This window comes from Cyclobacterium sp. (assembly GCF_014762705.1).
Classification (GTDB): Bacteria; Bacteroidota; Bacteroidia; order Cytophagales; family Cyclobacteriaceae; genus Cyclobacterium.
Genome location: NZ_JABURL010000013.1, coordinates 1 through 57,671 on the forward strand (window position 1 = coordinate 1; position 57,671 = coordinate 57,671).

A 57,671-nucleotide genomic window follows, 5' to 3' on the forward strand; every position below is an offset into this window, starting at 1 on the left:
TTCTTCATTGTATTTTTTAATTTTAGTTCAACAAAGGCCTTATTGTAGATTCTGCTAAATCAAGACTTGTTCCAAATTCATTGTAGGGTCAAATTGTCAGTACCTGTTCGACAGGTAGCTTGGAATTCATTGGTAAAGCCTGATTCGAAGAGGTGGGTTAGGTAAATTGCTATGAAATACGCCCGTTTTTTCTACAAGGAATCAGGATATTTTTGTATTATGCCATTTGATCTAATCCTAGCCCACATGCGTCTGGTACTCCTTTCCCTACTCCTAATCATTATTCCGCTTGTTAGCGAAGGTCAAGCACCCACACATAACAGCAATTCTTCCGATAGGATGGAACTCTGGTATACTACACCAGGCAGTGAGTGGCTGGAAGCACTGCCCATTGGTAATGGGCGATTGGGTGCCATGATTTACGGAGGCCTGCAGCAGGAACAAATTCAGCTCAATGAGGAAAGCCTGTGGGCTGGCATGCCTGAAGATCCTTATCCCGAAGAAGTGGGCAAGCACTATGCTGAGTTTCAACGATTGAACCTGGAAGGAAAATACCAGGAAGCCCTGAACTATGGGATGGAGCATTTGGCCGTGTCCCCTACCTCTATACGTTCCTATGAACCGCTAGGTGAGTTACACATTTCCTTTGACCACCAGGGTACGCCGGAAAATTACCGCCGGTCGCTGGATATGGAAACGGGATTGGTAACCGCTACCTACAGTATTGAGGGGAAAAGATTTGTCAGGGAAGCTTTTTCTTCCAACAAACACAATGTTATCTTCTATCGCTTTGAGAGTTTGGATGGGGTGCCGGTAAGCAGCGCCATCCGTTTTGATCGGAAGAAAGACATTGTCCAAAGCATAGGGGAAGAAAAAATACTTTTTGTGGATGGTCAGGTATATGACGATCCGGATGGTTACGAAGACAATCCTGGAGGCTCGGGCGAACCCGGACTGCACATGAAGTTTGCCTCGCAAATAACGGCAGCCCTGGACAATGGAAGCATAAGCGGACAGGAGAACACCCTCAAAATAAAAAACAGCACCGGATATACGATTATTCTCAGTGCGGCAACGGATTATAATTTAGCTGAATTGAACTTTGACAGAAACATTGACGCTAAAGACACTGCGTTGAAATTATTAAAAGGAGCTGCTGAAACAACTTACGAAACAGCTAAACAGGTGCATATTTCTGAGCACAGCGAGATGTTTAACCGGGTTAAACTTTCCTTGGGAGGTACCCTTCAGGATACCATTCCCACAGACAAACGTTTGGAGCAGGTGCGAGAAGGTACGAATGACAACCACATTACGGAATTGTTTTTTCAATACGGAAGGTACCTCCTGATGGGAAGTTCGGTCAACAGGGCCATTCTCCCTGCAAACCTTCAGGGCATCTGGAACAAGGAAATGTGGGCCCCCTGGGAATCGGATTTTCACCTGAACATCAATCTACAGATGAACTACTGGCCTGCTGATCTGACCAATTTATCCGAGGCTTTTGTTCCCCTGTCCAACTTTATGGTAAAATTGGCGGAAAACGGTAGCACTACCGCAGAAAATTTCATCGGTTCCTCCGGTTGGATGGCCCATCATGTGTCTAATCCATTTGGCAGGGCCACCCCATCCGGGTCTACCAAGGAATCTCAGGTTACCAACGGTTATTCCAACCCCCTGGCAGGCGCCTGGATGTCCCTGTCCTTATGGAGGCACTATGAATTTACGCAGGATCAGGATTATTTAAAGGAAACGGCCTACCCGGTCCTGGCAGGAGCAGCACAATTTATTTTGGACTTTCTGAAAGAGAATGAAAAAGGTGAATTGGTCACGTCCCCTTCCTACTCACCGGAGAACGCCTATATTGATCCAACTACCGGCAAGCCAACGAGAAATACCACGGCTGCCAGCATGGACATCCAAATTATAAATGACATCTTTACCGCCTGCCTGGAAGCAGAGGAAATCCTGGGAGAACAACAATTGACTGTGTCCATAAAAAAAGCCGCTGATAAATTACCTCCCATTAAAGTTGGTGAAGACGGCACCTTGCAGGAATGGTACGAAGACTATGAAGAGGCGGAGCCCGGCCACCGGCACATGTCTCACTTGTATGCCTTATACCCTTCCAATCAAATCACTGCAGCAACACCCGAATTATTCAAGGCGGCCGAAAAAACCATCGAAAAGAGACTGGCTTATGGTGGCGGGGGGCAAACCGGCTGGAGCAGGGCATGGATTATTAATTTTTATGCGCGTTTACAGCAGGGAGACGAGGCCCTGGATCACATCCACCAAATGATGGCCACCCAACTGGCTCCCAATATGTTTGATTTGCTCGGAAAGATTTTCCAGATCGAGGGCAATTTTGGAGCTACAGCAGGTATCGCCGAAATGCTTTTACAGTCTCATGAAGTAGAGATCATCCGCTTATTACCAGCGCTACCCGAAGCATGGGCTACGGGCCAGGTAACCGGACTGAAAGCAAGGGGGAATTTTGAGGTAAGTATGGAATGGGAAGATGGCGACCTTAAAAAAGCAACTATTCTTTCGCTGAGCGGAGGAAAAACCAAGGTGCTTTATAAGGGTAAGGAATGGCTTGTAGACTTAAATAAAGGGGAAGCAAAGTCGCTCTTTCCTGGATTTGAGGACTAGGTAAGGGTAAAGCGCAATTTTTGCGACAAATGCCAATAGATTTCCTGTGATTTTGTCAAATTTTTTATCCTTCCCTTTGTTTTCTTTTGAGACTGTCAATAGTCTGATATGTATTCTCCATTCCTCAGGAATCATTTCTAACGATATAAGGCATAATACATCACTCAACCCATTATTTTCTGGTCAATGCCTCAAGCCTCTCCTGAAAGTTCGGGAAGGAGGAATTGCTCATTTCTATTTTGCGATCATCCTTTAGCAAAAACGAAATAAAGGATACCTCCCCGATACCGTTCGCTTTATAAAATTCTTTATTCGGGTCGTGAATTACAGGGTGCGAAAAATTGTTTTCTTTCAATTGCCGGATCAATTTGGAAGGGTCTTTTTCTGAGATATAGAAAAGGAAGGCGACCACCTTATTGTTTGATATGGCCGGTTGCCAGTCAAGGGTTGTTATGGAACGGCCGACTTTATTCATATACACGGCTACTTTGTATTTACTGTCAAACCAACTGGTATCAAATTTAACCGAATCGCATGGCTCAATTACAGTTAAATCGGTTGGGAAAACCATTTGTTTTCCAACCTTACCGGATGAATTACACCCTATAATAATGGTCAGAACGAAGCAAAAAAAGATGAGTTTTACGATCAAATAGTTTGCGCTCATTGGCAATTGGTTTTAGTACTGAATTGTAGGTCGGAATAAATCAAAATCGGATTGTCCTGATTTTCAGTATTTTTTGAAGCTGATGGCACAACCTGTTTGCCGTCAAAATATTCCGTATTCCGAATCAGATTTAGGCATGGGCTGAAATACTCCTATCTGTTTGGCTTTTTTATCAATCATTACTTGATAGGCTTCCTTCATTTCATCCGGAAGAAAGCTTTTTGCCACAAACCCATGCCATTTAGGTATTGCTTTTTTGAATCTTTCGAAAATATTATCGAATGCTTTTTGATCGATTTCAAACCTTCCCATAGCGGCTTCAAAATCCCTGCGTATTAGTTTCCTTTTTTCAGATAAACATCCCTGTATTGGAAACGATAGCCTTCCTCATCTTCTTGCAGGATTTCTGCCCAATCGGCGTACATATACACTTTAGCCTTTCTCATGGATCAGTTTATTGCGGTTTATTGACACCGGACCGAGTTCAAAACCAAACAATACCAGTACCTGGTTAACTTTATCCTTTTGCAGGGAAGGTTTATCACGTTCTAATTCACGTACAAAACGTAAGCCTACTCCGGCTTTTTCTGCCAGTTCCTGCTGGGTAAGCCCTAGTGTCCTTCGCTTCTCTTTTACAAAATGGCTTAACGGTTGCCCAGTATATTGATTTACGGTATTCATTCGTATGGTATTTACCCTTTCGGATACAAATTAAAGCACCCATTCATTTATTATACCCTTTCGGGTGTAATTCTTTATTTTATCTAGAAATTGCACCCGTATAGGTACAATAAAAAAGAGAGCAGGATCTACTTCTTAAACGAAATTTCAGAAAATTGAACGCAGAAGCGCACATTTTGCAAGCAGAAAAAATAATGGAAAATACCAGAACCTATAAAAGCGGTATTTAATGGAAAGGAACTTAAAAGCAAATCGCTTCAACTAGCCTATCACCAGCCATCTCGTCTCCTCTGCCGATCCGGGATCGGTTGCCTGCTCCGTCTCCTGGAGGGTATTTTTACTATCCATGCAATTGAGGTTAAAGCATAAACGAACGAATTAGCTTAACGCCAATGTCATATATCAAGGCGCTTTTCGAACCGACCGCTGCTCGGGGAAAAGTACCGCATCATGGGCCTCCTGGCTTTGGATTGGTTCAATTAGGGGTTAAGGTGGCAATTACCTGTTTAGGGTTATAGTTTCATTGTTAATATGGCTATTTATTTTACCCAACCATAACCTATAGCCAAATGCTTCCGGAATGGTAACCGAAAGCTGACGGCATTGCTTCGGTTTATGGAATCAAGGATATGTTAGCCTACTTTACCCAGACCCACCTGCTTTATGCAAGCTATTTAATAAGTTGTTGAACCCAGCAATAGCCCATCCTTATAATTTTTTATTCTCCTTAGATGGTTCAAAAAAAAAAGCGCTAACCGAAACCGGAAAGCGCTTTTCATTGTAAAAACTATTTTCTTTTATTTTTTGGACTGGTCCATTTTTTCCTTCAGGGCCGTCAAGGCATCCAAATCGCCTAAGGTAGACTTCTCTCCTCCGGCACTGCTATCCGATCCGGAAGCTTTCTTTTTGGTACCTGGAGCTGCGGTTTTCTTGGCAGCAGCTTTAGGCATGGCTTCCTCTTTGAAGGTAGCTGTGTGCGAAAGCACAATGCGCTTGTCCTCTTTGGAAAATTCGATTACCCTGAAATCAAGGCTTTCTCCTGCCTCAGCCTGTGTTCCGTCTTCCTTCTCCAGGTTTTTGGCGGTAACAAATCCCTCCAAACCATAGGGAAGCTCCAATACTGCTCCTTTGTCATTTTTGGAAATGATAGAACATTTGTGCGTAGATCCGATCGGGAATACACTTTCGAAGGTATCCCAGGGGTTTTCCTCCAATTGCTTGTGGCCCAATGCCAGTCTCCTGCTATCCAGATCCAGTTCCAGGACGATAACATCCAGCTCGTCGCCTACTTTCACAAACTCGGAAGGATGCTTGATCTTTTTGGTCCAGGAAAGGTCGGATACGTGTACCAGACCATCGATACCCTCTTCCAGTTCCAGGAACAAGCCAAAGTTGGTCAGGTTTCTGACGATTCCCTTGTGCTTGGTGCCTATGGCATATTTGGTACCCATTTCGGACTTGGTCCATGGATCTTCGGTCAGTTGCTTGATGCCCAAAGACATTTTCCTTTCGTCTTTGTCCAGGGTCAATACCACTGCATCGATTTCGTCGCCCACTTTCACAAAGTCGGCAGGATTTCTCAGGTGCTGAGACCAGGACATCTCCGATACGTGAATCAGTCCCTCTACGCCTGGAGCCAATTCAAGGAATGCGCCATAATCGGCCACATTGACAATTTTTCCTTTGACTTTGGATCCCACTTCAAGGCTGGCAGAAAGTGAATCCCATGGGTGAGCAGTCAGCTGCTTCATGCCCAGAGAAATCCGTTTCTTGTCATCATCGAAATCCAATACCACAATCTGAACCTTATCGTCCAGGTTAAGCACTTCTTCGGGATGGTTGATCCTGCCCCAGGAAATATCGGTAATGTGCAAAAGTCCGTCTACACCACCCAAATCGATAAATACACCGAAATTGGTCATGTTCTTGATCACACCTTCCAATACCTGACCTTTTTCCAGGTTGTTCAGGATTTCGGCTTTTTGTTTTTCCAGGTCTTTCTCGATCAATACTTTGTGAGAAACGACCACGTTATCGTTAGCGTGGTTGATTTTCACCACTTTCACTTCCATTTTCTTACCTACATAGATATCGAAATCCCGGATAGGCTTCACATCAATCTGCGAACCCGGAAGGAATGCCTCTACCCCATAAATATCTACAATCAGACCACCTTTGGTCCTTCTCTTCACCAATCCTTCTATGACATTGTCTTGCTCCAGGGCTTCCTCAATGGTCTGCCAGGCTTTGACCATTTTGGCCTTTTTGCGGGAAAGCACCAATTGACCCAGTGAGTTTTCCTGCTCTTCTATGAAAAGCTCCACCTCGTCACCGATTTTCAGGTCCTCAACATCACGGAACTCGTTCAAGGGAACCAATCCATCGGATTTGAAACCAATGTTAATGATCACGTCCTTGTCGTTGATGCCTACTACCGTACCGGTAATGACCTCCTTTTCGGTGATCTCAGTAAGCGTCTTGTCGTACAGCTTTTCCATTTCGGCCCTTTCAGCCTTGGTATAGCCCTCTCCAAAACCCTTGGTTTCAAATTTTTCCCAGTTAAAATCTTCTTGATTTGACATATTAAATGATATAACCCTGATTTTCAACAGCCTTAGGGTCGTCTGGCTGAGGTTTTTATGAAGAATACCTTCCCTAAGGAAGAACCGTTCACCCGAACGGACTGCAAATTTACGAAATATTTTAGGAATAGAAATGCCTAACCCACAAAAAATCAAGTTCTTTACCGGATTAGCAGACCGCTCACCCCACTGTTTTGGCCGCTAAAAATGGCAGCCATTCTTCGGCATGTCTTTCTGCATATTCGGCTAAAAAGTAAGCAAGCGTCGGCCTGAAGGGCAAAACCTTCAATTTCATGCCTGCTTGCTCCGGGGTTTTGTCCCCCTTCAGGGTATTGCAGCGGTGGCATGCCGTAACCAGGTTTTTCCAGCTTGTCTTTCCTCCCTTGGACCGGGGTACCACATGATCCAGGGTCAAACTCTTATCGGCACCACAATACTGGCAGGCATGTTGATCCCTTTTGTACAGGTTGTTCCTGTTTAACATGACACCCTTATAAGGAATGTTTTTGTACTCATGCAGGCGGATCACTGCCGGGTAAGCAAAATTTCTGTCTACCGTCCTGATCGACAGGTAATCAAAATGGGCCAATGGAGCTGCTTTCTCCAGCAGAGTAAGTACCAATGCCTTCTGCACATTGACGATGCCGACAGGGGAATGATCCAAATTCAGCACAAGCACCTTTTTTTCCATCCACTCCTTCATGATCCCATGAGATTTTTAACATGAAGAACCTGAACCTGTTTGGATTTGTTTTCGGCTGTTATCCATTTTTCGGGATCAAAAGGACTGAATTTCACCTTTCCATGGATTCCCAACATTTGACCCTGGCCTATGTATAAACCGGCCCGGGATGGAATTCTGTGTTCATTGCTGAAAATCACGACATCCCCTGCCTGTATCCCTGATAATCCCACCTCACGTCCAGCGGTCAATAACTGGGAAAGGTAATTGGGAACGATATAACCACAAATTTTAAAAATCAAATGCAGCCAACTCCCTTCGTACAGGCCAAATATACTCCTTCCCCCGGACAGATAGGGGGCATTTAAAAAACCTTTGGCAGTCTCTACCAACTCATCTCTGCCGGCTTTTTTGGAAAATGGCCTGCTGCTGCCTTCGAAAGAAAAAGAAGCTTCCCAGTCAAATATCTCCTGATTCCCGGCGTGAAGCTGGCTTCCGGGAAGTAAATAGACGATGGATTTTTCCCAGATAACCCTACTGAGAGTAGCAGTAGTTATGTGCAAGGGAGACTGCATAAAAAAAGTATAGGAACCTTCAGTCAAGTCATGGTGCTGAGAAGCCAGTATCCAGCCAGAACCGGCCTGAGCCTCGCCTTCAACAAAAAGCCACTGTCCGTCTTTTGTTTTGCGAAGCACCTGGTACAGCTCCCCGAAAAGCAATTGGGAAGTTAATCCTGACCCTACTACAGGTTCCCGGTAGATGCTCAGCAAGGATAGCCTGCAAATACCATACGCCCGATCAGAAAGCCATTCGTTGGAGGTCCCGTTTTGCATCTTTTTCCTTTATTGATCGCCTTTTATCATGTACTTTTTTGCCTTTGGCCAGGGCTACTTCCATTTTAGCCAGTCCCCGGTCATTGATAAATATACGCACAGGAACAATGGAAAGGCCTTTTTCGGAAAACTTATTTTGAAGTTTTTTCAATTCCTGCTTTTGTAGCAGCAGCTTTCGCTCCCGCACGGGGTCATGGTTATAATGGGCAGCAAGGGTATAGGGAGCGATATGCATTTGCTTGATAAACAACTCATCTCCCTTAAAATAACAATAGGCCTCCGTAAGAGAAACCTTCCCTTCGCGTATGGATTTTATTTCCGTACCCCGAAGTACTATCCCGGATTTGAATTTGTCCAGAAACTCAAATTCAAAACTTGCCTTTTTGTTCCTGATATTAATGATCTTGTCGAACTTATTATTTTTTGCCATGATTTCCAATTTTCATTTTTGCCAAAGGGCTGATATCCAATCCACAAAATTGACCTGCCTGGTATTTGTAATGTGCAGCCATGGCCACCATGGCTGCATTGTCCGTGCAATATTCCAACCTGGGCAGGTATATGTTCCAACCCTGATTTTTTGCTGCCTCTTTTAACGCAGTTCTCAAGCCGGAGTTGGCCGAAACCCCTCCGGCAATGGCCACTTCCCTGATCCCGAGTTCCCGGCTAGCCCTGACCAATTTTTGCATCAACATCCTGATCAGGGTATATTGTACCGATGCACAGATGTCTTCCAGGTGATGGGCAATAAAGTCAGGATCATCTTTGATATTATCCTTGAGAAAATACAATACGGCGGTTTTAATTCCGGAAAAGGAAAAAGCCAGCCCCTTCATATCCGAAATCGGGAATGTAAAGGCCTCCGGATTTCCTTTGGCAGCCAATTTGTCCAGATGAGGCCCACCCGGATAAGGAAGCCCAAGGATCTTGGCTATTTTATCGAATGCCTCTCCCACGGCATCATCCGACGTTTCTCCCAACAATTCCATGTCCAGGTGACTTTTCACCAGAACCAATTGTGTATGCCCTCCACTTACCGTAAGGCAGATAAAGGGAAATGCCGGACTTGGCGTATCAATAAAGTGGGCCAGCACATGGGCTTCCATGTGGTTTACCTCTATCAATGGCAGGTCCAAAGCATAGGCAAAGGCTTTGGCAAAGGAGCCACCCACCAAAAGGGCTCCCATCAAACCTGGTCCACGGGTGAAAGCCACCGCAGAAAGGGAGCTTTTGTCCAATCCCGATGATTTCAATGCCTCTGCAACCACCGGGATCAGGTGCTGTTGGTGGGCTCTGGAGGCCAATTCAGGTACCACCCCGCCATATTTCTCATGTACGGATTGCGTGGCGACAATATTATTAAGTATTTTGCCATCAGAAATCACTGCTGCTGACGTTTCATCACAAGAGGATTCTATAGCTAATATATTACAACTCATCTGGTGCCTGTTGGAAAATAAACCGAAAGTTAAGGAAATTTTACTGAATGCCCTGAAAAGGCTGTTTGTGATCCTGCGTTACCTGCTGATGTTTCTGCTGGCCCTAACCCTCTTACTGCAGGTCCCGGGAGTTCAGACTTACCTGGCGGGCTTTATCACCAATAGAATTTCAAGCAATACCGGTTATGTAACGGATATAGGTCGCGTTAACCTCAGGTGGTGGGATGCCATCAGCCTCCGGGATGTGACCGTTTACGATCTTCAGGATAGCCTGATGATAGATCTGGATGAGGTTTATATAGACTTTTCGATACAGGGTTTGCTGGATAAGGATCAACCCGGATTGGATGTGATCAACCTAAGAAGTGGAAACGTAAGGTTGCTGACCCATACAGATGGGCAGGGATTGAATATCTCTATTTTTTTGGAAAGGCTCAGGGCTAGTTTTTTTCCTAAACCCAAAGAAAAATCCCTCCGTCCATCAACCTTTAACATTTCAAATATCTCTTTCGAGCAGACTTCCCTGGACATTATTGATTATAACTTACCTGATATCGACCTGAAATTTGACTATGCAAATTTACAATTCAGGGACATGGTGGCCAATGCTACTGATTTTTACGTCCGAAGGGATACGGTGGCTTTTGACCTGAAATATATGAGAGGAGTGGAGAGCAATTCGGGGATGGTCTTTCAACAACTTCAGACAGATTTTACTTATTCCAGTACCGGGATGGAATTCAAATACCTGTTCCTCAAGTCCAATGAAACAGAGATAAAAGATTACCTGAGGTTTGATTATGAAAATGTGGCCGATCTCAGGGATTTTAACCGGAAGGTGGACTTGCTTGCCCAGCTGGATGAGGCGATTTTGGATGTACGGGACCTGGGCTATTTTTCGGAGAATATCCCTCCCATAGACGACAGATTATACCTCAGCGGACAGATCATTGGAAAGGTGAACTCCATTTTTTCCGAAGAGCTGCTACTCAGGTTTGGGGAAAGAAGTGCTTTGTTTGGGAAATTCAATATTGAAGGCCTGCCTCAGGTGGCAGAAACATATTTCAACCTATCGCTGATGAACTCCACCCTTCAGCCTGAGGACCTTTATCCCTATATTTCCGCAGAAGCGAGGAAGGAATTAGACAAATTCGGGATCATCCGCTTTGACTCGGATTTTGATGGTTATCTGACTGATTTTAGGGCAAAGGGGGAGTTCAGAACGGCCATTGGGTCCCTAAATGGAAACCTGAATTACCTCAAAAAAGATGACATACCTACCTATGAGGGACAAATTGAGGCCAAAAACTTTGACCTGGGAGTTTTGACTGAGGAATCTGAAAACTTCCAAAAAGCAAGTTTTAAGGGAGATATCAAAGGTACGGGGCTTACGGTGGATGAGGCACTTATTGCTCTGGATGCCCATATCAGCAAAATAGGTATCAACCAGTACGAATACACAAATATAGACACCAAAGCCACCTATGGCAAAGATTTGTTTCAGGGGCAGCTTACCATAAAAGACCCCAACCTGGTGATGGAAGTGGATGGTACCCTGGACTTGAGAAACAACAAGGATTCCGCCAACCTTGTCATGAAGCTGGATACGGCTTTTCTGAACAATATCAATCTTACGGAAAAAGACATTTTCCTCAGTGGAAATTTCGAATTGGACACCAAGGGCATACATTGGGACAATATAGAGGGCGTTTCCCGCTTCCGGGACATCCTGATCAGCTATGATGGACGGGACCTTTTTCTGGACTACTTTCTCTTCCAATCATTATTTACGGAGGATTCCAGGGTGATTTCCCTCAATTCCGACTTGCTGGTGGCCGGGATCAGTGGTAATTTTAAGGTTCAGCAACTGGGGCAGGATTTGGAACAGCTTTGGGAGGAGTATTATGCCATTCTTACCAATGACTACAGCGGACCAATAGCCAATTCCCCCGGGGATGGTGAACCTTACGAGATTGACATCAGCCTGGACCTCAGGGATCCCAACCCCATACTGAACCTTATTGACCCCCGGTTATTTATTTCAAGCAATACCTCCGTAGAAGGCGCCTTTTACCAAACGGATCAAAATACCGTATTTAACTTCTTTACAGGTATTGATACTATTTTTTACAATGGCAATTATTTCATCGACAATAACATTGACCTCAATACCGCCAAATACAAAAACAGCGCTGAAGTACTGGCCTCTTTTTATGTGCTGTCCAGGGAGATTCAACTGGCCTCCGGGTTAAATTTCGACAATTTATCCATGGAAACCATTTGGGATCAGTCCCGCCTGAACGTCTCTTTCTATCTGGATCAATTGCTTACAGAAAGCTACCTGGATATCGGCGCGGGCATCAATCTCTCCCGAGCCAATACCACCATTGAATTTTCCCCTTCGGAAATCAAATTGCTGGAGGATTACTGGCAATTTGAGGCAGGTAACAGCATCAGTCTAGCTGCCGGTGAAACGGTGTTTGACAATTTGAAAATTTTTCATGAAAACCAGTATATTTCTGCAGATGGGAAAATCAATCTGGATCCCGGGGATCAGATGGAAATCAATATCCATGAATTGAACCTGGATTTTTTGAACTCTTTTGGCAACAGGGAATTTGAAGGAATAGCCAATGGAAGGATTGGGCTGACTGAAGGCTGGAACAAAGAGGGCATGGATGGCAAGCTGAATGTGGATGGCATCCGCATCAACAATTTTCTGGTCGGAGATATTACCGCCAGTGCTTTTTTTGCAGACCAGGCCATCAATCTCTCCCTGGAAAATTTCCGGGAAGGGAAAAAAGTAATCGAAATCAGTGGAAATCTGGCCTCCGAAAATAAAGACATGGCCCTCAATGCCAACTTTGAAAATGCCAACCTGTCTGTGTTGGAACCCTTTATTTCCAACTACCTTAGCAATATTGATGGTAACCTAAACGGCAATCTGGGCATTAGGGGAAGCATCACCCGTCCCATTGTGGAGGGTTTGGGAAAACTGGAAAATGCCACCTTCCGCTTTAACTACCTGAACACCACCTATAAGGTAGATGGAAATGTAATCTTCGAGCCCGATAACATCAGTTTCCGGGGGCTTGAACTCAAGGACATCAATAACAATACCGCAAGGTTGAGGGGGGGAATCACCCATGACAATTTCGACAACCTGGTTTTAGACCTTTCGGCCAATATCAATAATTTTCAGGTGATGAACACCAGCGCAGCCGATAACGATTTGTTTTTCGGCACAGCCTATGCCACCGGGGATATCAATGTTTTTGGTGCAGCCAACAACCTGGACCTTACAGCAAATGCCACTTCCCAGCCCAATACCAGGGTTTACATCCCCATAGGAGATAGCAACGGTCAGGCCCAGGAAGATTTTATCAACATTATCAATGTCAGAGACACGGTCCAAACCATAGATTTTGAAGAAGAAGTGGAGAAGCTGTCTATCAATAACCTGAGGATGAACCTGAACCTGGACATAACACCTGATGCCTATGTGGAGATACAAATTGATCCAAAAACTGGAGAAAACATTCAGGGTAGGGGAAGGGGGGTGTTGAACCTTAATATTGACACGCAGGGCAATTTCAACATGGTTGGCAATTTTGAAATAGTGGATGCCCTGTACAATTTTTCGCTGTACAATGTAATTAATAAAAAATTCCTGATTGAACCCGGAGGAACCATCAATTGGTATGGCGACCCCTATGAAGGGGTAATGGACATTTCGGCCGTATACCAGGAAAATGTTTCCCTGGCCTCCCTGCAAGCCAATTCTACCAATGGACAGTTTGAAAACAACCAATTGAAGCGCCGCTTTCCAGTAGAAGTAATCATGGACCTGGATGGGCCTCTGTTGTCTCCCGATATTTCTTTTGATTTTGATTTTTCAGAATTTCCCGAAGACAGTGAAATTCAAACCACCATTTCAGCTTTCAGCAACAGGATAGCCAACGATGAACAGGAAAAAAACAGGCAGGTATTTTCCCTGATCATGCTGCGGAGGTTTTCGCCCGAAGGGCAGTTTAGCGGGGCCGGTATTGGCTTTTCCAATCTCAGCCAGTTGATTTCCTCCCAACTCAACAACCTGATCGCACAGGTAGATGAAAACCTGGAAATAGATTTCGATTTGCTGGGACTGGACGAAACTGCCCTGGAAACCTTTCAGCTCAGCATTGCTTACACTTTTTTTGATGGCAGACTTAGGGTAACCAGAGATGGAGGTTTTACGGACTTGCAGGGAAATGCAGACTTCAATACCATTGCCGGAGACTGGCAAGCCGAATACCTGCTTACCGAGGACGGCAGGTACCGGGTCCGGGTGTATAACCGCAACAATTTCAATACCCTGACTGCCTTGAATATCAACAACCGGGCACCCAATACCTATGGCGTTTCAGTATCCCAAAACCTGCTTTTCAGCTCTTTGAAAGAACTTTTTCAAAATTTCAGCCGGAAACGATCACTGCCAATGAATGATTCGGACGAATATCTACGCAGAGATTTTAACATCAACCTGGACGAAGTAGCCCCGGAGCTATTTAAGCCTGACCCTATCGAAGAACCATCTGGAATCCGGATACTGGAGCAGGAAAAACCAGTCCAAAAATAAACAATAACCAGCCCAAGCCACTTAATACCCTATGGAAAAAATAACCCTTTTTTGGTTTAGAAGAGACCTCAGACTGGAGGACAACATGGGCCTGTACTATGCCTATGAAAACGAGGAAAATGTTTTGCCCCTTTTTATTTTTGACAGTGAAATCCTGGATAAACTCGAAGAAAAGGCTGATGCCCGGGTGCAGTTTATTCACGATCAGGTCCAAAAACTGCATGAAGCACTCAAAAGCTACAGCAGTTCGCTGCTGGTCAGGAAGGGCAGTCCCCTGGAGGTTTTCCAATCCCTTGTCGGGGAATACGAGATCAAAAACGTGTATACCAACAGGGACTATGAGCCTTACGCCCGGAAAAGGGACCGGGAGGTGGAATCATTTCTGAAGGGGAAAAACATCCCTTTTTACGATTTCAAAGATCAGGTCATCTATGAAAAGGAGGAAATTACCACAGAAAAGGGAGACTTTTATAAGGTGTTCACGCCTTACAGCAGGGTTTGGCTGAAAAAATTCAAGGCCGCAAAAATAGAAACCGTAAACCTGGATGGGCGGAAGAACAGCTTTTACCAGACAAAACCGCTGCCTCTTCCTGCTCTCGAAGATATTGGTTTTGAAAAAAGCGATATTAAAATTCCGCCCCTGGACATCAACAAACCCCTGATTAAAAAATACGATAAAACCAGAAATTTCCCCTCTCTGGATGGAACCAGCCGCCTGGGTATCCATTTGCGCTTTGGCACCATCAGTATCCGAAAGCTGGTTCTGGAAGCCGCAAGCCTAAATGAAGTATATTTGAATGAACTGATCTGGCGGGAATTCTACATGATGATCCTGTACCATAATCCGCAGGTGGTGGACAAGGCATTCAAATCCCAATATGACCAGATACCCTGGCGGAATAATGAAAAGGAATTTGACCTATGGTGCCGGGGCATAACCGGTTATCCCATGGTGGATGCAGGGATGAGGGAACTCAACCATTCAGGCTATATGCACAACAGGGTAAGGATGGTTACCGCCAGTTTTTTGACCAAGCATCTTTTGATAGACTGGCGCTGGGGAGAAGCTTACTTTGCCAAAAAGCTACTGGATTTTGAATTGTCTTCCAACAATGGCGGCTGGCAATGGGCGGCCGGTACCGGTACGGATGCTCAGCCCTATTTCCGTATTTTCAATCCCGAATCCCAGTTGGAAAAATTTGACAAAGAACTAAATTATGTCAAAAAATGGGTGCCTGAATATGGCACTGATGATTATCCAAAACCCATGGTAGACCATAAAATGGCCAGAGAAAGGGCCTTATCGGTGTATAAGGAGGCCTTGGGAAAATAGCTTTATCCAATCAGGTGCTGGTCAAAGCCCAAGGCAACCAACTGCTCAAAAGCAGCCCATACCTCATCCGGAATATCCTGATGGATCTGAAAGCCTTTTTTGGGGTATTCTTTTATCCTTTGCAAATCACCCACCATGGACTGGATCACAATGGGCATGGATATCTCCTCGTTGGGGTAGGCTTCAAATGAAATCCGGGGGCTGGTGACCCAAAGGGTTTTTTCCGGCCAATGCTTTTTGAAAGTCGCATAGGATCGCCTTTCCATATAGGGTTTTTGCACGACAATAAACTGCCGGAAATCCAATCCTTTTTTTTCAAGGAGATGCTGGGTAAACCGGATGTTCTCACCCGTGTTGGTGGATTGGTTTTCTACCAATACCGCCTTTTCGGACACGCCCATCTCCAGGGCTATTCTGGCAAACTTATCGGCTTCAGGTTCATCCCAAATGCCTTGGGTAAAGTTGCCCAAACCTCCGGATAAAATAAGGTACTTTGCCATGCCTTCCAACCACAATGCTGCCCCCCTTTCGGCCACTCTGGTATCATGACTGCCCAAAACAAAAATGGCATCCGAGGGCTGAAGGGTATGGTTGAGTTGGTGGTAATCCCATAAAATTTTGGCCAAATCAAGGATATTTGAGTTGATTTTCGGCTGATTTTCCTGAAGCATTTTTAAAAGTTTACATTTCAGCGACAAATATAATTGTTACAGGCCGGAAACCATAAAATCCTGTTTTGAGCTTTGACACAACTTTTCAAAGCATCGGTCCATCAAGTTTGATAGGGTTCCTGATTTTTATTTTCACCGATTCCTATTACATTAAGGAAGCAGATCCGGTTTATTAGAGAATCATTTATTACTTTCCCCCAAGGATCGATATGACTCAAAACAAGCACGAAATTCTATTCCGGCTGTTTGATACCTTCATTCCTGTGATCAGCATTGGAGAAAAATTAATGGTTTTTTCCAGGAATGATTATCAGGATGAAATGAAAAAAAGGAATTTTCAAACTGCGGCCATTGGTACACCTTTTGGATTGCTCAAATATGACAAAGGATCCGATGAACCTTCGCCTATGGATGAGGCTGATATCATGCCTGCAGAAACCCCATTACTAAAAGCTTTTGACAAATTGGCTTTTCAAAGAAGGTTTTTTCTGAGAGAGGGCAAGCAGATCAGCCATATTGTTACCCAAAGTGACCTGGATAAAATCCCAATGCGGTTGGCCATGATTGGTTTTATCAGTGTTTGGGAGACCTACCTCAGGGATTTGGTAAAGCTGGAAGTGCCAGATTGGGAACAAAGCCTGTCTCATAAGCGGATTCAGGCTGCGAGAGAACTTTTTGAACTTAAAACTTCCCGTAATGAAGAAATAGACCTGATCCAATGCCTTCAATTGGCAGATCTGGGCAGCATCTTCTCCAAGAAGCAGCGCTACAAAAGGTTTCTTCCAGCGGCAAACAGGCAACAATATGACGACACCATTAGGAATATCGGGAAGCTAAGGGATGCGCTTGCCCATTCTCAGGCCATACTTCCCTTTTCCTGGAGGGATATCCACCATCAGCTGTCCTTTATCAGGGAGTCAATCAAGCAGAACCACTGAAAAAGCGGTAAGGCGTTAAAAGCCCTTTCAATCCTGCTTTTTTGCTGTCCCGGCCTGGCTGGCTTTTCTTCCGAAATGGGCCATCATCAAGATGGCACCGGCTGTACCGTCCATGGTGGGTTCATTGGTACTGTAATCCCCTACATCGTCCTGGTACACGACATGATTGTTTTGCAAATGGGCAAATTCATCCGGATCATTTAAAGTGAGGCCAAGCAGGCTGTCGTGGATGCTCCGGTAAATGGGGCCATCTACCAGCCCTCCCTGTATTTCGAGCCCCAGCATCACATAAACGCTGGTATGTACATCATCGGGAGCCTCTCCCTTATCAGGCATTCCGGTAAACATGGAAGTGCCCCATGGGTTTCTGCCAAACAACCAGTCCCGCTGGGTAGTCAAAAAATGATGGTATTGGCTGTCACTACTCATTTTTTCATAAAGGATTACCTGCGTGATCAGACTGGTGAGCAGGTTATTGGAGCACCAGATAAAGGGCACTCCGATATGGAAGGGGTTTTGGGTGGCCCTTTTCAGCGTATTATCGATTCCTGCCTGGTAGTATCCTTCAAGGATTTGTTTAAAATCTGCCTCTACATGGCGGTGAAGGGCAAAATGACCCATATTGATAAACGGATAAAGTTGATAATGGGCTGCCGTATCTCTCACGGTCCATGCATCTTCGTTGCTGCTCATTAAAGCATAAGCTTTGGCCTGTTCCAGGTAGGCGTTTTCACCGGTTAAGGCGAAAAGCTCCGCTGCCCCCCATTCCATATCGTCTGCCCAGGTCTCTTCATTGTACCGGTAGGGAGCTCCATAGGAATTTCCTTGCTGGTATCCTTCGTGCTCCCTACCCAGCCTGTAAAGTGAAATGGCTGCTTTCCTGCATTTTGCAGCATATAAGGGATCATTCAGGTGCTTCTCCCATATCCTGGCGGCAAGGGCCATGGCCGCAGCACTCCTTCCTGCCAGGTTGGCCAGACCTGTTGCCTGACTCTTGTATTTGCCCAGTCCCTGTGGTTTTCCTGTGGCCAGGTAAGCTGTCCGGTAGCTGTTTTCTCCCCAGCCATAATCTGAATTATCCTGGTTGGGTATTTTAAATCCCCTGTGGTCCCGGTCGTCTGCTACCTGGTGAAAAAGCAGATCAGGACCAGCATGCATTTTATGGATCCAATCCAGGCCCCACTTTGCTTCATCCAATACATCCGGGATACCATTGCTGCCGGCCTGCCCCAATGCATTGTAGGCATCGGCAAACTTTTCCGGGTACAAGTCAAAAGCCATTAACATATGGGCAGTGGCATAACTCCCGGTGATCAGGTATTTGAGCTGATCTCCGGCATCATGCCAGCCACCACTGAGGTCCACATAGGTACTGTCAGGCATGGGACCATAAAAACTGCGCCCATCTTTTTCATGACAGACCATGTCCAGAATGGGATTGTATCCGCAGCGTTGCTGCCGCATAAAAGTCAGTAAGGTTTCCTGATGATGAGCATAAGCCTCCGGACCAATTTTAAATGAAGCAGATTGTCGGAGGGATTTTTTGGTTTGCAGGTAATATTCCCCCGGCCTGGTGAAAGATGTAAAATTGAGGGTATAATAAAAATCAAAATTACCCCAGTTAGCTGTTTTTCTTCTTTCTGGTTTAAATGCCATGATGACCTCATCATCAGCTGATCGAATGAGCTGCACTGGCTCCCGAACAGGTGAATGGCTGAAAATCAGGGCTTCTTTTTCATCATTGGCCAAATAGCCCAACTGATTGACCCTAAGGTAAACATCCGCCTGCCCATATCCTTCGACCACCTGGCTCATCCCCCAAATGACAATCAAAAAACTCCTTAATACTGTCTTCATAGTAGTGATATAAAATTTCAAAACCGAAATTAAAAAATTTGATCCGTTATTTGTTTAAAAGGATTAAAATCGACTAAATATCCCTTTCGGGCATGCGTTTTTTGTGATTAAAATCTTATGTATTCCATTCTTTTTTGAATGGTTCAATGAATTCTGCCATTCTATTTTTATTATTGTAGGATTTTCTATGGTAAAACCACCCAACATAGCACGGAGCAAAATTTATATCCTGCTGACCATCATGTCATGGTTTGCTTTGTTATTTGTGGACCTGGTAAGGATTTTTGGTGAAATTAACCAGATGGAGGGAGTGATCAAAAGGGAAATCACCTGGATTCTGGAGATTATTTTTTTTATTTTACTTTATCTCTTCTTCAATAATTCCATCAATAAAAAGGAAAACAGCAATTTTCTCAACCTGATATGGAGGGCAGCCTCTACCGGTTTGATTGCTACAGGTACCTCATTTCTCATCATTTACTTTTACTACATTCTTCAGGATACACGGCTTTCGGACGACCCCCTTTTAAGGAATTTTTTCTATCATGTAAATTTTGCCTTGACAGCGATCTTTCTTATTTCCACGGCACTACTTTGGAAACACCTGATTCTTTACCAAAAAAACAAAGCGGTCGTACAGCAATGGCAGGCCTATGAAGTGATTTTATTGATCAGTATGTTTTTCGTACTGATCAATCAGGAAAGCTTCAACTATGGCTTTATGTTTGGTTTGATTTTTCTCATTATTTATGGTGTCATTTTATCGGTAAACCTTAAATGGATACCTTACCTGACCTTCAGGGAGAAATGGAAGTCTATTTTGTTTCTTGCCATTATTGTATTCTCTACGGTTTACCTGTTGGTTCAGTTGGTTTCCTATACCCAGAAGAACGTCCATTTTGTCAACCTGAGCGAAAACCTATTTTTACTTGGACTTTTTGCTTTTGTGCTGATATATGCGGTATTCAGCTTTTTGGTCACATTATTTAACCTACCCACCTCCTCGGTTTTCGAACAAAAGTTGACCGAGGCCATTAGTTTCCAAAAATTGAGTCAGTCCATACAGCCTGGTGAAAATGAGGATCAGGTTTTGGACATATTAATGGACAGCTGCATGAGTGCTGCCTATGTGGATGCGGCCTGGCTGGATTTACATGCCGATGAGGAAGACCGCAGGACTGGGACGGTACTTTATCAGAAATTTATCAGCAATGGAGAAAGACAGGAAATCATGGACCTGCTGAAAAAAACAGAGCCCTTTTCCGCATATCTAAAAAGTCAGACAGATGCCAGAATCGAGTATTTATATGGAAAAATATCTCATGAAATTTTTCAATCCGTTCTGATCATGCCTGTCAGGGCCAATAAAAAGATTTTGGGTGATATGTTTTTGCTCAAAGAGGTAAAGGATGGGTTCAATAAGGAAATGATCAATATCATTTCCACATTTGTTGGCCAGACCTCCATATCCATAGAGAATTATCGTCTGCTCAATGAGGCCATCAAAAACGAAAGGTATCGGGAGGAGCTTGAAATCGCCCAGCGCGTACAAAGAAGTTTGTTGCCTTCTGCCTTGCACCACAATAGATGCTTTGAAATTGACGGTTTCTCTGCGGCGGCGGATGAAGTAGGTGGGGACTATTACGAAACTTTCAGGTTTGACCAGGATAATTTTGCCTTGATCATTGGGGATGTTTCAGGCAAAGGCACCTCAGCGGCATTCAACATGTCGCAGATGAAGGGGGTATTCCATAGCCTGGTGCAGTTGAACTTCAGTCCCAAGGTTTTTTTATCCAAAGCCAACAGTGCCCTGAGCCGTTGTCTGGAAAAAAACAATTTTATCACTACCACGTATTACACGGTCAATACCAAAGAAAAAACAATCCACTTTGCCCGGGCCGGACATTGTCCCACCCTTTATTTTGACAAAGGGAATAATACCTGTAGGTTTTTGGATATCAAGGGAATGGGATTGGGTATCGTCAGGAACGATACCTTTGATCAATACCTGGAAGAGGGGACTATGGTCTACCATCCCGGAGATGTAATGGTCATGTACACAGATGGGATTGTGGAAGCAAAAAATAAAAATGGGGAAGAGTTTGGTTATGAAAATCTACGGTTACTCCTGAGCTCTATTTATGAATTGCCTGCACATGAGATCCGTATAAAAATTATCGAAGAGGTTTACTCCTTTGTGGGTAAGGAAACCCTTCCAGACGATGACTATTCATTGTTGGTGATCAAATTTAAAGCATGAACTTAAAAAAAAATAAAGCGTATAACTGGGTATGTTGTCAATCAATAAAGCGTCTGAACGAGATCATCTGGTAATTGCATTGAATGGAGAGGTGGATGCCAGTAATTCTGTGGAATTGGACGAGGTGATTCAAGAGGCAATTGCAGAAAATGCACACAAAATCCTGTTGGATGGCAGTGAGCTGGAGTATATTTCTTCCGCCGGCCTGGGGGTTTTCATGTCCTATCTGGAAGATTTCAATGAAAAACAGGTTACGTTTGTAATTTTCGGACTGAATGAAAAAATATTGAATGTGTTCCATATTCTTGGACTTGATCAACTGATTAGTATCAAAAATACCAGAGAGGAAGCCGAACAAGCGCTTTATGAAGCATGAATTGAAGCTATACTGCGAGAAAAGCCGGTTGGCGGAACTGAGGGTCTTTTTATCCGGAATATTATCAGCCAGTGGTTTGAATGAAATCACCCAGAATCAATTGATACTGGCAGTGGAAGAAGTCTGTGCTAACCTGATCATTCATTCTCATGATTGTAATCCCCTCAATCATATAGAACTGGAAGTAAATATCAATCAGGATACGATCATTTTTGAAATCAGGGATTCGGGAAAAGCCTTCAACATTATTGAGTACAAGTCACCTGAAATCAATGCGGTGATCAAGGAAAAACGGAAAGGTGGCCTGGGCTTGCTCCTGGTCAGAAAAATCATGGATAAAATTGAATTTGAAACAGATCCTTCCTTCAATACCTGCCGCCTGATCAAAAGGCTGAAATCCAAATAAATGTTAAATCCCTTTACTTATCCACAGCTTCTTCCTGTATTGTGGGGTAAAATTCGTAACATTGCAGCCTAATTTCTATCCATTGTCCTATGAATTTGAAGCACATATATTTCCTTTTTTTGGGAATTTTATCTGCAAGCGCGGTTCAGGTTGCTGATCAAGGCATGGAAAATCCATCCCAGAGCGACTACCTCCTTAAAATAGGTGATGCAAGCTCGGATGAGGAAGAGTTTTTATACATATTGAATAAAAACCGCCAAAGGTCCGAAGCAGCACTGTCCAGAGCGGATTTTGATGAAAATTTTGAGCTGTTTGTCAATTATAAGCTCAAAGTCAAATATGCCATGGATATGGGTCTGGACAAATCACCGGAATTCCGTGATGAATTTGCCTCTTTCAAGGCCGATATCATCAAGCCCTACCTCCAGGAAAACAGGCTGGAGGAGGGTGAAATGCGAAAGGTATATGAGCGCATGCAGGAGGTGGTGAAAGCCAGCCATATCTTGCTGCAATTCCCGCCCAATGCCAGTAAGGAGGATTCCCTTGCTGTTTTCAGGATGGCTCAAAAACTAAAAGCCGATGCGGAGAATGGCGCAGATTTCAGCCAATTGGCCATGGAATATTCAGAGGACCCTTCAGCACAGAGCAACAAAGGCAATTTGGGTTATTTTACTGCGCTGCAGATGGTTTTGCCATTTGAGGAAGCAGCCTTTAACCTTTCAGTCGGTGAAATTTCAGATCCTGTTTTGTCCGATTTCGGCTATCATGTGATCCGGCTGGAAGAGCGGAATAGAAATCCAGGGCAAATCAGGGTTTCCCACATATTGATCCGTACGGAAGCAGATCAAGCGGAAAGTGAAAACCTGGCAGAGAAAAAAATTACCGAATTGTACCACACCTTACTGGCTGATCCGGACCAATGGCCCGATCTGGTGGCAACCTATTCGGAAGATCAGGGCAGTAAGTCTGAACAAGGGCTGATCCCCTGGTTTGGCGTGGGTGCGATTGTTCCTGAGTTTGAAAAAGCTGCCTTTTCTCTGGAAAAAGAAGGTGATTTCAGCCCTCCCGTTAAAACAGAATACGGGTACCACCTCATCCGCCTGGAAGGCAACCGACCCATTCCTCCGTTTGAGGAAGTAAAGCCGATGATCCGGTCAAAGATTCTACGGGAAAATAAATCAGAGATGATCCGGACCAGGGTCCTTGACCTGCAAAAAGACCTGTTGCATGTTGCGGAAAATGAAACCCTTCTGGCTGGGCTTGAGCAGGTGTTTGCTGCCTTTCAGGAAATACCTGTAAATGATCTTTTCAACAAACTATCCGAGCCGGAATGGAGCAGCGATTTTCTGATCCGATCTGACTGGAAAACGGCCGGGCTCCAGCATTTTATCTCTTATCTGCAATCAAACTTCTCAGATACCACTATACCTTTGAAATCGACCTTTGAGGAAAGTTACACCAATTATTTACAGGATTTGTTGGCAGGCTGGGAAGAGGAGTACCTTTATGCCCACAATCCCGAATACCGGCAATTGATCAACGAGTACAAAAATGGCATGTTGCTTTTTGAATTGATGAACCGGGAGGTTTGGCAAAAAGCAGTGGAAGACACCACTGGTCAACAGGAATATTTCCGGGAAAACAAGCATAACTACCTGTGGGAAGAGCGCATTCCCGCCCTGATACTCAAAGCTAAGGCGGACAAAAACCTTTCGGAGGTCAGCCATTGGCTTTCGGCCAGGAGCTATGATCCCGAATTGGAAACAACATTGAAAGAAAAATTCCTTCAGGATGACCCATTGTTGTTTACCTTTGAGCAAAAGGAATTTGAAATCCAAAAAAACGAACTGTTGGCTTCACTGGATGTGGAACAATCTTTTCACCAAATCAAGCGGAACGGAGAAAGTGTCCTGATTTTATTGGGGGAGACCATTCCTTCGGCTCCCAAGAAATTTGAAGAAACCAGGGGGAAATTGATTCAGGATTACCAGCAATACCTGGAAAACGAGCTACTTACACGCTTAAAAGAAAAATATACCATCCAAATCAATGAGGATGAAAAAGATAAAATATACCGGTCCCTTGAAAAATAAAGCCTTAATAGCCCTTTGCAGTTTGCTTTTTATGGCTTCCTGTGATTTGTTCAGCATCAAAACTGAGGAAGAAGATCCGGACAACCCCATTGTCGCATCCGTGGGAACAGCCAATCTATACCTTGCTGATATAGACCATATCAGCAAAGAAATGACTACTACGCTTGATTCTGCTGAATTGGTGGGCAGGTACATCCAAAGTTGGGTCAAAAAGCAGTTGATGATCAAGGAGGCATCTCAAAATCTGACGCTGAATGAAGCAGAAATCAACCGGAAACTATTGGATTACCGATATGCGCTGATTGCCTATGAATACGAGAAAAATTTTGTGGAAAAAACGCTGGATAGGGAAGTAACCCAGCCCGAAATACAAGCTTATTACGAAGCCAACAAAGAAAATTTCGCCTTGAAGGAAATCATTGTGCGAACCAATTTCATCAAACTGGAAAAATCACTCCCACAGAAAAGACAATTGGAGCGCTTGCTGAACAGCAATCAGGATGGGCAAAAGGAAGAACTAAAAGACTTTGCCATTCGTTATGCCAACAACTACTTTATCGAGGATTCGACTTGGATAAAATTTGATGACATTATCATCAATACTCCACTTACCCAAAACAATAACCAGGTTCAACTGCTCAGGAATGAAAAATTGATCAGCGTGGATGATGAAACGTATTCCTACTATTTCAAAATATTGGAATACCGTTTACGGGATCAGGTACCACCTCTGGAGTTTGTCAGAGACGAAATCTCCAAGATAATCGTTAACAAAAGGAGAGTGGAAATTGCAGAAAAATTAAAAAGAGATATTTACAACAATGCACTTGAAAACAATGAGTTTACCATATATGATTGAATGGGGAAGAAAGATTAGCCTCTTTTTGATTTTTGGCCTTATGTGTCAGCATTTGGCCATTGCCCAGGATTCGGACAGTCCGGCAACCACTGCGGAACCGGAAACACCTGAAGAGAAACCCAGCGGGCAGGTACTGGATAAAATCATCGCCAAAGTGGACAATTACATCATTTTGGAATCAGACCTGCAAAAGGCTTATTTGGAGGCTGTTTCCCAGACCCAGCAGGGGATGGAAACACCCGACCGCTGCCAGATTTTCGAATCCCTGTTGATCAATAAATTGATGATGGCCAAATCTGAAATAGATTCGGTAGTTGTGTCGGAAGCAGAGGTGATCATACAAACAGACCAGCGGTTCAATATGGTGTTGCAGCAATTCGGAGGGGATGAAGAGACCCTGATCGAGGCCTATGGCAAAACAGGGGATCAGTTAAAAAGTGAAATTCAGGAAGCTGTCAAAGAACAAATGGTCGTGCAAAAAATGCAGGGAGTGATTACCGAAGGACTTGAAGTTTCTCCCAATGATGTGAGAAAATTTTTCGGCTCCATACCCAATGATTCGCTGCCTTTTTTCTCTGCGGAAGTATCTGTTGGCCAGATTGTCAAAAAACCGGAAGTGAGTCAGGAGCAAAAAGACAAAGTGATAGAACAACTGCTGTCTATAAAGGAAAGGATCCTGTCCGGTGAATCGGATTTTGCTACCATGGCACGGCAATATTCCATGGATCCCGGCTCTAAAGTTCAGGGTGGTGACCTGGGTTTTTTCAGGAGGGGAGAACTGGCTCCGGAATATGAAGCTACCGCCTATAGCTTGAAACAAGGGGAGATCAGTGATCCGGTGGAAACCATGTTTGGATTTCACATGATCCAGCTATTGGAAACCCGTGGCAATACCTTCAATACCAGGCATATACTGATTATACCTAGCCCGTCTGAAGATGATATCAAAAAAGCAGAAAGGTATCTGGACAGCCTACGCCAACAAATCGTTGATGAAAAAATAAGCTTTGCCAAAGCGGCGAAGGAAAACTCCGATGACAGGGAAACCTCTGATAATGGCGGGTTTTTTACCGATCCGGGAACGGGATCCAATAGGTTGACATTAAGAACATTGGAAGATCCGGTACTCTATTTTACCCTAGACAGCATGGAGATTGGGGAGATCACCCAGCCCATTAGGTATGAAAATCAGGATCCAAGAACCGGCAGATCAGAACCCGGAGTACGCATATTATACTATAAAGAGCGTTTTCCGGCCCATCGCGCCAATCTCTCTGATGATTATGAGAAATTAAAGGCAGCAGCCCGCCGGAAAAAGGAAGAAGAGATTTTATCCAATTGGTTTGTATTGGCCAAGGAAGAGGTGTTTATAGATATAGACCCGCAGTACGATCGCTGTGAAGTGTTGCAGGATTAATTGAGCCAGGATATTTAGAATCTATCTAAGGTTAATTAGCGGCCAACACCAATTCCTGCTTTAAAAAATGACTGAAGTCTCGGATCCTTTCGGTATCATGGTACTTCAGGGCAGTGATGGAAAACTGATAGGCGGCCAGGGGATTGCCTTCATTGAAGTAGCGGATGGCCTGGTTAAAATATTGAAGGCCCAGCAGGTTTTGCAGGTCTATGGTCCGGAAAATATCCGGTGCCGTAAAGGAAGCCGTTTGTTTCTCCCCTGTCTGCATATTATCCGGGTTCAGGGTAAAATCTCTGAGGTAGCGTTCCTTTTGATCTGGATCGGCAATAAAGCCTTCCCTTGGATCTGTTACTTCCAATAGCACCAGCCTATCTCCCACCGCTACCTGCAAAAACACGTGGTAAGAAGTTTCCTTTACTTCAAAGGTGAATCCAAAATGATCCAAAAGGGCGGCTAAAATTAGTGAACCGCTGACACAATCGTAAAGTCCCTGGTCCAAAGCATCCCGCTCCAGGGTAAATTGCTGGTACCGGTGAAACAATTTTTGGTGTGCCCGGTAAAAAATATTTTTAACCATTTTTTCACTGTTCCCGAATTTTCTGAAATCTTTCTCCAAAAGCTCATACAGATCCGAAAACCGCTCACTTTCCGCTTTCCACGATTCAAGCCATACTTTCCCGGCATTTGGGCTGCCTGAAGGAATTTCTGCCTGGGCCGGGAAATACAGCACAGGAATAGAAAACAGGAGCAACAGCATACCAAAACCACGCATGGAGTCTATATTAATTCATCGTTAATTAAATTTAACAATTTATTAACATAGAAACAAAAAAAATATCCCTTCTACCAGAAGGGATATAGAATCAAATGCTTAAAATTTACTTAAAAGGCATAGGAGAAATTTAAATTGATCAATGTACCGGGTTTAAGACTGGAAAAAATCTGGTCTTCCGCATTGTAGGACCTGAAGACTTCTTGCCGGGACTGGTTGAGCAGGTTTTGAACGTTAATACCGGCCTGCACCCTTTCATCCACACCAAAGGTCTTATTTACACTGATGTTCAGGGCATGGAATGGAACCGTATACGTATCTGTCCGGTTTCCAAAGCCGATATAATTGAGGGTAGCTCCCTGAACATTGTAAAATACACCTGCCTCCAGGCCTGTTACAAAATTATTGTAGGCCAAACCTGAATTGATGATATAAGGAGCCTGACCTGCCATGTCCCTCCTGGAAGAAATAACCTCGCCTTCCCTGGCAGTCAATCTACGGGACCGCAATTCAGAAGCAGACATTTGTATGCTGGATGAGGTAACCGTGCCATTAAAGGTGAAAAAGAAGTCTTCCAGTTTGGGGTCCAAAAAGGAGAGGGACTTTCTCGTTTCCAGTTCCAGTCCTGCAACGGTTCCATTGCCAACGTTTCTGGGCTGAAATGCACCAGGGTCTGACAAAAACTGCACCATCTCTATGGGCTTGTCAAAGGTCTTGTAAAAGGCACTTAGCGATAACAGTTGACCTGCAGGAAGGAACTGTTCCCATCTTAAATCAAAATTATTGATCCGGGTAGCTTCCAACTGCCCGTCCCAAAGTACCTCGGAACCTCCATTGGTCGTTTCCTGAAACAGACCGCCAATAAATGTCCTCCCCGTAATGGGGTCCAGAATTTCCGCAAAAGACATTTCCTTAAAGGATGGCCTGGCTATGGTCCTGGAAAAGGAGAACCTTATATTTTGGTTTTCTTTCAGGCTACTGATCAGGTTGATGGTCGGGAACAAGTCCAGGTCATCCAAAACTTTCTCATTGTCAAAAACAACGGTTTGGGTCTGATTGGAACCGGTATAGTATTGCTCATATTTCTCAGCCCTAAGGCCAACGATGGCTTTCAGGTTGTCGAGGGGCGAAAATTCGCTATGGGCATATACCCCTATGTTATTTAGATTTGCGCCAAAACTATTCGGGTTGTTTGGGATAAACAGCGGATTGTACCGAACACCGTTTATGTTGTTTTCGGAGAAAAGATTTTCCTGGTTCATCACTTCATTGGGATCGCCGGTAAAAGTGGTATTCCCTGTGGAGAACTGAAAATTCTGAATAAGGAAATCCCTTTGTTTGTAAGTATAGGAAGATCCAAACTTTAATTTGGCAGTCTTTCCAAACAGGGTGTGGTTCCTTGTCAGATCCAGTTTCCCTACCAGATTTTGTTCTTCCAGCGATCTCCAGATGCGCTGGGGCAAACCTACTTCTGAGGAAATGGTATTGTTTGGACGACGAAATCTCAGCACCCGGACATCCGGATCATCAATGGTAGACAAAGTAGGCGATACCTTCCAATTCACTTCCCAATCCCCTCCACGAAGAAAATGTGCTCCACTGAGCATCAGGTTGGTCAATGACCGCTGGCTGTATTCAATATTGTACTGGTCTGCTTCAAAAACAGCCCCCAAATTGGTGTTGATAAAATCAAAAACGCCCACTTTGGATTCACCATTTTGAAGGCGGATCAAATTCAATTTGTACTTTGAAAAATCCGTTTTGTAAGCCAGTCCCGCAAGACCACCTACCAACACATTGCTTACTCCAAAATTTCCCAGAGATTGTTCCAGAGGCTCAAGGGCAGTCTCCCCGGCTTCCCTGGGCTTGGCAAAGAGGTTGTATGCCGCGTCTTTATAATATTCAGAGGTATTTTTGTAGGTAAGTGCCAGGTTATACCCCAGCTTGTTTTTACCCACTGACACCTGGTTTCCCAGGGAAAATCCCAAGCTAATATTTGCCAGGTTTTGGTTTTTTACCCCTCCAAATTCGGGATTAAAATCTCTCAGAATGCTTTGGTACAGTTGGCCCTTTTCTCCGGAAGGATTGCCAATTACTTCAGCAAATTGGGGGATATCAGTTATTCCTTTGGTTGGAATTTCCCGAAAGCCATTGTCAAAACCCAGAAAGTCCGTACTGCTGCCGGGGCTTGTCAGGAAATTACTATTAAAATGCATGGAAGGATTGTATCCTCCACCTAGCGAAAACCTCATGGTTTTCTCCTCTGGAAAATCCTTGGTTTCAATATCTACCACCCCTCCGGTGAAGTCTGCCGAAAGGTTGCTGGTAAAGGATTTGGACACAATGATATTGTCAATGATATTGGTAGGAAAGATATCCATCTGTATGGTGTTTCGATCCGGGTCCAGGCCGGGAATATCCACGCCATTCAGGACAGTCTTGGTGTACCGGTCTCCCAATCCGCGAATGTAGACGTATTTGCCCCCCTCAATGGACACACCGGTAACCCGCTTGATGGCAGAGGCTGCATTTCCATCCCCCATCTGCCGGAAAGAGGAAGCCGATATGCCATCCATCAGTTGTGCCGCATTCCGCTTTACGGTCATTAAAGCTGCCTCTGTAGTCCTGATGGCTTCTGCTGATATGGTCACCGTTTCCAGGTCGGAGGTAAATTCCTCCATTTTCAAATTGTCCAAAACGGTAACCTCACCGGCTTTGACCAATACATCCTTCAGGTTAAGTGCATTGAAGGAAATAAAAGAGGCTTGTAATTCGTAAGTTCCGGGCGCAATGGGGATTTCAAAATCCCCGTCAAAGTCGGTAACCGCCCCGGTCTGGCTGCCAACGACGGAGACAGCTACACCAAATAATGGTTCTCCTGTCCCTCCGTCAAATATGGTGCCCCTGATGGTGCCATTCTGGGCCGATACATTTGCAGACAGGCAAATCAGCCCCAAGCAAAGCCAGCCAAAGATTGAATTTTTCATGTTTTTGTTTTTAATAAATACAGCGATGTAATAGAAAAAGTAATGAAAGGGATACACTGGGCATCCCTTTCAAAAAATGATGTTACTAGTGGTAATTACAAGTCATCCAGATTGCCAGCGACAGCCGTCCAGGACCAATTGGCAAAAGCAGATTTATCTGCTCCCACGGTATTTTCTCCTTCAGCAACTGCTGTTGCATGTACATGCGTTCCATGACGGAATACATCTGCTAAGGCAACACCTTCGGGAAGGGTAACCTGGAGATTATTAAAGTTAAGGACTCCACTTTCGAAATTAGAAGCTGAATCGTCTCCATCCAGGGAAAAGTCACCCCTGCCTTCAGTAGCGGCGGGATCACCAAATCCATAGAAGTAAATATTTTGCAGGCTTGCCCTGGCCCCGTCTCTGAAATCTCCGAGTTCAGCAGCTTCATGACCGATTACCGTTCCGTTTTTAATGGTATGCGCGGCATTAAAGGAACCTTCGGGTCCATCTATTTCAAAAGCATGATCCGTTTCGCTTCCGGCTACGATGATAAAATTGTCCAACTCTCCTGCCCAGGATTGATCCGTATCTATGGCATCATCAGCAGAACTCCACACTATAGCATTCTTTACATTTACAGTACCACCAAACCATTCGATGCCATCATCTTCATTGGCCACAACTTCAATATTTTCGATTACGGTTGTTGAACCCACGCCACCCAGAGTCAGGCCGTTGATTTCATTTCCTTCGCCGATATTGGCACCTCCATGACGGATGGAGATGAATTTTAACATACCTGAATCATCATCAGGATCGTCTCCGCCATACAGGCCGTTGGTGTCGGATGGCGGAATGCCTTCTATTTGCACCTCGCTTACATCACCTGCCAGTGAACCTGGCGCATTGCCCAGGATCAGTAAACCTCCCCAAAGTCCTGTAATGTTAGGATCCAGGTTTGGACTGGCGATCATGCCGGGTTCGATTTCATCTGCTACAGAAGTAAAAATAATGGGTTGATCTGCGTTTCCTACCGCATTGATTTTAGACCCCCTGGCAATGACCAGTGCTGTAGCATTGGGACCTGAACCGGCTTCTCCTTTTACGATCACTCCAGGTTGTATGGTCAGGGTAGCTCCTCCAGTTACGGTAATCCGCTCTGTAAGGACATAAACTTTTCCGGTTTCCCAGGTAACATCTTCCTCAATGTTTTCTGTTATTCTTAAGGTTGTAGCTTCTTCACCTACGGTAAGTACGTGGGTGACAGTTTGAGAATCCCCATTGCTATCTGTAACAACAAATTCAAATACCACATTGCTGTTGGCATCCTCTTCTGTTGAAGCATAGGAAAATTCATGGCTGGCAGCAGTTTCTCCATTAAAATTAATGGTTTCTATTGTATCACCATTTTTTATGATCACCAAAGTTGCCAAACCATCGTTTGCAGTAATGTTGGCGGTTACGGGACCTACTCTTTGGCCTGCTTCAACCACAGCAGTTGGTGGAATTCCTGAGATGGTTACAAAGTTGTTGGGTTGCTCCTCTTCTCCACATGACGTAAGCAAGCCTACGGCCAGTGCAAAAGCGGTCAACCCTTTGAGAAATTTTTTCATGATAAGTAGTAGATTAATAAGTCAGACTAAACGATGTCGCAAAATTGACTTAAAAATCCCTGCCTACAGAAAGAAACGAATTATCAAATTTTAAAATTATCTTTGGAAAATTAATACTATGTTAACATTAATTTTAAAAAACCGGATTCAGGCCTCTACATCCACTTTTCCTGTTAACTCGGCTTTCAAAAACCTGGCGGTATAACTGCTGCCATGGCCTACCATGTTTTCCGGTTTTCCGCTAAACAATATCTCTCCACCTTTTGCCCCACCTTCAGGCCCCAGATCCACAATATGGTCAGCCACTTTGATCACATCCATGTTGTGTTCAATGATCAAAACGGTATTGCCCTTATCTACCAATTTATTTAACACCTCCAGCAAATGACCGATATCCTGAAAATGAAGCCCTGTGGTAGGCTCATCCAGAATATAGAAAGTCTTACCGGTATCTTTTTTGGATAATTCGGTGGCCAGCTTAACCCGCTGGGCTTCGCCACCGGAAAGGGTAGTGGCATGCTGGCCCAGCGTGATGTAATCCAGGCCTACTTCATGTAGGGTTTTAATTTTTCTCAATATCTTGGGCTGATTTTCAAAAAATTCCACGGCCTGTTCCACGGTCATGTCCAGGACATCAGCGATGGATTTACCCTTGAACCGTACTTCCAGGGTTTCCCTATTGTAACGCTTGCCTTTGCAGGTCTCACAGGGTATGTGTACATCGGGAAGAAAATCCATTTCTATAAGTTTCATTCCTCCGCCTTCGCAATCTTCACAACGGCCCCCTTTTACGTTAAAAGAAAATCTGCCTGGTTTATAACCCCTGATCTTGGCTTCCGGCAATTCCGTGAAAAGGGCCCTGATATCCGTAAACACTCCCGTATAGGTTGCCGGATTGGACCGGGGAGTCCTGCCTATGGGCGACTGATCCACTTCAATCACCTTGTCCAAATTTTCCAAGCCCTTAATCTCTTTGTAGGGCAGAGGTTCCTTTCGGGAATTGTAAAACTGCCGGTTGAGCAAGGGGTAAAGGGTTTCATGAATCAACGAGCTCTTCCCTGATCCGGATACGCCTGTCACACAAACCATGGTCCCCAGGGGAATTTCCAGGTCAACTTTCTTGAGGTTGTGCCCGCTGGCTCCCTTAAGCTGCAATTTTTTTCCTGTTCCTTTCCTTCTCTTGAGGGGCACAGGTATGCTCAATTCCCCATTGAGGTATTTGGCAGTCAGGCTGCCGGAGTGCAGCAGTTGATCCGGTGTACCACTGGCTACAATATGCCCACCATGTCTACCGGCTCCCGGGCCAATATCCACCACATGGTCGGCTTCCAGCATCATGTCCCGGTCATGTTCCACCACGATCACCGAATTGCCCAGATCCCTGAGGTCTTTCAGTGCATGTGTCAATTTCACATTGTCCCTTTGGTGCAAGCCAATACTGGGTTCGTCCAGAATATAGAGTACTCCCACCAGCTGAGTGCCGATCTGAGTGGCCAGGCGGATGCGCTGGGCCTCCCCTCCGGAAAGGGTTCGTAATGGCCTGTCCAGGGAGAGATAATCCAGTCCTATATCCAATAAAAAACCAATGCGTTTGCGGATTTCCTTAAGTACTTCTGCACCTATAATTTTTTGCCTCTCCGTCATCCGTTCCTCCAGATCAGCAAACCAATCTCCCAGGGTACTGATGTCCATCTGGGCCAGTTCCCCAATGTGTTTCCCCGCAATTTTAAAATGTAGGGCTTCTTTCTTTAGCCGGTATCCTTCACAATCAGGACAGGTGCGGGTACTGGTGAAGTCTGCGATCCATTTCTGGATTTTATCCGAGCCCCCCTCTTGCTGTTTTTGCAGAAAGTTCAATATGCCTTCAAAAGTGGTGGTCCACTTGGTGCCGGGATATTTCACAGAATCTACTGCAACCTCGGTTTTGTCTCCGTACAATAAAGTGTGGATGACTTTATCGTCCAGTTTTTCTATGGGAGTGCCCAGGCTGCCTTTATGGCGTTTGAGTATGGCTTCTATTTTTTTGAATATCCATATATCCCGGTATTCGCCAAGAGGAGCAATTCCTCCCCTGCTGATACTCAATGAGGGGTCAGGAATCACATTTTCCCTGGTAATCTCTTCTATTATACCCAAGCCATTGCAAGTGGGACAAGCACCATAGGGGCTGTTAAAAGAAAAAGCGTTTGGTGCAGGCTCGTCGTAACTAAGCCCGGTCTTGGGATCCATCAGGAACTTGGAGAAATAATCTATTTTGCCATTTTCATCCAACAACATCATGATCCCTTTTCCATGTTGCAAGGCGGTTTTCAGCGATTGGGTAATTCTGTACCGGTCTTCCTCCTCGGCTATCACCCGATCGATTACAATCTCAATATCATGGATTTTATACCGGTCGACCTGCATTTTGGGCTGCACTTCCTGAAGTTCTCCATCAATACGCACTTTGGAATAGCCCATTTTCCTTACCTGCTCAAAGAGCTCACGGTAATGTCCCTTTCTTCCTTTCACCACGGGGGCCAGAATGGATAATTTCTTGCCGGAGAATCCCTGAAAAATCTGCTCTATGATCTGATCCTCTGTTTGTCTGACCATTTTATCCCCCGAGAGGTATGAAAATGCTTCTGCTGACCGGGCATAAAGCAACCGCATGAAATCATAAATTTCCGTTACTGTGCCGACGGTAGATCTGGGGTTTTTGGAGGTGGTCTTTTGTTCTATGGAAATGACCGGCGAAAGGCCGTTGATTTTATCTACATCAGGTCGCTCCATTCCCCCCAAAAAAGAACGGGCGTAGGCCGAAAAACTTTCCATATATCTCCGCTGGCCTTCTGCGTAGATGGTGTCGAAAGCCAGAGAACTTTTTCCACTCCCGCTTAATCCGGTAATGACTACCAGTTTATTTCTTGGAATGCTCAGATCCAGATTTTTGAGGTTGTGTTCCCGGGCACCAAATATTTCTATATGGTCCTGTGAGGAATGGTTTTCTGCAGACATAGGTAAAGGTTTGCGCTATGGTTGAATTGTGAACAAAATTAAGCATTAGGCAGGGAAAGGCACTAATCCAAACCAAATAAACTCAAAACAAGACATAAGGTTCACTTTTGAGAGGGGCTTTATTTTTCTCTCATCTCCTCTTCTGTTTGTCCTGTAATGGTGGATTTTAATCCGCTCAGTACCAAATTCCACCAATAATGAAAAATAAATTTATGCTGGGCTCTTTCAAAATATACTTCCCCTTTGTTGAGTTTTCCAGATTTGTTGGGATTTTGGGAAGGGATTACTACCTTATTGGCCAAAAATGCCCCCAGTTTACGGAATATATTTTGGTCTCTTTCATAGTTTTTATCCAGAATTTCGATTTCCAGGTCTTTATATTTGACAATCACTTCTCCTGTTCCCTCCAGGTCATTGGCCTCAATGTTAAAAAACAATTGATCAAGGCGCCCACTTTTCAGGGCCACCCGGGTGGCAGGCATGATTAAATCATTGAGCGGGGCCAATACCATACCGCCAATGCTACCCTTCATAAAAAACTTACCGCTTTCATCGTTGATCAGGTAATCTGCCTGCATGTCGATCAGGCCCTTTCCCATTAACCTACCTGTTGCCAGAATATTTAGGGTGTCATTTCGCGCCAGTTCTTCTTCAATATTGGTAAAACCTGCAATTTTACCATTTACCTGGTCGAAAAATATTTTGCCTGCCGAGGGGGCCTGGGTATCGGGTCGTTCTTCGTATGCGATGTAGGCATCTTCTATGAAAATGGTTTTCAGGTGAAGTTGTTTTGGCAATTCATTCAGGATTTCATGAATCATTTTGGGGCGTTTCGAAGTGTCCTCCTGTTTTCTTTTATCCCTGAAAACCTCCAGTTGGATTTGTCCCAAATGAAGGCTGTCAGCTATGATCCTGCCTTGTCTGAAATACTCCTGAAAATCCATCCCATCCACCTGAAGTCGCCCATTGGAAAGCTCCATCCAATTGGTTTCTTTTTCAAACTGGTTGACATAAGCGTATTTTTCCAATTTGTTGTTAAAGGCCACCTGTTCGATAACCATTTTTCGCTCTGTCGTATTAAAAGAAAAATCTTTGGCCCGGATGGTGTTCCTGTACTCATTGATATGCACCTGAGCTTCATCCATATAACCTTCTATATTGTCTACCGAAAATAGTGCGTCAGGACTATCCCTGTCTTCCTTGCTTAGGTTTAGTCCATCTGCAAAAACAAATAAATCCTTGATGGACAACCTCACTGAATCGGTAGCAGCATCTTTGTTGTCAAATGAAACCTGATTTACCCGCAGGTGATTCAATCCGATATTCTGGTAATCCTTGCCTTCTTTGGCCTCACTCGACTCATCTTTGCCCAGCTCCTCCAAATCGGGGGTTACCGTTTCCAAAACCACATTCTCCAAATATGCCGAGTCCAGTTTGATACTGTTGAAAAACAAAAAATCCACCCATTGAAATCCGGTAAGGCTGGCTTCATCAAAACTTAGGTGAAATTTTATTTTTTCGGCATCCTCCAGGCTTTCCCCTGGCATGATTTCCACGGATTCCATTTTTAAAAATGTGCCCCTGTAATCATAATTCAGTTGTATATCTCCAAAACGTACCTCGTGGCCCGCAAAATCGTTTGTCCGGGTAATCATGTTGCTGACGATCCTTTCGGCATTGTTGTTCAGGTAGGTGTTTACCAACAAGGGAAGCAACTGAAAGAGGGCAAAGAGTACTCCAGCAATGATGAGTATGGTAATAATGGACTTTTTCATATAGGTAGGGATTGCCCGTTAAGATACTCATTATAATTAATTCCAGAGATAATTATTTTCTTAAACAGGTAGTTTAATGATATACTTTCTGCCTTTTCTAACGTTGAGTTGCCTGTTGATCAGCCATGAATTATAAATTTTCACTTCTTTGTAATTGCTGTTATGATCTTGTGCCCATTCTGCCAAGTTACCAATGCTTTCAGAAATTTCGATTTCCCTCAGGGAGGGCAGGGCATACAGATCATCCTGCTGCAATTCAAAGCCATATTTACCGGGGTTTTCAAAAATCTCTTTCAGAGCAAGTGCCCTGAACAAATACCTGCTGGTCTCTTCATTCAGGTACAAATCATAATAATCCGGACTCAACTGCTGGTTTTTCCTGCGGGTAATGCCTGCTATGCCCATGTTGTAACTGGCCGCCACACTGGTCCAATTGCCAAACTTGCCATATGAGGCCCTGAGGTATTTACAAGCGGCAAGCGTTGATTTTTCAAAGTGGTACCTTTCGTCCACATCCCGGCTTACTTCCAGACCAAAATCTCCTGCGGTGCCTTTCATAAACTGCCAAAAGCCTTTTGCCCCTGCGGGGGAAGTCACGTTCATCAATCCTGATTCTATCAGCGCTACATATTTAAAATCTCCGGGGATACCATTTTCTTCCAGGGTCTGCTCAATAAAGGGGAAAAATTTTCCCGCCCTTTTCATCATCAACAGCGTATTGGATTCCCAATAAGCATTGACATAAACCTCTCTTTCATAACGCTCATAGACTTCCGGGTCGTCCATGGGCACTTTTTCTCCGGCAAATTCCGGCGCATCAGGAAGATCAAAAATCCTTACCCTTGGAACATGTGCCGGTTGACTTTCCCTAATTTCAGCTGCCTGACTGTGTGCAGTATTCAGGTCCATTTTTCCGCCGCTGGGTTTTAGCCATAAATATCCTATCAGGACAAATTGTACGACTATCAGGATATATAAATAGGTGATGTGTTTGCTGTCCAAGTGATTAATAATTTGGAGATAAAAGATATTTGCTGTAGAAATTGTCAATAACGGCCACTGCTTCATCAGCGGTATCTACCAGGGCAAAAAGGTTCAGGTCTTCTTTATTGATATTGGCGTGTTCGGTAAGCACCACCTCTTTGATCCAATCCAACATGCCGGCCCAATAATTCTTACCCACCAAAACGATAGGAAACCTGCCAATTTTTTTTGTTTGAATCAGTGTGAGGGCCTCGAACAATTCATCCAAAGTTCCGAACCCTCCCGGCAACACGATAAATCCCTGGGAGTATTTGGTGAACATTACCTTTCGTACAAAGAAATAATCAAAAGTAATTAATTTGTCGGGGTCGATGTAGACATTATTGAATTGCTCGAAAGGCAGTAGAATATTAAGCCCCACCGACTTGCCTTTTTCAGTATGTGCCCCTTTATTTCCGGCCTCCATGATACCCGGGCCTCCACCTGTAATTACCCCATAGCCATGCCTTACCAGTTTGCCTGCAATGGATTCCGCTACCTGATAAAAATGATTGTCAGGATTGGTTCTGGCCGACCCGAAAAGAGTAACACAGGGGCCAATTTTCGCCAACTTTTCAAATCCTTCTACGAATTCGCTGATCACCTTAAAAACTACCCAGGAATCTGCGCTTTTTATTTCTGCCCAATCTCTTTCCTTAAAAGCTTTTTTAATTTTATCTTCTTCCTTCAACTGCTCCATTTTTACCTTTTTTCAAAAAATACCCATTAGTATATCCAACTAATAATAATTTATAAACACAATATATCCGATAAAAACAAAGGAAACAAGCAAAGGATTCATTTCAATTGATTATAATTTGCTATCAAAAGGCCATAACTTGTTCTGCACCGATGACGACGGGTACCCTCTCTGCGAGGGTGCGATTTTAGATAGTTCAACCTACTGAGAACATCCCAGGCACTTACGGCCGTCTGAACGGAGACGTAAACGCATATCCGATCTTACTGTTCCTTTTTCGGTTTCATTATGTTCCCGCTCTGGTTCAGATTGCTACGCGGGGCTCGCAATGACGGGGTCCTTCGTCACTGTGAGGGTGCAAACGGGAATAAAAAGGAATCGATAATAGCCCGGCACCCTTAGGTAATACGTAAATGGATTTGCGATCTTACCGTCCTCTCTTGGATTTCCTTAAACTCTTGCTCCGGTTCAGATTGCTCCCTTTTCAGGCTGAGCCTGCCGAAGCCCGGCAAGCTCAGGGACCAGGAGCGTTGGCGCGCATAATGGCGGGGTCCGTACAGCGACTGAAAAGCCTGATTTTCTCAATGTTAACCTCCCCAATGATTCTCTACCCTGGCATGCCCATTACCTCATGCTCGATTTCATACTCCTGCTTCAAAATCAGGAAAATCCGGGTTCCCCACCAAAAAATGCTTAATATCTAAGATTTTTTTCTTTAATTAAACCATGTATTCAATTTTCCAAACCGATTATTGGCCATTTGTTATCCTTTTAAGCAGTATTGGATTGGTAACCTTGTTGATTTCCAAATGGAGGTTTCACCCATTTATTGCATTGGTATTGGCCGCAGTGTTTGTGGGCTTGCTAAGCCCTGCACTGATTGCAGAAGAGGGGCTGATGGCCGCCTTTGAATCCCCCATGGAGGCCTTAGGCGATATGGCTGGCAATATTGCCTGGGTCATTGCGCTGGCAGCCATTATCGGCGCAGCCATGATGGAAAGTGGAGCTGCTGAAAACATCGTCAACCGGCTCCTGAAAACCATGGGTGAAAAGCAGGCTTCCCTGGCATTGATGCTTGCCGGATTTATCCTTTCCATACCGGTATTTTTGGATACGGTGTTTTTTTTATTGATTCCCCTGGGCATCACACTGGCATTGAAAACAGGGAAAGATTATGTCTTGTACGTGACAGCTATAGGTGGCGGAGCTGCCATAACGCACAGCATAGTCCCCCCCACGCCGGGTCCTTTGATTATGGCCGAAACCATGGGGCTGGACCTGGGTATAGTGATCCTTGCCGGGCTGTTTTTAGGTATTTTCCCGGCAGTTTTAGTGATCCTGGTGGGCAAAAGAATGAACCGAAAACTCAATATTCCGGTGCGGATCAATTTAAACGCCTCACCGGAGGTTGCCAAAAAATTATCACTTTCCCTGTCCCTTGCGCCGATTGTGCTACCCATTATTCTGATAGGCACTGCATCCTTGTTTGAGGCCATTACCGGTCGATTGCCTGACTGGCTGGCCCTGATGGGAAATAAAAATACGGCCATGGCAGCTGGCACAGGTCTTGCCTTGTATTTATGGGCCAGATCGCAAAACCTGGGAGCCAATGCGCTCTGGTCAAAAATAGGAAAACCCCTGGAGATTGGTGGTCTGATCATTCTGATTACCAGCGCAGGGGGGGCTTATGGAGCCATGATCGGCCAAAGCGGGATTGGTGATGCCATTAAATATGCCACAGATGGCCTGGACATCCACCTTGTTCCCCTGGCCTGGCTGATTGCAGCTGTGCTGAAAACAGCTCAGGGTTCGGGCACCGTAGCCATGATTTCCAGCGCAGCCATCATTACAGCCCTGATGGGAAACAATTTTGACCTGCCCTATCACCCGGTTTACCTGTTGATGGCTATGGGATTTGGTTCCCTTTTTGTATCTTGGATGAATGACAGTGCCTTCTGGGTAGTGGCCAGAATGAGTGGCCTCACTGAGAAGGAAGCATTAAAAACCTGGACACTTTTACTGGCCATTATATCCCTGGCAGGAATGCTGCAGGTTTGGTTGCTGTCCTGGATAGTACCTTTAACTTAAAAATAACCCAATTACCTATGCATGTATTGATTATCGGAGCAGGAGGATTTATAGGGAGCCGGCTGGCCATGGAATTCCGGCAAAATAACCCCTCAGCTTCCATCAGCCTTTTCGACCGACAATTCCCTGAATCCCTGAAAAAAGACCCAGGCTTTAGCTGTGTGGAGGGAGATTTTGGGGACCAGACTCAAACAGACCTGTTGCTGGAAAAAAAACCCGATTTGATTTTTCACCTCGCCGCAGTAGTTAGTGGTGAAGCAGAGAAAAATTTTGACCTGGGCATGAAAGTCAATCTCAAAGGTTCATTGCACCTGTTGGAAAAATGCCGTGCACTGGGGCATCAGCCCCGAATCGTATTTGCCAGTTCATGTGGTATTTTTGGCGGAGATGTCCGGCAGGTCATTTCGGAAAATACTGCCCCAAAGCCCAGAAGCTCCTATGGTACCCAAAAGGCCATCGTAGACCTGCTGATGAATGACTATAGCCGCAGGGGTTTTGTGGACGCCCGCTGCCTGAGGCTGCCCACCATCACAGTTCGCCCGGGAAAACCCAATGCCGCCACTTCCTCATTTTTAAGCGGCATCATCCGCGAACCACTGAATGGACAGCAGGCCAGCTATCCGGTAGATCCTGCATCGGAATTCTGGATCCTTTCTCCCAAACAGGTAGTGAAAAACTTTATCCATGCCGCCGCATTGGATGCGGAAGTGATAGGGGAGGACCGCTGCATCAACCTGCCGGGCCTGACCGTTTCGGTGCAACACATGATCGATTGCCTGGAAAAAGTGGCGGGACCAGAAGTAATCCAACGCCTTACCTACGAACCAGATCGTTTTTTGCAAAGTATTGTTTTGACCTGGCCACCCCATTTTGATACCCAAAAAGCGGATCAACTCGGGTTTACCGCCGACAGAGATGTGGAAGAAATTATCCGGAACTATATCCGGGAAGAAAATATTCAACTACAAAATTTATGAATGAGGAAGTTAAAACCGCTATCATAACAGGTGCCGGTTCAGGGATTGGCAGGGCAGTGGCACAAGCACTGGGCAGGGAAGGCTGGAGTCTGATCCTCACGGGTAGAAAAGAAGAGCCGCTTAAAGAAACAGCGCGGCTTTGCACTGGAAAAGGTCACCTGGTCTGCCCTGCAGATATTACCGACCCAGCCGATGTAAGACAACTTTTTTTAAAGACGGAGCAAAGCTTTGGCCGGCTGGACCTGTTGTTTAACAATGCCGGTGTAAATGCCCCTTCAGTACCTTTGGAAGAACTGGCCTTTGCCGATTGGAAAATGGTCATAGACACCAACCTTACAGGTGCCTTTCTTTGCACCCAGGAAGCCTTCAGGCTGATGCAGAAACAGCGGCCAAAAGGTGGGCGCATCATCAATAATGGATCACTTTCAGCGCATGCCCCCAGGCCCTTGTCAGTGGCCTATACCGCAAGCAAACATGCCATCACCGGCCTCACCCGATCCACCAACCTGGATGGCAGGCCTCACGATATCGTCTGCGGGCAAATCGATATTGGCAATGCGAAAAGCGCCATGACCCAAAAGATTGAAAAAGGCATTCTGCAGGCAGATGGGACGCACAAGGTTGAGCCTACCATGGATGTGGCTGAGGTAGGCCGGGCTGTTGTCTATATGGCTGGCCTACCCCTGGATACCAATATTCCCTGGATTACAGTGATGGCCAGTGGCATGCCTTACATGGGTAGGGGTTAAAATGGCCCGTTTTGCTTCCCAATGGGTAAAACAATAGGAATAATCCCTATTTGGTCCAGCTCTTAAATATTGAAACATGTTAATCTTCCTGCATATGCGTCCTTTCCTTATTATTTTGATTCTGCTGCTGGGGGCAGCTTGCCAGCATCCGCAATCCACCACAATTGAAACAAGTGCTGAATTTACCCGGGTCAACTATAACCGACCGGATGCCACCGCTTTCCTGGGTGTTGGACTTTGGGCCTGGCCCCTGCCTATGGACTATGACGGGGATGGTGACATGGATCTGCTGGTTTCCTGCCCGGACAAGCCCTTTAACGGGCTTTACTTTTTCGAAAATACCAGTGGGGAAGCCTTTCCGGTATTTGCTCCTCCGGTACGGTTAGGAGATGCCATTTCCAAGGTTCAGATTTCACATACCGGACTGGGGGCACCAAAGGTGACCATTCCCGGTGCCGAACTTCAGGATTTCCGCACAGCCCTTGATTCCCTGCCTGAGGCGCTGTTTCCTATTGAAGAACTCACCAAGGATTTAGGGAAGAGCCCCCGCTTCAATCAATGGAAAATGGCCGATTACGATGGAGACGGAGACCTGGATATACTGGTCGGTATGGACGACTGGTCGGACTATGGCTGGGACAACGCTTATGATAGTACCGGCATTTGGGTGAATGGCCCCTTGCATGGTTATGTGTACCTTTTGGAAAACCGGGACGGTGAATACCATAACCGCGGGCGGCTACAGGGCGGGGGAGAGGAAATCGACGTGTACGGCGCTCCTTCTCCTAACCTGGCGGATTTTGATGGGGACGGGGACCTGGATTTGATTTGTGGAGAATTTCTGGACCGCATGACCTATTTCGAAAACGTGGGCAGCCGGGAGCAACCTGTATATAGCAAAGGCGTATTTTTGGAAAACCAGGAAGGTACCATCAAAATGGACCTGGAGATGATCATCCCTGTGGCCGTTGATTGGGACAAGGATGGCCATGTAGACCTGATTGTAGGGGATGAAGACGGCAGGGTGGCCTGGCTGCAAAATACCGGGGAAATCCACAAAGGGATCCCGGAATTCACTTCTCCCAGGTATTTCCGGCAGCAAGCCGATCATTTGAAATTTGGTGCCCTCGTAACTCCCGTAAGTGTGGATTGGGACCAGGATGGAGATGAAGATATCATAGCCGGAAATTCGGCCGGCCACATTGCCTTTATCGAAAATCTAAGTGGTGGGCCTGAACCCCGATGGGCAGAGCCGGAATTACTGGAAGTAAAAGGGGAGGCCATACGCATACAGGCTGGAGACAATGGGTCCATTCAGGGGCCTGCCGAAGCCAAATGGGGCTACACCACCCTCTCTGTGGCGGACTGGGATGGTGACGGTCATCAGGATATTATCTTTAATTCCATCTGGGGCAAAGTGGAATGGATCCAAAATACCGGAACGGAACTCCAGGAACCCCAGCCCGTCAGGATAGACTGGGGAGATCAGGATCCGCCCTATCCGGCCTGGAATTGGTGGAAGCCGGCCGCAGATGAACTGGTTACCCAATGGAGAACTACCCCCTATGCCATCGATTGGGACAAAGATGGGATCATGGACCTGGTCATGCTGGACCATGAGGGCTATCTGGCCTGGTATCAGGGCAGCAGCAAAGAAGGAACCACCATCCTGAAGCCGGGAAAAAGAATCTTTTTTGGCAAAAACGGAGCAACCTTTAACAACAAAAATATAGTTGAGGATACAGGAGATGGCCTGCTACGGCTTAATACCGCAGAGGCGGGTAGCAGTGGCAGAAGAAAAATCACTTTTGTGGACTGGGATAATGATGGCGACCTTGACCTGTTGGTGAATAGTCTGAATGTATCCCTTTTCGAAAATATCAACCAAAGCCCGGATAAAGTAGTTTTTCAATACCACGAGCCGTTCACCGAGCAAATGCTTGCCGGTCATACTACTAGTCCTACTTTTGTGGATTGGGATAAAGATGGCGTTTGGGAATTGTTGGTAGGGGGCGAAGATGGGCATTTTTATTACCTGCCCAGGTAAGAATTTATGGTGTCAAAATTATTTTCTGGACTGAATCCGGACAAGTTCGATTAAAACATGGAGGTATTCCCTGTTGAATAGTGGTACATTTTCATATTGGCTGTAGATTTGTAAAAACTTTCACCGCAAGATTTTCCGGATTCATCCCTATTAAAAACGATAGGGAGATATTAAATTCTAAAATCAAGTAGAATTTTGAAAATTTTTTTTTAATTGTCTTTTAATAATTAATTGGATTATACTGGTTTTATAAATTGGACCTTAATCTTGTGAATTGATTCTTCTTTCCTCTTTCTTTTTGTTTCAAGTGAACTGCATTTTTAAAAATGACACAATTTAAGGAAACATGCGTTTAATGCATTGACCGTCATAGCAGTTAAGATCGTGATTTTGATTAGTGCCAGATCCTGTGGTCAAGTGTGATCCCGACCGCTTTTGAACCCAATATTGGTGACAGGTTTACCAGATCCCGTTTAACAGAATAAGTATTCGTTAGCGGCTGGGCTTTGGCGGTTATATTATCAACCCAAAAATAAACGATCATGAAAACCAACAAGAAGACGAAAATCAGCATGGTCAACCCCGATGCTGCAGGGGTCGACATCGGAGGTTCGTTTCATTTTGTAGCCGTTCCGGCAGACAGGTCGTAGACTCCCGTAAGAAGGTTTGGCAGTTTTACCAGAGACCTTCATGAACTGGCAAAATGGCTGAAACAATGCCATATAAAGACGGTGGCGATGGAATCCACAGGTATTTATTGGCTACAATTGTTTTTAATACTTGAGGAGTACGGTTTTGAAGTTTTTCTGGTGAATGCACAACACATTAAAAACGTTTCGGGAAGAAAGACAGATGTACTGGACTGTCAATGGATTCAACAGCTGCATTCATATGGACTGCTTTCTGCCAGTTTCCAGCCCGAAGAAATGATTAGGACACTCCGCGGTTACATGAGGCACAGGAAAAACCTCACCCAGGACTACTCTACCCAGGTCCTGCGCATTCAAAAGGCCTTCGAACAGCTCAATGTGAAGCTACACAATGTAATTACGGACATCACGGGAAAATCTGGCCAGCTCATCATACGGGCGATACTTGCCGGGGAACGTGACGCCGGGAGACTGGCCTCGCTTGCCTCAGACAGAGTCAAGGCAAAAAAAGAAGATATCATACTCTCCCTGGAAGGTAACTGGAAGGACGGGCCGCTGTTTGAGTTGAGGCAGTCATTCGAGCTTTACCTGATATACAAACAAAAGATAGCCGAATGTGATAACCAAATTAAGGAGCACATGGAAATACTGGCAAGCAAGGAAAACACCGAACTAAGTCAGAATCTTCCAAGAAAAGTATATACTAAGAACAGGCTGAACTTTAACGCAACCCCATACCTGAAGAACATTACGGGTGTAGACCTAACGGAGGTATTCGGAATAAGCGAGGTCAGCGCTATGGAGATCGTTTCAGAAGTCGGCCTTGATCTTAGCAAATGGCCTACGGAGAAGCACTTTATCTCCTGGCTAAATCTCTGTCCCAACAACCGAATATCTGGAGGAAAACTATTGAGAAACAAACGGAAGAAGAGTAAAAACAAAGCAGGGCAGGCTTTTAGGATGGCAGCATATGCGCTCCAGAGAAGCGAACACTACCTCGGGGCCTTTTACCGAAGGATGAAGGCAAAAGGAGGCCCACTGTACGCTACCAAGGCAACGGCCAGAAAACTGGCTGTGATTTTTTACAACATGATCGGAAACCAGACGGAATTCACCCCTATTCCCATTGAAGAATACGATAAAAAATTTAGGGATAAACGCATGGTATACCTTAAAAGACAGGCATCAAAATTAGGTCTTGAATTGGTAGAGGCAGTGCTTTAGTTTAAACTGTTTCTTAAGAGACAAAAAGAAACAAAAAATTCAAGACAAAAAATCCTTCCTCCCGCCACCCAGCCGCGCACCTCGGTTTTTTGTCGGCCCAGGGCTCTTTTCGTATATCAATAAAATTTTTGTTTTATTTTTTAGCCTCTTAATTCACTTGGGCAAGTGATTAATAGACTAAAATAGGAAAGATACTAACATTAGAAAATTCAATTTTCAGTACATCACTACATGTGATTCACCCTATATCCGGATAAATGGGATTAAACATGGAGGTTTGCCCTGATTAATAAAAGTACAATTTCATATCGGCTGTAGATTTGTAAAAATCTTCACCGCAAGATTTTCGGGATTCATCGCAAACTTTTTCAGGTTGATCTCCTTCCCGGATTCAGGCCCTTTATCCTCCTTATGTTTGACCTATAAATCATTCAACAATAGTCTGCCAGCTGGCAGGCATAAATCGAAAAAACATGAAAAACATAATGAAAATTTCCGTAATAGTCGCATTAGTTCTGGTATCCTTAACCAGCATGACGCCTGTCCCAACCAATACCCTGATCAGTAGCCATGAGGGTAAAAATCTGTTTTTTACCCTGGATTCCAATGCTAAATCCTCGACCATAAAAATTACAGATAAAACCGCCAATACCTTATTTTATACTACCGTATATGACAACAATTACGCTAAAAAGTTTAACCTGGAACAACTGGCATCGGGCACCTATTACTTTTCCATAGATAACCCTCAGGCCAGCGTGACTTACACGCTTGATGTCAAAGGCGATAAAATAGCCATCACCCAAAAAGAGGAAAAAATCGCAACTTCTGTCTTTAAAGTAATTGGAGACAAAGTGATTTTAACTTTATCGGACGAAGAGCTGAAAAAAGTGGACATAAAAATCACCAACAGCAGCGAAGACGAAATATTCAGTGCTTCTGAAAAGGTAAATGGAAGTTTTGACAAAGTTTTTAACTTTGAAAAAGCCATAAAGGACGAATATACCATCACCGTAAAAGATGGGAAAAAGACCTACTTCCAACATTTCACAATAGATTAACTCAGGAAAACTCAATTAAGGGGAATGGATTACCCCAGAGAAACCGGTCTTTACAGGTCGGTTTCTTTTTATGCCTTTTCAGGCGATACAAATTCAGGACAGCAATAATTTTATTATTCAATTCTTATTCAAAATGCTTACCTTAGGCTAGCTGCGACACAAATCGTATGGAAAGTACAAATGCTATTAGTCAATATTACCAAACTCCATCTTCCTAAGGGTACCGGGAGCTGTTTTTCCTGTACTATCGCAACAAACCATGAGAAGAGATGATAACCTGTATCGCCATAGATGACGAGCCCCTGGCCTTGGAATTGCTGAAAGACTATATCAGCAAAGTACCCTTTTTAAAGTTGGTAGCGGTTTGCAGCGATGCTTTTGAAGCCATGGAAGCACTCCGCTTACATACTGTTGATCTGGTATTTGCCGATATCCAAATGCCTGATCTGACAGGATTTCAGTTTATTTCCAGCCTGAAGGTGAAACCCATTGTTATCTTCATCACCGCCTACAACCAATATGCCGTAGACAGTTATGACCTGGATGTGGTCGACTACCTGGTCAAGCCGGTACCGCTGGAGCGGTTTATCAAATCCTGCAATCGGGCCAGGGAACTTCATGAATTGAAAACAGGCAAGTCCCTCTCCACTGCAAATATCCCCGACCATTTTTTTGCCAACGTGGATTACAGTCAACTTAAAATCAGGTTTGATGATATCCGCTGGTTGAAAGGCTATGGGGACTACATCAAATTCCATCTCAAAAGCCAGGAACAGCCGCTACTGGTACGGATGAGTTTCAAAGAACTTGAAAGGATTTTACCGCCCGGGAAATTTATCCGCATCCATAAATCCTATTCCGTGGCGCTGGCAGAAATTACCGCTATTCGCAAAAACAGTCTTTTTTTGGGGGATCAGGAATTTTCTATCGGGGAGTCCTACCGGGAAGAGGTGGAGAAATGGGTGCGTAGCGGGAATTGAACCTGTGATACCATTGGTTAATTACCAGGTAATGTCCATCCGGACAAACCCCATTTCATCTTCCAGGTTTTCAAACAGCCATAATTTCCCATCCTTACTAAAATGAAAAGGAGGGCGTTCATCTGTTGATTGGATATGGCATTCTGCGATTAATTTGAAATCTTTGGTTCAAACATTAAGGTAAACATCTGTAGGTTTGTTGGGAGAATAAAACTGTCCTTCTTTGTCAAGAGTGATTTTGCGGACATTATTCAGTTTACCCAAATTGATTTTTTCAATTGTGATGTTCATTTGCTATTAAATTTGTCACCCTTCCAATTTACAGGATTGTTGATGATATAATCAGAAATCCGTTGATATGCTGCGTCATTTCTAATAATGTGATCGTGAAAACGGGATTGCCATCCATTTTCTAATCCCAAACGGTTGGCGTGTTTGGTAACGGCAGATTTGTAGGATCCAATTATTGACGAAACCGTATTTTTTCCGATATTTTGAAACCGGGTTTGTCCAATTGTAGGGGAATTTGGTGTTTTGTTGTTCATTTGTTTCCATGGTATTTGCGACGATTGTAGGGACGGGGCATGCCCCGTCCCTACAACGTTCGGTCCATCAACACGTCCATCGTTTTCAACCTCCGGTTTATCCAATATCAATATTCCATGAATATGATTGGGCATAACCACAAAATCACCCAGTCCAACAAATGATGCATGGTTTGGGATTTCGTGCCACAAAATATCGGCAATCACACCCATGGGGGATAATTTCATTATCCCATTATCGATTTCACCAAAAAAATGTTCCCGCCCTCGGGTACATATGGTGATGAAATACGCCCCATTCCAACCGTAATCCCACCATTGGGCACGTGCTGATGCATTGCGGTATTTATTTTTATACCTATCCATGATAACAGACTGAAAGTTAGACCAAAAAAGGAAAAATGTGCTTATAGGGTTTCATAACCGCTGTTTCCTTTTCTTCTCATTTGCCACCACCCAACGGTATCTCAATCTAATTGGTTTTTGGGTTTTTTGAAAGAATTTTTTACCAACTGCTCAGGCACCCTCTAAATTCATAATGTATTATTCAGAACCCATTGGGTTTTACTATAGTCCAAGTGACCAAAAAATCGCTGAAATAGTCAAATTAAATAGGGTAGACTTTTAGGGGTCAGTATACTCCGGATTATTTAAAACCAAGGTGTCAATTATCATTCGTCTACGGTCTGAAACGTCTTGACCGCCGACCAATCACTCCAATTCAGGTTTTGATCACGGTAACGAACCCGCCAATAATACCTGGTATTGGGCGCAAGTCGCTCCGTTTTTTCATCCGTTAAGTCATCGTCCTTTTGTCGGTTTTCTTTGTAATACCAATTCTGAAATTGTTGCCAGCTCTCAAAATCCAATTTTTCAAAACTCTTCGATGTTGACATTTGCCAATGTGAAGCGGCGTGAAAGGTACCCGAATAATCGCTGGTGAAGGGGCTGGCTTTCAAGACGGCACACTTGATGGAAACCCCTGATCCCGTTGGCGAAACAGCTTCCGGGGTATCCGGTTTGCGTTCGTTTCTCCATACGGTAATGCTATCTCTCAATTCATTCTCCCGGTGCGCGATGGTATTGCCGCGGCTGATTCGTTTGATGGTAAATTTTGGATCGCTTCTATCGCCATCTACAGACACCATGACAAATCCGTATTCGTCTTGCGTAACGGTAAACTCATCATAATCCCTGCCTTCAAATTCACCCCAGTTATCGATGGCACCTCCTGCTGAGGCCACATTGATCCAGAGGTGTTTGTGGTCCCTGGACTGTCCCCTGGAATATCCGTGGGTATGGCCAAAAAAGTGAATACTGGGCTTTCCGGTTTTGGTCGAAAATTGTTCCAATTCTTTAACGATCCGCCCGGTAAAGTCTTCTTCGCCCGGAATCCAAAGTTCTGACTTAAACGGATGATGCAATTGCGCAAAAACGAAATCGATTTTATCATCCTTTTCTGTGTCAGCCAATAGTTCTTTTAGCCAATCCAATTGTTCCCGCAGATCCCTGTAACCATCGTTTGAGTCCAAACCAATTACCCGGGTGTTGCCGTAATCTTTGTACCACCAATGTTCTGCATAGGCAGGCGTGCCGTTCTCAGGCAAACTAAAATACTTGAAGTAGTATACGGAATTGCGCTCATGGTTTCCGGGTACGGGATATACCGGTACTTGGGCGAATAGTTTCTCTGCGGGCTTAAAAAAATGCTCTTTCCATTGAAAAAATTTAGCGCCATTTTCTACCAGATCTCCCGGTATCAGCACCATTGCCAGGTTATCGGGTAGGGACCCTCCAAACTCTTTTTCAAGATAGCCAATCACCCCCTCGTTCAACACTTCCCTAAATTTATCAGGTTGATTGTGGTCATACTGCATATCGCTCATCGCAACCAACTTAAAATCTTTACCGTCGCTAGAAAAGGGAGGTGTTTTAAATTGAAAAATATCTGACCGAGCATTTCCGGTACGCACCCGGTAATAGTATTCGGTAAACCGTTCCAACCCGGTAATTTTAACGGTATGTACCCGTACATCGTCAAAATTGATCGCTTCAGAAGTACCGGTAACTTTTTCGCTTAGATTGGGACTGGTACCCCATTCCACGATACTCTCTTCGCCCTCGGAGGTTTGCCACATGACAATTGCCGAATTTGGCTCCACATCTTGAAGGTAGGGTTTGATTTCTATCACCTGTGCCAGGGATTGAAAGCAAATACCCGCAAACATTGCGAATAAAGCTGATTTAAATACCATTTTCAATTTGCAAATTACCTTTTTCGTTGATTACAAAAATTGCGCGCTGAAAAAACTCCAAGCAGGAATTTATTATGCACAAGGCAAGGTACTATTTTCGCAATAAAAAAAGTAAACCAGCTTTGAAATTGGCGGATAATTCTCCAGGGTCCTGCTTTCCCATTGCCTTCATGAAAAGTCAGATAGCATCCCCTTCTCCTATTCTTTAGGCGGTTCCGCATACGGTTGGTTTGGGGTTGCGGAATGCAACAGTTAAATAGGGTAAAATAATGATTGATGTATAGACAAGCCTGACCTTTGTTCTCGATAAGCATTCAAGGAAATCTGTATGATGTTCGTTACCCTGGTTGGGTTGCCCTGGCTGGCATCTGGATTCGCTCAATTTGAACATCTGACCCGAGTCAGGATACGCTACCGGAATCGTCTGGCCTGTCGGGATTGTTAATTCGCTGTAAATACCGTCTGCTGCCCAGATTTTTTATCTGCCGTTCTCTTTCCATTGCCTCATCCCGGCTAGAAACCTCTTCGCAATGAACCATTGTCCAGGGATTTCCCATGGATTGATTTATTTCTTCCAATTTAATTTGTAAGCAGTTAGGGCTATTTCCTTAGCAAGGTCATTTAGTAAACATTATTTGTGTATTTTTTAATTAATTTTCGGGTAATAATTGAAATATGTTCGAATATGACCCCAAAAAAAGCGAGGCCAATAAAATCAAACATGGTATTGATTTTGAATATGCGAAAGAGCTATGGGAAGATTCCAATAGGGTAATTATTGAAGCCCGGACTACTGATGAAGAACGCTATTTACTTGTAACCTCAGTTCGATTCTAGATAAGGTTAATAAAAATATAAACCAAAAAATAAAGTAAAGAATCCAGATTGCACAAAATCCCCCTTAAAAAGGGGAAAGGGGGATTTTTTTGTGAACGCCCCATTCCAGAGAGCGTTATGAATAATAGGTTTGAGTCATAATGTAATTACAATTTTTATGAAAGAATAGATACTATAATTCATAAAGTTTTAAAATCGAACTCAGTTCATCAATGAGCGGAGCTCCTATTATCTATTTTGATAACAAATGTCAGATTATCATGAAGATAGAGGTTTAGTTAGATGATAGGTTTGTAGCGAAACTAGATGAAATGTTTTGGTCAGCTGTATTTACGATCAGAAATGGGGCTGTCAGGATTATATCGGTCAGAAAATCAAGGAACAATGAAATCGAGCATGTTCCTAGCGACACACGGAGGAATGATTATCCAACATGCGAGATTCCATGTGGCCTATTAAAAACAAATTATAAACATGAAAAAGGAAATCTATTTCAGCAGCTAAATTTGATGAAAAGTTTGAAAAGGAGGAGGATTTGTTTCCTAACCTGCAAACTGATAAAATATCCAAACCTGGGTTAAAAGCCCGTCGGGTGAGTGTTGATTTCCCTGAATGGATGGTTCAGGAACTGGATCGTGCTGCCCAAAAATTAGGTATTACCAGACAAAGCCTGATTAAAGTTTTCATTTCTGACAAATTAAAAGAAACGCATTGAATTATTTTACTCGGAACATCTGAGTATTCGCTATTACTTTCTCAAAGCCCGGGCTTTTGATTTGCTGCTCCCTAACTAGGCATCCGCACGGTTTTTGACTGATTCAGCATGCACCATTTTCCCGGGAATTCCTCCTTTGTGGATTTTTTTCTGTCTGAATTGAGTCGCTGAATGCGTTCCTCAATATGCTGGGTATGGCCAACGTAATAGCGGTTTAGGGAAGGGGAATATAGTATGTATACAAAGAAATTCATAAAAAAAGCCAGGCTGGAATCCCAGTCTGGCTCAACTCTCGTCGGGGTGGCGGGATTTGAACCCACGACCCCTTGCACCCCATGCAAGTACGCTACCTGGCTGCGCTACACCCCGAGATTTATTAATTACTATTCATTATTTCAATTTCAATCCGGGATTTAAATCCACGACCCTCCCGACCTCAGTCGGGATACGCTACCTGGCTGCGCTACACCCCGAGATTTATTAATTACTATTCATTATTTCAATTTCAATCCGGGATTTAAATCCACGACCCTCCCGACCTCAGTCGGGATACGCTACCTGGCTGCGCTACACCCCGAGATTAGAAAAGAAATAAATGAACATCCTTTCTCAGTTTGGATTGGCAAATTTATACTTTTTTCAGGTAAAAAAAAGGCTTGCATTTAAAAAATCCCTTAAAAGCAAGGGGCAGCTGTTTGAAGGGGGTTAAAGCCCGGGCCAGCGTTTGCCAGGATAAACTTTAAGTCGCTGGTATTGAACCTATAGATTTGCAGGAAATAAAATTTATGAAAAATCCAGGCAGCCTTATTTGGAAAAAAATAAGTAACCTGTTATGTTTGCATCTCAATTAAGGAAATGCCCTTAAAAGACGATTATTCCTCCTTAGCTCAGTTGGTTAGAGCATCTGACTGTTAATCAGAGGGTCCTTGGTTCGAGCCCAAGAGGAGGAGCAAAAACCTGCCAATGGCAGGTTTTTTTTTATGTCTTTATACAAGGATCAGAATAATGTATAAATCCTTTATTCGGAAACCCTCGACAAGTATTAGGTTGGTCAAACGGGAGACAGGGGTAAGAGACTCAGTTTTCACAATGATCCCGAAAAGAACAACAACTGGACGTAATGCGGTACTCCATGTGTGGCGAAAATTTCAATGGCCTTTCCCCCACCAGCCGTCAGAAAGCTGAGTTATTGGCGGTAGTTTTTAGTCAAAACTTTTTTATTCAGGTCCATATTCATGTAAATTTTTATGGCTAGAATGATAATCAAAAACCAAATTAAAGATGAGAATCCAATATAGGAAGCAAGTTTTCCAAAGACAAATGGCATTATTGTTATGCCAATGTAGGCGGAAGCCATTTGCAAACCCATAATTGATTCCGAATTAGTTTTCCCAAAATTGTGTGGCGTATTGTGCAATAGGCTGGGAAATATAGGCGCACAACCAAAACCTATTAAAAAAAAGCCCGGTAAGATGGTGGCTTGGAATGGCAAAGTAAGGGTCAATATTCCTGTTAAGATTAATCCCTGGCCTAATTTAACCAAAGTTTGATTGTCCATTTTTAATGAAACGAAACCAGAAATGAATCTCCCAATTGTAATTCCTGCATAGTATATTGCCACAAATTTCGCGGCATCTTCAGCCTTAAAATCCCTTACCAAAACAAGGTAACTTGCACCCCATAGACCAAAGGTTGCTTCAATCGTGCAATAGCAAAAGAAAACTGCCAAAGCTGACTTGATTCCTGGTATCGAAAGTAGTTTTATTAAAGGTAACTTAGATTTTGAATCGTCGGAGTCATTTTGGTTTTTCTGTTTTCTGACCCATAATGGAATTGACATTAGCAAAATAATGACCAAGCCCATTTGAACCCATCCTACCGTACTATATCCTTTTGTCCATGATTGTCCCATTGCTAAATATCTTGCCATTAGGACAGGGCCAATAGCCGCCCCGACTCCCCAAAAACAGTGCAACCAGTTCATGTGAATCGCCCTAAAATGGAGCGCCACATAATTATTCAGTGCCACGTCCACACATCCAGCACCCAAACCTAGAGGAATAGCTAGAAAGCAGATGAAAATAAAATTTTCCGAATGCGCAAACCCTAAAAGGGCAAGAGCGGTCATCAAAACACTAATGGTTGTTATTGTTGCAACGCCGAAACGTTGGATAAACCTGGCACTAAATAAACTGGATATAACCGTCCCCGAAGCGACTATCATTGATATAATACCAGCAAAATGTATAGGTACGTTTAAGCTTTTGAACATTGAAGGCCAGGCCGAACCAAGCAGGGAATCTGGTAAGCCGAGGCTTATGAACGCCAGATAAATTACTACCAATAACAGTATTTTCTTCATTTATTGATTTCTGTTTTTTGATCTATTTGAATTTTGCAAATTACTTTCAACTAATGGCTAACAGCAACCCTTCCTGTTATTTCCTTTATGGCCTAATGAAGGAATTCCGGCTGAATATAGGGAATTACCGAAACCATTAACTAGTTTTTGATTTTAATTGTCCGGAAAGTTGCCAGGCATTTGGAAAGATTGTGGTGACTTTTTACAGTTTCTTATCACTTTGGGATAAGGCATAAAAAAAGTCCTGCCAGCAGCTAAAACCGTCACGAAAATTCAGTTAGGAAATAAAGGCGCGTGGTCTTATTTTAAGGAGTAGATTAAAGTAGTAATGTTGAGGCTATCTTTATAATCTTCCATCCAATAAAAAACCTCCAAAAAACAACCTTCGGGGATTGGTGAAATTTCAATTGTTGTCCAGGTATCGGATAGCTTTCAGCGGTTTCAGCTGCTTTCGGGCCAATAAGTGATCCGCAATAAGGTCAATCAAGTTTTTTTAAACGTACACTCACCCTCCTTTAGATCTTCAAACTTTTCCCGGAAAGCTTTAAACACCTTTAATAGTTCTGTCACCTTTTCAACGTGTTCGCGATTTAACATTTTAGTGCTCGTGAAACTGGCATTCTTAGGGAACTGAATGCCGGATGATTACCCGTAACCATATTAAACCGCTATTACTTCCTAATAGCATATCTCCTAAACGTATGACTTGTCTTAATAAAACCTAAATAGACGATATATTTTTATTGACTATCAATAATGAACATTTCATCACTAAATTATTCATTTTTACTGCTTTATTAACTATTTATTATCATCTAACTTAAATTACAGGCGCACAAAAATAAAAACTTATTTTTAGATATTATATTACAATATTCTAATACTATCTTACTTTAATTTATAATACAAGAAGGAACCATCCTTTAATATTTGAATTCCTGAAAAAAATGCTTTTTAAATACATAAAAAGAATCTATATTAATCATTTAAGAAATAAATTCTTAAAAAGAAGTCTAACTGTTTGTCATACTTGGTTTTTCAGGATTGTTTTCCCGATAAGACTGGATTTGTCCGTTAGCATCCTGCAGGTGGGAAATTGCAAGTCGGTATAGAGATTCAAGAAATGCTGTCAGCCTGATTATTTTCCGGGTTTCCGGTGACGGAATAGGTAATGTTGGATAGGGAAGTGGCAATAAAAAACTATTAAGTGATTTCGCTAAGCTGGTCCGTGAAAACCAGTCTAAAAGTGAAAATTTTTACCAACTACTTATTACGATCATTTTATTCAAGCCTTGGTGGAGAGGAATGCAATATTCTGCCTACTCCCGCAAACCTATAGCAACGATCTTACTAACATTTATAGCAGTAGATGAAAAAGGAGGATGGGAAAACCACCCTAGTCATAAATTCTTCCTGTCACTATAACTCAATTAAATTTTAGTAAACCCAAAACCCAGAGCACTATGTCCACAGGATAGAACGAAAAAAGTATCGAGCAGTATTAAAAGCCGGGACAAGAAAAAAGCATACAGATCTCGGTTTCAATCCAGATTTATTTAAAATGAAGAAAAATGAAAAAAAAACTATTTTATGAAGATTTTGTAAATCTTCCCCGCACTACCATGCGGGTTATACAATTATGTTTGTTTGTGTTTGCCACAACTTCTTCGATATTCGTCTGCCGCATTTCCTATGCGCAGGACACAAACATTGAGCAATCCCAGCAAAAAACGGTCACCGGTGTCGTAACCGATACCGAAGGTCTTCCTTTGATTGGGGTTGCGGTTTTAGCAAAAGGCACCTCCAACGGAACCGTTACGAATCTAGACGGTGAATTTTCACTTACCATTCCCAGGGATACGGAAACTTTGAATTTTTCTTACATAGGGTATCAAGCACAGGAAGTAGTGATTGGATCACAGTCAACATTCAACATTACAATGTCTGAAACTGCAGTTGGATTGAAGGAGGTAGTTGTTACTGCACTGGGTATTTCCCGTGAGAAAGAATCATTGGGATATTCGGTAGGAACCGTTGATGGGGAGGATTTAAATAAAACGCCCCAGGCAAGTGTACTTAGTTCAATGCAAGGGAAGATAGCCGGTGTACAGATTTCTCAAACCTACGGAGTTAAAGGTTCTTCCATGAATATGGTAATCAGAGGAGCATCATCTTTAAACTCTGATAATCAACCTTTGTTCGTTATTGATGGTGTGCCCGTTTACAATACTACAGATAACCTATTCAATCAGGCTGACCTTGGCAATGCTATTTCAGACATTAACCCAGAGGATATAGCATCAATGTCCGTATTAAAAGGACCTAGTGCTGCGGCTCTTTACGGTTCGCGTGCGGCGAATGGAGTAGTACTCATCACGACGAAATCAGGCACAGGTAAGAAAAAAGGCTTAGGGGTGGATTTCAATTCTTCCTTCATTATAGATAATCCGTATGCGTATCTTCCTGTTCAAAATGAGTTTGCCTCAGGGCAGGAAGGTGCATTTGTATTTGAAAACGATGCATATGAATTTTGGGGACCTAAATTAGACAAAGGGTTTATTGCACAACAACGAAATCAGGATAGTCCAGGCGAATTGGTTTCTCATGAAAACAATATAAATCGTCAGCAAAATTTTTATCAAAACGGCTGGACGCAAGTAAATAATGTGGGCGTTAGCGGAAACTATGACAAAGCCAATTTCCGCGTTTCTATGGGTAACTACCTTAATAAAGGTATTATGCCGAATGTAGATTTAAAAAAGAATAATATTGGCATCAATGGAACCATGAACTTAACTGATAATCTGGACGTGACGGTGATGACCTCTTTGAATGAGTCGAGTTCAGGTAATAGGCCAAATACCAATGATGGCTTTCTCACGCCAACAAGAGCCATTTTAACCATTGGGCCACAAGTTGACATGTCTCTTTATAGTAATCCGGATACATGGTGGATGCCTAA

At 43.9% G+C, this 57,671-nt stretch carries 41 protein-coding genes, 2 tRNA genes and 1 pseudogene (1 of these 44 running past the window's edge); 20 read left to right on the plus strand and 24 right to left on the minus strand.

Features of this window, described 5'->3' with window-relative positions; all coding sequences use genetic code 11:
- The first annotated feature begins 246 nt into the window (after positions 1–246).
- Positions 247–2,655, plus strand: coding sequence for a glycoside hydrolase family 95 protein (locus tag HUJ21_RS00870; protein WP_291366507.1), 2,409 nt, complete (start codon positions 247–249; stop codon positions 2,653–2,655).
- 172 nt (positions 2,656–2,827) lie between these two features.
- On the opposite strand, the gene HUJ21_RS00875 is transcribed toward HUJ21_RS00870, so the two are convergent.
- The 8 genes from HUJ21_RS00875 to tsaD all read right to left on the minus strand — a co-directional run bounded on the left by HUJ21_RS00875 (position 2,828) and on the right by tsaD (position 9,539).
- On the minus strand, positions 2,828–3,322 hold the full coding sequence (locus HUJ21_RS00875; protein WP_291366509.1) for a hypothetical protein: 495 nt from the start codon (positions 3,320–3,322) through the stop codon (positions 2,828–2,830).
- 102 nt (positions 3,323–3,424) lie between these two features.
- Positions 3,425–3,634, minus strand: coding sequence for a hypothetical protein (locus HUJ21_RS00880; RefSeq protein WP_291366511.1), 210 nt, complete (start codon positions 3,632–3,634; stop codon positions 3,425–3,427).
- Between the two features lie 120 nt (positions 3,635–3,754).
- Positions 3,755–4,003: a helix-turn-helix transcriptional regulator gene (locus HUJ21_RS00885; protein ID WP_291366513.1), complete on the minus strand. Its 249-nt coding sequence runs from the start codon at positions 4,001–4,003 to the stop codon at positions 3,755–3,757.
- Between the two features lie 797 nt (positions 4,004–4,800).
- Complete coding sequence (gene rpsA, locus HUJ21_RS00890) at positions 4,801–6,585, minus strand: 30S ribosomal protein S1 (protein WP_291366515.1); 1,785 nt, start codon at positions 6,583–6,585, stop codon at positions 4,801–4,803.
- 181 nt (positions 6,586–6,766) lie between these two features.
- Entirely contained in the window at positions 6,767–7,276 is a 510-nt protein-coding gene (locus HUJ21_RS00895) for an HNH endonuclease (protein ID WP_291366715.1), read from the minus strand.
- An 8-nt stretch (positions 7,277–7,284) separates the two neighbouring features.
- Positions 7,285–8,100: an NlpC/P60 family protein gene (locus HUJ21_RS00900; RefSeq protein ID WP_291366517.1), complete on the minus strand. Its 816-nt coding sequence runs from the start codon at positions 8,098–8,100 to the stop codon at positions 7,285–7,287.
- On the minus strand, positions 8,066–8,530 hold the full coding sequence (gene smpB, locus HUJ21_RS00905; protein ID WP_291366519.1) for an SsrA-binding protein: 465 nt from the start codon (positions 8,528–8,530) through the stop codon (positions 8,066–8,068). Before smpB ends, HUJ21_RS00900 begins: the two co-directional genes overlap by 35 nt.
- Positions 8,517–9,539: a tRNA (adenosine(37)-N6)-threonylcarbamoyltransferase complex transferase subunit TsaD gene (gene tsaD / locus HUJ21_RS00910; protein ID WP_291366521.1), complete on the minus strand. Its 1,023-nt coding sequence runs from the start codon at positions 9,537–9,539 to the stop codon at positions 8,517–8,519. Before tsaD ends, smpB begins: the two co-directional genes overlap by 14 nt.
- Before the next feature lie 10 nt (positions 9,540–9,549).
- Between tsaD and HUJ21_RS00915 the strand changes: the two genes are divergently transcribed.
- Both HUJ21_RS00915 and HUJ21_RS00920 read left to right on the plus strand, forming a co-directional pair.
- Positions 9,550–14,157 (plus strand): translocation/assembly module TamB domain-containing protein, encoded by a 4,608-nt coding sequence (locus tag HUJ21_RS00915; RefSeq protein WP_291366523.1) that lies wholly within the window; start codon positions 9,550–9,552, stop codon positions 14,155–14,157.
- 31 nt (positions 14,158–14,188) lie between these two features.
- A complete protein-coding gene (locus HUJ21_RS00920; RefSeq protein WP_291366525.1) occupies positions 14,189–15,490 on the plus strand; it encodes a deoxyribodipyrimidine photo-lyase in 1,302 nt (433 codons plus the stop codon).
- Positions 15,491–15,492: 2 nt separating this feature from the next.
- On the opposite strand, the gene HUJ21_RS00925 is transcribed toward HUJ21_RS00920, so the two are convergent.
- The gene (locus HUJ21_RS00925; RefSeq protein ID WP_291366527.1) at positions 15,493–16,161 is read right to left on the minus strand and encodes a YdcF family protein; all 669 of its coding nucleotides are present in this window, start codon (positions 16,159–16,161) and stop codon (positions 15,493–15,495) included.
- Positions 16,162–16,370: 209 nt separating this feature from the next.
- Here HUJ21_RS00925 and HUJ21_RS00930 point away from each other — a divergent pair, with 209 nt between their 5' ends.
- The gene (locus HUJ21_RS00930) at positions 16,371–17,099 is read left to right on the plus strand and encodes a hypothetical protein (RefSeq protein ID WP_291366529.1); all 729 of its coding nucleotides are present in this window, start codon (positions 16,371–16,373) and stop codon (positions 17,097–17,099) included.
- Positions 17,100–17,126: 27 nt separating this feature from the next.
- On the opposite strand, the gene HUJ21_RS00935 is transcribed toward HUJ21_RS00930, so the two are convergent.
- The gene (locus HUJ21_RS00935) at positions 17,127–18,956 is read right to left on the minus strand and encodes a glycoside hydrolase family 9 protein (RefSeq protein ID WP_291366531.1); all 1,830 of its coding nucleotides are present in this window, start codon (positions 18,954–18,956) and stop codon (positions 17,127–17,129) included.
- 187 nt (positions 18,957–19,143) lie between these two features.
- On the opposite strand from HUJ21_RS00935, the gene HUJ21_RS00940 reads away from it, so the two are divergent.
- The 6 genes from HUJ21_RS00940 to HUJ21_RS00965 all read left to right on the plus strand — a co-directional run bounded on the left by HUJ21_RS00940 (position 19,144) and on the right by HUJ21_RS00965 (position 26,367).
- On the plus strand, positions 19,144–21,216 hold the full coding sequence (locus HUJ21_RS00940) for a GAF domain-containing SpoIIE family protein phosphatase (protein ID WP_291366533.1): 2,073 nt from the start codon (positions 19,144–19,146) through the stop codon (positions 21,214–21,216).
- A 31-nt stretch (positions 21,217–21,247) separates the two neighbouring features.
- Entirely contained in the window at positions 21,248–21,592 is a 345-nt protein-coding gene (locus HUJ21_RS00945) for an STAS domain-containing protein (RefSeq protein ID WP_291366535.1), read from the plus strand.
- Positions 21,582–21,998: an ATP-binding protein gene (locus HUJ21_RS00950; protein WP_291366537.1), complete on the plus strand. Its 417-nt coding sequence runs from the start codon at positions 21,582–21,584 to the stop codon at positions 21,996–21,998. The genes HUJ21_RS00945 and HUJ21_RS00950 overlap by 11 nt, the downstream gene beginning before the upstream one ends.
- 164 nt (positions 21,999–22,162) lie before the next feature.
- The gene (locus HUJ21_RS00955; protein WP_291366539.1) at positions 22,163–24,091 is read left to right on the plus strand and encodes a peptidylprolyl isomerase; all 1,929 of its coding nucleotides are present in this window, start codon (positions 22,163–22,165) and stop codon (positions 24,089–24,091) included.
- Positions 24,054–24,950 (plus strand): peptidyl-prolyl cis-trans isomerase, encoded by an 897-nt coding sequence (locus HUJ21_RS00960; RefSeq protein WP_291366541.1) that lies wholly within the window; start codon positions 24,054–24,056, stop codon positions 24,948–24,950. The genes HUJ21_RS00955 and HUJ21_RS00960 overlap by 38 nt, the downstream gene beginning before the upstream one ends.
- Positions 24,928–26,367 (plus strand): peptidylprolyl isomerase, encoded by a 1,440-nt coding sequence (locus HUJ21_RS00965; protein ID WP_291366543.1) that lies wholly within the window; start codon positions 24,928–24,930, stop codon positions 26,365–26,367. Before HUJ21_RS00960 ends, HUJ21_RS00965 begins: the two co-directional genes overlap by 23 nt.
- 31 nt (positions 26,368–26,398) lie before the next feature.
- Here HUJ21_RS00965 and HUJ21_RS00970 read toward each other — a convergent pair whose 3' ends face one another.
- From HUJ21_RS00970 to HUJ21_RS01000, 7 genes are all read right to left on the minus strand, one after another.
- Complete coding sequence (locus HUJ21_RS00970) at positions 26,399–27,139, minus strand: hypothetical protein (RefSeq protein WP_291366545.1); 741 nt, start codon at positions 27,137–27,139, stop codon at positions 26,399–26,401.
- 110 nt (positions 27,140–27,249) lie between these two features.
- The gene (locus HUJ21_RS00975; protein WP_291366547.1) at positions 27,250–30,126 is read right to left on the minus strand and encodes a TonB-dependent receptor; all 2,877 of its coding nucleotides are present in this window, start codon (positions 30,124–30,126) and stop codon (positions 27,250–27,252) included.
- Between the two features lie 95 nt (positions 30,127–30,221).
- On the minus strand, positions 30,222–31,724 hold the full coding sequence (locus HUJ21_RS00980; RefSeq protein WP_291366549.1) for a hypothetical protein: 1,503 nt from the start codon (positions 31,722–31,724) through the stop codon (positions 30,222–30,224).
- A gap of 147 nt (positions 31,725–31,871) precedes the next feature.
- Positions 31,872–34,721, minus strand: a complete 2,850-nt coding sequence (uvrA, locus tag HUJ21_RS00985; RefSeq protein ID WP_291366551.1) for an excinuclease ABC subunit UvrA — start codon at positions 34,719–34,721, stop codon at positions 31,872–31,874.
- Between the two features lie 119 nt (positions 34,722–34,840).
- The gene (locus tag HUJ21_RS00990; protein WP_291366553.1) at positions 34,841–36,496 is read right to left on the minus strand and encodes a hypothetical protein; all 1,656 of its coding nucleotides are present in this window, start codon (positions 36,494–36,496) and stop codon (positions 34,841–34,843) included.
- 60 nt (positions 36,497–36,556) lie between these two features.
- Positions 36,557–37,498 (minus strand): lytic transglycosylase domain-containing protein, encoded by a 942-nt coding sequence (locus tag HUJ21_RS00995; RefSeq protein WP_291366555.1) that lies wholly within the window; start codon positions 37,496–37,498, stop codon positions 36,557–36,559.
- Positions 37,499–37,502: 4 nt separating this feature from the next.
- On the minus strand, positions 37,503–38,219 hold the full coding sequence (locus tag HUJ21_RS01000) for a TIGR00730 family Rossman fold protein (protein ID WP_291366557.1): 717 nt from the start codon (positions 38,217–38,219) through the stop codon (positions 37,503–37,505).
- A 726-nt stretch (positions 38,220–38,945) separates the two neighbouring features.
- Between HUJ21_RS01000 and HUJ21_RS01005 the strand changes: the two genes are divergently transcribed.
- The 7 genes and pseudogenes from HUJ21_RS01005 (at position 38,946) to HUJ21_RS01035 (ending at position 47,995) form a co-directional block, all read left to right on the plus strand.
- Complete coding sequence (locus HUJ21_RS01005) at positions 38,946–40,307, plus strand: SLC13 family permease (RefSeq protein ID WP_291366559.1); 1,362 nt, start codon at positions 38,946–38,948, stop codon at positions 40,305–40,307.
- Between the two features lie 17 nt (positions 40,308–40,324).
- Complete coding sequence (denD, locus tag HUJ21_RS01010) at positions 40,325–41,284, plus strand: D-erythronate dehydrogenase (RefSeq protein ID WP_291366561.1); 960 nt, start codon at positions 40,325–40,327, stop codon at positions 41,282–41,284.
- Positions 41,281–42,033: an SDR family oxidoreductase gene (locus HUJ21_RS01015; RefSeq protein WP_291366563.1), complete on the plus strand. Its 753-nt coding sequence runs from the start codon at positions 41,281–41,283 to the stop codon at positions 42,031–42,033. Before denD ends, HUJ21_RS01015 begins: the two co-directional genes overlap by 4 nt.
- Before the next feature lie 94 nt (positions 42,034–42,127).
- A complete protein-coding gene (locus HUJ21_RS01020) occupies positions 42,128–44,080 on the plus strand; it encodes a VCBS repeat-containing protein (protein ID WP_291366565.1) in 1,953 nt (650 codons plus the stop codon).
- 671 nt (positions 44,081–44,751) lie between these two features.
- Positions 44,752–45,954, plus strand: a pseudogene (locus HUJ21_RS01025) (IS110 family transposase); the annotation flags it as partial.
- A gap of 473 nt (positions 45,955–46,427) precedes the next feature.
- Entirely contained in the window at positions 46,428–47,015 is a 588-nt protein-coding gene (locus HUJ21_RS01030) for a hypothetical protein (RefSeq protein WP_291366567.1), read from the plus strand.
- A gap of 269 nt (positions 47,016–47,284) precedes the next feature.
- Positions 47,285–47,995, plus strand: a complete 711-nt coding sequence (locus HUJ21_RS01035) for a LytTR family DNA-binding domain-containing protein (protein WP_291366569.1) — start codon at positions 47,285–47,287, stop codon at positions 47,993–47,995.
- A 168-nt stretch (positions 47,996–48,163) separates the two neighbouring features.
- Here the strand turns inward: HUJ21_RS01035 and HUJ21_RS01040 are convergent, their stop codons facing one another.
- The 4 genes from HUJ21_RS01040 to HUJ21_RS01055 all read right to left on the minus strand — a co-directional run bounded on the left by HUJ21_RS01040 (position 48,164) and on the right by HUJ21_RS01055 (position 51,352).
- Complete coding sequence (locus HUJ21_RS01040; protein ID WP_291366571.1) at positions 48,164–48,286, minus strand: hypothetical protein; 123 nt, start codon at positions 48,284–48,286, stop codon at positions 48,164–48,166.
- Complete coding sequence (locus HUJ21_RS01045) at positions 48,283–48,906, minus strand: transposase (protein ID WP_291366573.1); 624 nt, start codon at positions 48,904–48,906, stop codon at positions 48,283–48,285. The genes HUJ21_RS01040 and HUJ21_RS01045 overlap by 4 nt, the downstream gene beginning before the upstream one ends.
- Before the next feature lie 305 nt (positions 48,907–49,211).
- Positions 49,212–50,768 (minus strand): fibronectin type III domain-containing protein, encoded by a 1,557-nt coding sequence (locus HUJ21_RS01050; protein WP_291366575.1) that lies wholly within the window; start codon positions 50,766–50,768, stop codon positions 49,212–49,214.
- Positions 50,769–51,196: 428 nt separating this feature from the next.
- Positions 51,197–51,352 (minus strand): hypothetical protein, encoded by a 156-nt coding sequence (locus tag HUJ21_RS01055; RefSeq protein WP_291366577.1) that lies wholly within the window; start codon positions 51,350–51,352, stop codon positions 51,197–51,199.
- A 118-nt stretch (positions 51,353–51,470) separates the two neighbouring features.
- Here HUJ21_RS01055 and HUJ21_RS01060 point away from each other — a divergent pair, with 118 nt between their 5' ends.
- Complete coding sequence (locus HUJ21_RS01060; RefSeq protein ID WP_291366579.1) at positions 51,471–51,632, plus strand: BrnT family toxin; 162 nt, start codon at positions 51,471–51,473, stop codon at positions 51,630–51,632.
- Positions 51,633–52,418: 786 nt separating this feature from the next.
- Here HUJ21_RS01060 and HUJ21_RS25050 read toward each other — a convergent pair.
- On the minus strand, positions 52,419–52,601 hold the full coding sequence (locus tag HUJ21_RS25050; protein ID WP_366483483.1) for a GIY-YIG nuclease family protein: 183 nt from the start codon (positions 52,599–52,601) through the stop codon (positions 52,419–52,421).
- A gap of 41 nt (positions 52,602–52,642) precedes the next feature.
- A tRNA-Pro gene (locus HUJ21_RS01065) sits at positions 52,643–52,716 on the minus strand.
- Positions 52,717–53,223: 507 nt separating this feature from the next.
- On the opposite strand from HUJ21_RS01065, the gene HUJ21_RS01070 reads away from it, so the two are divergent.
- Positions 53,224–53,297 (plus strand) — tRNA-Asn (locus HUJ21_RS01070).
- A 236-nt stretch (positions 53,298–53,533) separates the two neighbouring features.
- Here HUJ21_RS01070 and HUJ21_RS01075 read toward each other — a convergent pair.
- Positions 53,534–54,709 carry an MFS transporter gene (locus tag HUJ21_RS01075; protein WP_291366581.1) on the minus strand — a complete coding sequence of 392 codons (1,176 nt, stop codon included), beginning with the start codon at positions 54,707–54,709 and terminating at the stop codon, positions 53,534–53,536.
- A gap of 1,571 nt (positions 54,710–56,280) precedes the next feature.
- Between HUJ21_RS01075 and HUJ21_RS01080 the strand changes: the two genes are divergently transcribed.
- Positions 56,281–57,671 carry the beginning of a SusC/RagA family TonB-linked outer membrane protein gene (locus tag HUJ21_RS01080; RefSeq protein ID WP_291366583.1) on the plus strand. It continues 1,999 nt past the right edge of the window, so 1,391 of the gene's 3,390 nt are visible here — the first part of the coding sequence; it begins with the start codon at positions 56,281–56,283; the stop codon falls past the right edge of the window.

What these genes read in the sequence shown, in the direction of transcription:
- HUJ21_RS00870 (WP_291366507.1), top strand. Translation starts at nt 247, where the DNA reads ATGCGTCTGGTACTCCTTTCCCTACTCCTAATCATTATTCCGCTTGTT.
- HUJ21_RS00875 (WP_291366509.1), bottom strand. Translation starts at nt 3,322, where the DNA reads ATGAGCGCAAACTATTTGATCGTAAAACTCATCTTTTTTTGCTTCGTT.
- HUJ21_RS00880 (WP_291366511.1), bottom strand. Translation starts at nt 3,634, where the DNA reads ATGGGAAGGTTTGAAATCGATCAAAAAGCATTCGATAATATTTTCGAA.
- HUJ21_RS00885 (WP_291366513.1), bottom strand. Translation starts at nt 4,003, where the DNA reads ATGAATACCGTAAATCAATATACTGGGCAACCGTTAAGCCATTTTGTA.
- rpsA (WP_291366515.1), bottom strand. Translation starts at nt 6,585, where the DNA reads ATGTCAAATCAAGAAGATTTTAACTGGGAAAAATTTGAAACCAAGGGT.
- HUJ21_RS00895 (WP_291366715.1), bottom strand. Translation starts at nt 7,276, where the DNA reads ATGGAAAAAAAGGTGCTTGTGCTGAATTTGGATCATTCCCCTGTCGGC.
- HUJ21_RS00900 (WP_291366517.1), bottom strand. Translation starts at nt 8,100, where the DNA reads ATGCAAAACGGGACCTCCAACGAATGGCTTTCTGATCGGGCGTATGGT.
- smpB (WP_291366519.1), bottom strand. Translation starts at nt 8,530, where the DNA reads ATGGCAAAAAATAATAAGTTCGACAAGATCATTAATATCAGGAACAAA.
- tsaD (WP_291366521.1), bottom strand. Translation starts at nt 9,539, where the DNA reads ATGAGTTGTAATATATTAGCTATAGAATCCTCTTGTGATGAAACGTCA.
- HUJ21_RS00920 (WP_291366525.1), top strand. Translation starts at nt 14,189, where the DNA reads ATGGAAAAAATAACCCTTTTTTGGTTTAGAAGAGACCTCAGACTGGAG.
- HUJ21_RS00925 (WP_291366527.1), bottom strand. Translation starts at nt 16,161, where the DNA reads ATGCTTCAGGAAAATCAGCCGAAAATCAACTCAAATATCCTTGATTTG.
- HUJ21_RS00930 (WP_291366529.1), top strand. Translation starts at nt 16,371, where the DNA reads ATGACTCAAAACAAGCACGAAATTCTATTCCGGCTGTTTGATACCTTC.
- HUJ21_RS00935 (WP_291366531.1), bottom strand. Translation starts at nt 18,956, where the DNA reads ATGAAGACAGTATTAAGGAGTTTTTTGATTGTCATTTGGGGGATGAGC.
- HUJ21_RS00940 (WP_291366533.1), top strand. Translation starts at nt 19,144, where the DNA reads ATGGTAAAACCACCCAACATAGCACGGAGCAAAATTTATATCCTGCTG.
- HUJ21_RS00945 (WP_291366535.1), top strand. Translation starts at nt 21,248, where the DNA reads ATGTTGTCAATCAATAAAGCGTCTGAACGAGATCATCTGGTAATTGCA.
- HUJ21_RS00950 (WP_291366537.1), top strand. Translation starts at nt 21,582, where the DNA reads ATGAAGCATGAATTGAAGCTATACTGCGAGAAAAGCCGGTTGGCGGAA.
- HUJ21_RS00955 (WP_291366539.1), top strand. Translation starts at nt 22,163, where the DNA reads ATGGAAAATCCATCCCAGAGCGACTACCTCCTTAAAATAGGTGATGCA.
- HUJ21_RS00960 (WP_291366541.1), top strand. Translation starts at nt 24,054, where the DNA reads ATGAAAAAGATAAAATATACCGGTCCCTTGAAAAATAAAGCCTTAATA.
- HUJ21_RS00965 (WP_291366543.1), top strand. Translation starts at nt 24,928, where the DNA reads ATGAGTTTACCATATATGATTGAATGGGGAAGAAAGATTAGCCTCTTT.
- HUJ21_RS00970 (WP_291366545.1), bottom strand. Translation starts at nt 27,139, where the DNA reads ATGCGTGGTTTTGGTATGCTGTTGCTCCTGTTTTCTATTCCTGTGCTG.
- HUJ21_RS00975 (WP_291366547.1), bottom strand. Translation starts at nt 30,126, where the DNA reads ATGAAAAATTCAATCTTTGGCTGGCTTTGCTTGGGGCTGATTTGCCTG.
- HUJ21_RS00980 (WP_291366549.1), bottom strand. Translation starts at nt 31,724, where the DNA reads ATGAAAAAATTTCTCAAAGGGTTGACCGCTTTTGCACTGGCCGTAGGC.
- uvrA (WP_291366551.1), bottom strand. Translation starts at nt 34,721, where the DNA reads ATGTCTGCAGAAAACCATTCCTCACAGGACCATATAGAAATATTTGGT.
- HUJ21_RS00990 (WP_291366553.1), bottom strand. Translation starts at nt 36,496, where the DNA reads ATGAAAAAGTCCATTATTACCATACTCATCATTGCTGGAGTACTCTTT.
- HUJ21_RS01000 (WP_291366557.1), bottom strand. Translation starts at nt 38,219, where the DNA reads ATGGAGCAGTTGAAGGAAGAAGATAAAATTAAAAAAGCTTTTAAGGAA.
- HUJ21_RS01005 (WP_291366559.1), top strand. Translation starts at nt 38,946, where the DNA reads ATGTATTCAATTTTCCAAACCGATTATTGGCCATTTGTTATCCTTTTA.
- denD (WP_291366561.1), top strand. Translation starts at nt 40,325, where the DNA reads ATGCATGTATTGATTATCGGAGCAGGAGGATTTATAGGGAGCCGGCTG.
- HUJ21_RS01015 (WP_291366563.1), top strand. Translation starts at nt 41,281, where the DNA reads ATGAATGAGGAAGTTAAAACCGCTATCATAACAGGTGCCGGTTCAGGG.
- HUJ21_RS01020 (WP_291366565.1), top strand. Translation starts at nt 42,128, where the DNA reads ATGCGTCCTTTCCTTATTATTTTGATTCTGCTGCTGGGGGCAGCTTGC.
- HUJ21_RS01030 (WP_291366567.1), top strand. Translation starts at nt 46,428, where the DNA reads ATGAAAAACATAATGAAAATTTCCGTAATAGTCGCATTAGTTCTGGTA.
- HUJ21_RS01035 (WP_291366569.1), top strand. Translation starts at nt 47,285, where the DNA reads ATGATAACCTGTATCGCCATAGATGACGAGCCCCTGGCCTTGGAATTG.
- HUJ21_RS01040 (WP_291366571.1), bottom strand. Translation starts at nt 48,286, where the DNA reads ATGAACATCACAATTGAAAAAATCAATTTGGGTAAACTGAATAATGTC.
- HUJ21_RS01045 (WP_291366573.1), bottom strand. Translation starts at nt 48,906, where the DNA reads ATGGATAGGTATAAAAATAAATACCGCAATGCATCAGCACGTGCCCAA.
- HUJ21_RS01050 (WP_291366575.1), bottom strand. Translation starts at nt 50,768, where the DNA reads ATGTTTGCGGGTATTTGCTTTCAATCCCTGGCACAGGTGATAGAAATC.
- HUJ21_RS01055 (WP_291366577.1), bottom strand. Translation starts at nt 51,352, where the DNA reads ATGGGAAATCCCTGGACAATGGTTCATTGCGAAGAGGTTTCTAGCCGG.
- HUJ21_RS01060 (WP_291366579.1), top strand. Translation starts at nt 51,471, where the DNA reads ATGTTCGAATATGACCCCAAAAAAAGCGAGGCCAATAAAATCAAACAT.
- HUJ21_RS25050 (WP_366483483.1), bottom strand. Translation starts at nt 52,601, where the DNA reads ATGAATTTCTTTGTATACATACTATATTCCCCTTCCCTAAACCGCTAT.
- HUJ21_RS01075 (WP_291366581.1), bottom strand. Translation starts at nt 54,709, where the DNA reads ATGAAGAAAATACTGTTATTGGTAGTAATTTATCTGGCGTTCATAAGC.